The organism is Acinetobacter sp. Marseille-Q1623, from assembly GCF_902809895.1.
In the GTDB taxonomy this organism is placed as follows: Bacteria; Pseudomonadota; Gammaproteobacteria; order Pseudomonadales; family Moraxellaceae; genus Acinetobacter; species Acinetobacter piscicola_A.
In genome coordinates, this window is the sequence record NZ_CADDWG010000001.1 from 1 (window position 1) to 57,671 (window position 57,671).

Here is a 57,671-nt window from a genome sequence, read left to right on the forward strand (position 1 = left end):
CTTCCCGAACTCAGAAGTGAAACCTCTTAGCGCTGATGGTAGTGTGGGATTACCCATGTGAGAGTAAGTCATCGCCAGCTTTTAAATTTAAAACACCCTCAACTGTAAGGTTGGGGGTGTTTTTTATTGTTGTGAGGTTTAAGGCAAATTAATCAAAAATATGTAGTATATGCTTAGAACTATATTAATGATTTATTATTTTTTGTTGTCTAGTATTTGTTGTGTAAAAAATAATCAACAAGAATTTGAGAATACTAAAATATATCAAGGTGAATATATGAATGAACAAAAAAATGAAATAATGACTGTACAAATGTTTTTAGAAACAGTAAAAAATAGAATCCTAAATAGGGATGAACAGCATGATTTTCTTGCTGAAGCAAAATCAGTTAACATGACTGATGGTGGATTTTGGTATGAATATACAGAAATACTTAGATCATTACCCCCGTCCAATAATATGGATTTAAGACCAAATGGTTCTTTGATGGCAGCAGAATATGCATCTAGTCGTTGTTATGAGTTTATGCCGAATATTCCTGGTGCATTGGCTGAAAGAATCTTAGTTTTGGAAATGCTTACCTATGGACTGGGATCAGTGATTAGTACAGGTTTTAATCCCTTTGCAGAAGATACGCCTCATTTTCATCAACGGTTTTTAAATGCACGTGATGCGTATAGAGCAATTGTGATTGATGCAACACAAAAAATTCCTGAAGATCCTTGGTTTCTTGAAAAGAAATTACAACTTGAAGAAGATTATGGATTAGGAGAGTAAAATAAGTCATTCATTATCAAATGAAAGTGAAAAGTGTTTAAAAAAATTTGAATTAATAAATAGGTAGGAACATTGTTAATCTTAAAAAAGATAAGCTTTAAATAAATCATTTGAAAAATGATAGTCTACATTGATGGTGAAGTGGTATTTTGCAGTGTGATCAAATCAATATAAGAAAAAACCCCGAATAAATCGAGGTTATTATTTTACAAATTAAAAGTAATTAATGGACTGCCGATATTTTCTCTAAGAAAAATTTGGTGCGTTCGTGACGTTCTTCAGGTTTGTGGAAAAAGTCATTGGTTGCACAATCTTCTAAAATTTTACCTTGATCCATAAAGATGACACGATTTGAAACTTTACGGGCAAAGCCCATTTCGTGAGTGACGCACATCATGGTCATGCCTTCTTTAGCAAGTTGGCTCATTACTTCTAAAACTTCACCCACCATTTCAGGGTCAAGTGCAGAAGTTGGTTCATCAAATAACATGCAGACGGGATCCATGCAAAGACCACGTGCAATGGCAACACGTTGTTGTTGACCCCCTGAAAGCTGACCGGGGAATTTATTTTTATGGGCAGCTAAACCAACACGATCTAAATATTGTAATGCTTTCTTTTCAGCGTCTGCTTTAGAACGATTTAAAACCTTAATTTGTCCAATGGTTAAATTATCCAAAACTGTCATGTGTGGGAATAATTCAAAATGTTGGAATACCATACCAACACGAGAACGGAATTTAGCTAAATCAGTTTTTGGGTCTTTGAGTGCAGTGCCATCAACGATGATATTGCCTTGTTGAAACGGTTCTAAAGCATTTACAGTTTTGATTAATGTTGATTTTCCTGAACCTGATGGACCGCATACAACGACAACTTCTCCTTTTTCAATTGATGTGCTGCAATCTGTAAGGACTTGAAAGTCACCGTACCATTTTGAGATTTGTTGTATTTCTATCATTGGCATATGGATTCTCCTTATCTGATGATTGCTATTTTTTGATGTAAACGTTTCACTAAGCGTGATAGCGTAAAAGAAATACAGAAATAAATGACTGCAACCAATAAATAGAACATTGCTTTTGTTTCTGAGCCATATGTGTTGGCTAAAGTATTGGCATTTCCTAAAAAGTCAGGTGCACTGATCACATAAACTAACGATACATCTTGGAAAAGAACGATAGATTGAGTGAGTAAAATGGGAAGCATGTTGCGGAATGCTTGCGGTAAGATTACATTAGACATGGTTTGTCCGTAAGTGAAACCAAGTGCATAGCCTGCATTCACTTGTCCTTTAGATACCGATTGAATCCCTGAGCGGACAATTTCAGAAAAAAAAGCTGCTTCAAAAATTGCAAATGTTACGACACTCGAAAATAATGGCCCCCAGTAGGTATCTGATTGAAATTCAAAAAATTTAGGTAATAAAAAGTAGAAAATGAAGATGACTTGAATTAGTGGTACACCACGAAAGAAATCTACGTACACTTTTGCAAAATTACTCGCAACTTTATTATTTGATAAGCGCATCATTGCTAATGGTGTGCCGATCAGAATTCCACCAATGATGGAAAGAATAGTCACTGTTAAAGTAAATTTAAACCCAGCAATGAGTGTTTGAATCACATCTTGATTTTGTAATACACTGAAGTCCATGACTATTTACCTCCAGAACCTAGACCAGGAACAGCCATTCGTTTTTCAATCCAAGCCATAATGAGTTTAATGGTATAGGTGATTACGAGATAAACTGGAGTCGAAAGAATTAAAATGACAATATCTTGAGAGGTTTCTTCACGCATGGTTTTGGTATAAGCAAAGAAATTTAAAATACTGAGCGCATAAAGTACGGCAGAATTTTTGAAAATATTCATTGCTTCAGAGGTTAATGTTGGCCAAACGATGCGATATGCGACAGGTAAAATGACATAACGGTAACTTTGACTTTGATTTAAACCAATGGCAAAAGCAGCATTTTTTTGACCACGTGAAACCGTATTAATGCCTGAACGTACTTGCTCTGCAATACGTGCGGCAGTATATAGACCTAACGCGAATACTCCGACCACTGCGGGATTATCATTTAGTAGGTTTTGCCACCATCCGCCATGTACCATTTCTCCGCTGCCTGTACTTAGACTGAGTGGTAATAGTTCGGGGAAGACAAAAGCCCAAAAAAATAGTTGAACTATAAGTGGAATATTTCGGAACAATTCGACATAACAAGTCCCCATAAATGCCAATGGTTTATTGGGGAGTGTGCGAAGAATACCGATTAATGAACCCAGAATAAAAGCGATAAAAAAAGCAGCAACGGCTGTCCAAACCATTGTCCAAACACCTGAACCGAGCAGTTGTAACCAAGTTGGTGCATCTGCGACAGGTGAATAACTTTCACCTCCAATGACTTTACAGACGGATTCAGCCCAAGCAGATTTATCTAAACTATATTCATTTGAGGGGAGGCAATAAGCCGTCCAATTAAGTGAGCCAACTGACATGTGTGCTCCTTTGATTTTATAATCTTGAAATAGATATAGATCAACATACAAAAATGTATATTGATCTATAAGGTTTTATTTTTTATAAAGTATTAATTAATACCCGTATCATTTGGTTTTGCCATCAGGTTTTTATACGAAGAACTCATTGGCATATTCATATTGACATTTTTCGGTGGAATTGGTGACAAGAACCATTTTTTATACAATGCTGCCATTTGCCCATTTTTCCACATGCCTGTCACCACACGATCTGCAATCGCTTTGTATGCAGCATCACCTTTTGGAATCATGATGCCATACGGCTCAGAAGATAATATAGGTCCTACAATTTTGAAATCTTTAGGATTTGATGATTTTGCAATTAATCCTGCCAAAATATTATCATCCATGACAAAAGCAGCAGCTCGACCAGAAGCTACCATAGCAAATGAGTCAGAATGGTCTTTGCCATAGACATTGTTGACATTCACTTTTTGACCTTTTTCCCCCATTTTGATGTATTTATCAGAGGTCGTCCCTTGAGTAGTCACAACTGCTTTGCCATTTAAATCAGCAATAGTTTTGATTGGGGAGTTGGCTTTGACAACCATACGTACTTCGGTTGCGTAATAGTTGGTTGAAAAACTGACCTGCTGTTGACGCTGAATAGAGTTGGTGGTTGTACCACACTCCATGTCAATGTTGCCTGCAAGCATTTCTGGAATACGCGTTGAAGATGTAACAGCTTTATATTCAACTTTTAAATTGGGTAATTTGAGATCTTTTTTCAGTTGATTCGCGAAGTTATTACAGATATCAACGGCATAGCCCAATGGTTTGCCACCTACAACATAGGAGATTGGATCGGAGGATTCACGATATCCAATTACAACTTTGCCTGAAGTTTTGATTTTAGCCAAAGTATCTGCTGCTTGTACTTGAGAAAATGCACCGCCTGCGATCAAAATACCTAATGTTGTTGTAAATACTTGCTTTGAAATTTTTTTCATTCTGATCTCTCCAATCATATTTATTTATGTCATGCATAGATGCTGCATTAAAAATAAAGCATTTAACATGCCAATCGTTTTATTTAGAAATATAGATCCTTGATATTTCTTTATGCATTCATTTTTATACGTTCATTTCTCAGAAGTAAAGCGATAAAACATATAAATTGTGTGCTTCTTTAGTCGAAAGAAGATCAGTCTAAGTGGTGTTGAATGTTTTTAAAATTGAGAAATCATATGTTTTGGATCTTTGATCTTCAAAATAGGATGAATTTTCCATTTATTTTGAATAAATGATTCATTTTATAGGTAAAGCTTTTGGTGAAAGGAATGATTTTTGCTAGGCGCTGTTGAATTCTTATGCTATAACAATAAAAAGGCATGATTTTTGCTTAGTATAGAATGTGATTTTGAGGATGTCGCTAAATGAAGTTATCAGTCGGGTTAAAAGTTGCAAATACGTTGTCATTAACACCACAACTGCAACAAGCAATTCGATTGTTACAACTGTCGAGTTTGGAACTTGAGCAGGAAATTCAAATTCAGCTCGATAGCAACCCTTTACTTGAAAAAGTAGAGGAAGAATCATCCACTGAAAGTTTAGAACAATTACAAGAACAAGATTCAAAAGATTTAACCAATGAATTAAATGCAGATCATCTACCTGATGAATTACCTGTCGATACGGATTGGGATGATGTTTATACCCATCAATCTACTGCGATGGAGCGTCCAGAATTTGAAGAACGAGAAGATAATCGTGAAGGTCATACATCACTGAAAGAGCATATGTTGGTGCAAATTAATTTACTACACTTTTCACCTGTGGATAAATTAATCGCCTATTGTATTGTCGATGCATTGGATGAAAAAGGCTTTTTGGATGCTACAATTTCTGAGATTATACAGTCGGTTGCGCATATATTGACGCAAATGGATTATGATATTGAAGTTGAAGAAGATGAGGTTTTAGTCGTATTGAAGCATATTCAACGTCTAGAGCCAGTAGGGGTGGGATCGCGTCATTTGGCTGAATGTTTGTCTTTGCAAGTTGAAGCTTTACCCCATGGGACATTGTATAAAAATGAAGCCGCTATCTTATTAAAATATTATGAACTTTTGGTCAATAATGAATTACCAAAATTACTTAAACAAACAGGTTTAAATACCGAGCAATTAAAATCTGCCGTTGAGTTGTTAAAAACTTTAAAAGCTTATCCAGGGGCAGAGTTTGCCGAAAAAGATTCAGATTATCAAATTCCTGATGTTGTTGTATCAAAAAAAAATGGGCATTGGCATGTGCAGTTGAATCCTGACATTTTGCCTAAGTTGCGAATTAATTCATTCTATTCAGGTATGATTAAGCGTGCTGATCAAAGTGATGATAATCAATATTTACGCAATCAAATGTTGGAAGCGAAAAACTTTATTAAAAGTGTAGATGAACGCCATAAGACTTTATTAAAAGTGGCAAGTTGTATCGTGCAACATCAACGTGAGTTTTTGGAAATTGGTGCAGAAGGGATGAAACCTTTGGTACTGCGTGATGTGGCAGAGGAAGTGGAGTTGCATGAGTCTACGGTATCTCGTGTCACGACCAATAAGTACCTGCTTACGCCTCGGGGTTTATTTGAGTTGAAATATTTCTTTTCAAGTCATGTAGGGACGACTTCAGGTGGCGAGGCATCTTCTACTGCGATTCGAGCAAAAATTAAAAAATTAGTTGCCGAAGAAAATCCACGTAAGCCTTTGTCTGATAATACAATTGCAAATATGTTGAAAGAGGATGGGATCGATGTAGCACGTAGGACAGTTGCAAAGTATCGTGAATCTTTAAATATTCCATCATCTTCTGATCGAAAAGTCTTGATCTAAATTTAAAAATGTGGCTATTCTAGAGATTCATTATGACGATTTGACGAAAATAATGAATCTCTTTTTTAGTTTTGGAGTAGCCTAAATGATTGCATGATGTAATAAACGCAGAATTTTCCTAAGTGAATTCTGTCATTCGATCATTTCGGCTATGACGTGTCACATCCTTTGGTAAGGAGAGGGTTATAATTATGCAAATTACAATTCGTGGACATCATTTAAGTATTACACCCGCGATTGAGGATGATATTCGTGGGAAATTTGCTCAGATGGTGAAGCATCTTGATCAAGTGAATAGTATGCAAGTCAAACTGAGTAAAGATCACCAATTAGACAAAATCTCTAAAAAAGGCAGTGCCAATCATATCGCTGAGGCAATTGTGCGTTTACCTGGCGTAGAGTTATTTGCGCAAGCAACAGCAGATGATATGTATACTTCTATTAAAAAATTAACTGAAAAATTAAAAAAACAATTGCAGCGACATCGTAAAATGCAGCTCGATTATTCACCTATTTTGATTGCAGAATGATCAATATATTCACTTGCAAAAGAGGTTGAAAAAGACCTCTTTTTTTTATCAATAATTTTTGTACAAGATAATGAATTATTTTGATGAGTTTATAGTAAAATACTCGGTTTTTACACTGACAGTCCTATAATGAGGTCGATGCCATGAATAGTGAACAGCTCACTGAAATCCTTAAAGCAGCTTTTCCTGATGCTGAAGTCGCTGTCAGTGGACAAGCAGGTAAGTTTGATCTACGTATTGTCGATGAGCAATTTGAAGGTAAACGCCCAGTTGCTCGTCAACAAACTGTTTATCAACCGCTCAATTCTTATATTGCGAGTGGTGAAGTACATGCTGTAACTATTCGTGCAATGACTAAAGAAGAATGGCGCAAAGCCAGTATGTTTGGAGCTTAAGCGTCAATGGATAAATTTGTCATTCAAGGTGGTGCAAAGATTGAAGGTGAAGTGCGTATTTCTGGTGCGAAAAATGCAGCTTTACCTTTGTTGGCGGCAATGATTCTTGCTGATACCCCTATTACGCTCAAAAATGTTCCAAATCTAAAAGATGTGAGAACATTGGTTAAGTTAATCAGTGGTTTAGGCATTACCATGAGCTATGAAGGCGAAACGGTTATTGCAGACACGTCTACTTTAGATAATCAGTTTGCACCTTATGAATTGGTTAAAACGATGCGTGCATCAATTTTGGTGCTCGGTCCATTATTGGCACGTTATGGTAGTGCGAAAGTTTCATTGCCAGGCGGATGCGCGATCGGTTCACGCCCTGTCGACCAGCATTTAAAAGCATTAGAAGCTTTAGGTGCACACATTGAGGTTGAAAATGGCTATGTCATCGCGAGTGTTGACGGCCGTTTAAAAGGTGGTGAAGTTATCTTTGATATGGTGACTGTGGGGGGGACGGAAAATATCCTCACTGCTGCAGTGCTTGCAGATGGTGTAACGACGATTCGTAATGCGGCACGTGAACCTGAAATCACAGACCTTGCACAAATGCTTATTAAAATGGGTGCGAAAATTGAAGGTTTAGACACAGATACTTTAGTCGTGACGGGCGTTGAAAGCCTACATGGTTGTGAGTATTCAGTGGTTGCTGATCGTATTGAAACAGGTTCATATTTAGCTGCTGCTGCAATTACAGGTGGTAAGGTAAAAACTACACATACAGATCCAAACCTACTTGAAGCTGTATTAGACAAGTTTGAAGAAATGGGCGCAGAAGTGACCCGTGGTGATGATTGGATCGAATTGGATATGATGGGTAAACGTCCAAAAGCGGTGAGCTTTCGGACTTTACCGCATCCAGATTTTCCAACAGATATGCAAGCACAGATCATGGCAGTCAATGCGATTGGTCGTGGTTTTGCAACAATTTCAGAAACGATTTTTGAAAATCGTTTTATGCATGTGCCTGAGTTGGCACGTATGGGTGCAAATATTCAGGTCGAAGGTAATGATGCTGTAGTCACGGGTGTGGAAAAATTATCTGCAGCACCTGTGATGGCAACAGACTTGCGTGCCTCATTTTCTTTAGTTTTAGCAGCTTTAGTTGCTGAAGGTGAAACCACAATTGATCGTATTTATCACATCGATCGTGGCTATGAGAATATTGAAGCAAAATTGCAAGCTCTGGGTGTCCAAATTAAGCGAGTGAGCGAGTAAGTTAATGAGCGATATGAGAAACGATGATCCAAACTTTGACGTCATGGGTAATTTTGATCATGGTTTAACTTTAGCATTGAGTAAAGGTCGTATTTTAAAAGAGACATTGCCTTTACTTGAAACAGCTGGAATTAACTTATTGGAAGATCCTGATAAATCTCGTAAGTTAATTTTTCCAACGACCCATAAACAAGTGCGTATCTTGATTTTACGTGCTTCTGATGTACCGACTTATGTCGAAAATGGTGCAGCGGATATTGGTGTTGCAGGTAAAGATGTATTGATGGAGCATGGCGCGCAAAATGTGTATGAACCATTAGATTTAAAAATTGCCAACTGTAAGTTAATGACAGCAGGTAAAGTCGGCATGGTTCGTCCAAAAGGTCGTTTAAAAATTGCCACTAAATATGTCAACTTAACTCGTCAATACTATGCAAGCTTAGGTGAGCAAGTGGATGTGATTAAACTTTACGGCTCAATGGAATTAGCCCCACTGGTCGGTTTAGGTGATTACATCGTCGATGTGGTGGATACAGGAAATACTTTACGTGCCAATGGTTTAGAGCCTTTGGAAGAGATTTGCAAAGTATCTTCACGCTTGATTGTCAATAAAGCTAGCTTTAAACGTAAACAGACGTTGTTAAATCCAATTCTTGCACAACTTGAAAAAGCTGTTGAAGAACGTGAAAATGCGAAAAAAGCTTAAATAGATTTAAGTGTAAATGACCGTCCAAAAGGGCGGTTTTTTATTGTTTTAAACACTTATGAAGATGAAATAAAGTGGTCATTTTCATTGAACTCATCTGTTATTGTTGGAAGGTATGATGCTTTGAAGTGGTGAATGTATTCAGAAGATGAAAGGGATCATCCTGATACGCATGCATAATTTTAATAGAAATAGATATTTCCTATTTAATGAAAAGCATTTTCCTGTCACATTCCTTATTTTCATGATGAATCCTTACCCACAAATCACCTAAAACAAGGTAAACTAAATCTTTACTAATTAACCTTGTGGGTAAATAGATGCGCCGTTTATCGACTCAAGAGCAGAACTTCAAACAAGTCTTTGCTGATTTGTTGGCTTTTGAAACAGTGAGTGATCCTGAGCTTTTAAAAACAGTAGACCAAATTATTGTAGATGTACGCCAACATGGTGATGCACATGTACTGAAACTCACTCAACAGTTCGATCGACATCCAGCGCATCAATTCTCAGATTTAGAACTGTCACAAGAGCAACTTAAAGCTGCATTTGAAGGTTTAAGTACTGAAGTACGTGAAGCTTTGGAAATGGCTGCAAATCGTGTTCGTTCATTCCATCAAGCACAAAAGCAAGATGGTTGGACTTATGTCGATGCTTTGGGTAACACACTCGGTCAAAAAGTCACACCTTTAGACCGTGTGGGTATTTATGTCCCTGGCGGTTTGGCTTCTTATCCATCTTCAGTGCTTATGAATGCTGTACCTGCACATGTAGCAGGTGTGCAAGAAATTATCATGGTGGTTCCTGCACCAAATGGAGATTTAAATCCATTAGTATTGGCTGCAGCATATCTTGCAGGTGTGCATCGTGTATTTACTATAGGTGGAGCACAAGCAGTTGCTGCACTCGCTTATGGTACTGAGACTATTCCGCAAGTGGATAAAATTACAGGACCAGGAAACCGCTTCGTGGCTGCGGCAAAACGCGCCGTGTTTGGTCAAGTTGGTATTGACATGATAGCAGGACCTTCTGAAATTTTAGTCTATGCAGAAGGTAAAAATAACGCTGAATGGTTAGCCATGGATTTATTGTCACAAGCTGAGCATGACACAGTTGCGCAAGCAGTATTCATTACACCTGATGAACAACTTTTAACTGAAGTTGGGCAATGGATTGAAAAGCATTTAGAAGCATTACCAAAGGCCGATATTGCACGCACATCGATTGAAAACCGTGGTGCATTGGTTCTCGTGAAAGACCGAGCTGAAGGTGCGGAGCTGATTAACCAAGTTGCACCTGAACATTTGATGCTCTGTCTAGATGAAGCTGAACTAATGTCAGAAAGCATTCGCCATGCAGGTGCGATCTTTATGGGGCGTTATACGCCTGAAGCGATTGGTGATTACTGTGCAGGGCCAAACCATGTATTACCAACATCAGGTACAGCACGGTTCTCATCACCTTTGGGTGTATATGACTTCCAAAAGCGTTCAAGTTTGATCATGTGTTCTGAGCAGGGTGTGAAAACTTTAGCCAAAACTGCAGATATTCTTGCGCAGCAAGAAAACTTGGATGCACACGCGAGATCTGCACGTTATCGTTATAAATAAGTTATTACCTAAATAATGAAGTATTGAGTGTTCCTCTCCCTTTAGGATGAGTAGCGAAGCTACGCAAGAGGAGAGGGAACATAGAGAAAATAAAATGCCAAATATTACCTCTGAACAAATGCGTTTTTGGAGTCCTGATGTACGTGAGCTAGAGCCGTATACGCCTGGTGAACAACCAAAAATTCAAAATATTTTAAAATTGAATACCAATGAAAATCCATACCCGCCATCACCAAAAGTAGTTGCTGCAGTGCAAGCGGTATTGGAAAATTCAGCGGATGCCTTACGTTTATATCCAGATCCTGATTCAACAGCACTAAAACAAGCTATCGCAAATCAACAACATGTCGATATTTCAAATGTCTTTGTTGGAAATGGTTCGGATGAAGTCTTAGCACATATTTTTAAAGCATTTTTTGTGCAAGATAAACCGATTTTATATCCAGATATTACCTATAGTTTTTATCCTGTTTATAGTCAGTTTTTTGGTATTGCAACGAACACTAAAATTTTGCCTTTAAATGATGATTTTGAAATTGTTGTAGATGATTATAAGCAACCGAATGGTGGCATTATCATTACCAACCCTAATGCACCAACCAGTATTGCATTAGGATTATCTGCAATTGAAGAAGTTCTACAAGCAAATCCTGATTCAGTGGTTTTGATTGATGAAGCTTATGTAGATTTTGGTGCAGAATCTGCGGTAAGTTTAGTTGAAAAGTACGAAAACTTAGTGGTATGCCAAACAACGTCTAAATCACGTTCATTGGCAGGATTGCGAGTTGGTTTTGCCATTGCACAACCGCATTTGATTGCAGCACTTGAAGCAGTTAAAAATAGTTTTAACTCCTATCCGATTGATCGCTTTGCTATCGCTGCGGCTGTGGCATCATTTGAGGATCAAGCTTATTTTGAAGAGCAAAATCGTAAAGTGATTGCAAGTCGTGAGAAATTGACGGCTCAATTGGTTGAAATTGGCTTTAAGGTTCTCCCTTCAAGTGCGAACTTTATTTTTGCATCTTTGCCAACGAAAGATGCGGGCGAATTAGCAGGCAAATTGCGTGAACAAGGTATTATTGTGCGTTATTTCAATAAACCACGCATCAACCAATTTTTACGTATCACCATTGGTACGGATGAACAAAATCAACGCTTAGTCGATACGTTAAAAAAAGATATTTTAGCTTGAAGTTTAAAGCTTCCTAAAACTTTTATTGCAAAAAAGCGAATCCTAGGATTCGCTTTTTTATTTTAAGATTCAGGTGTATACCATGTATTCAGTAGATCGAGCATCGCAGACACTTTATCAAAACATTCCTGATATTCAGCATCACAATCGGATGCGATTGTGATGCCACCGCCTGCCCATAAAGACACATCTTCTTGAAATTTTTGAACTGTACGAATCAAGATGTTCCAAGAGCCTGTGCCATCAAAATTAAAATAACCCATTGAACCACAATATGCCCCACGTGGTGCACCTTCGAGTTCTTCAATGATTTGCATGGCACGAATTTTAGGGGCACCTGTAATGGACCCTCCTGGAAGCGCAGATAGCAACATATCAAAGGGATTAACATCCTTTTTTAAGGTTGCAGTGACTTCACTGACCATATGGTGCACTTGATTAAAAGATTCAATATTAAACAGTTTAGGGGTTTTTACTGTACCTGTTTCAGCATAAACACTCAGATCATTACGCAATAAATCGACAATCATGACATTTTCAGCCTGATCTTTTTGTGAATGTATTAAGGTGTTTTTTGATTGTTCGTCTAATATTGGATCATCATAGCGTGGCATCGTACCTTTAATGGGTTTAGTTATGATTTTTCGATGGGATTCAAAATCAATAAATAATTCAGGTGAACAACTTAATAATTCAAACTCATTGATTTTTAAATAACCAGAATAAGGTGCATGAGTTAATGTCCAAAAATGATCAGCTGTATCAATTAAACGACCTTGAGCTTTAGCTTTAAACTCTTGTGTGAGATTAATTTGATAACAATCACCTGCTTTAATATAATCATGTATCTTATTAAAATTCTGATTATATTGTTGTTTTGACCATCTTGCTTGGCAGCTCTGCATTAATTTAAATGCATGAATATGTTTTTGCTGAGAGTTTAATTTAGCTTGAATAATGTCAAAAATATGTGCTGCATTTTCTTCGGAACTATAAAAAATCCATTTTCCCTGAATGTATTTTAAATAACTTTCATATTGACCTAAAAATAAATTTGGCTGTGATTTTAATTGATTATTAATATGAAGTTGGGCGGATAAATTATAATCAATAAATCCAATATATCCGCCATTAAATTGTTTGTTATCAGATGAGTTTGTATTTATATTTTTAAAATTGATAAAGTTTTTAATATTTAAAATACTACCTGTGAGAAGGTACTCAAAATGAGTGGTTCGTTCATAAATGCTATATTGTCCCGCTTGTTTTATAACATACTGAACAGGTAAAACGGCAATGATAGGTTGATGATTATTTTCTAAATAAACACAACCAAATAGATCATTCAGTTTTTGTAAAATAACAGCGGGTGTTAAATCTGTGATATCTAAATTTTTGCAGAAAATAGATTGAGTTAGCATCTTGTCAACTAATAAAACGGTTAATGAGATTATACGATATTTTTTGTACACTCGGTCACAAAAATACCGCTTATCGGGAACTTTCACTTTTTAGCAGACAACTATTGAACAAAAAATAACATAAGGTTAATTTAATAGGGCAAATCGGACTACTCAAGGAAGAAAGTTTCTGTTGTAAAAAAATAAAAACAACGTGAGACTGCGGCGAGTGGTTAAAAATGAAAAAAAATGCTCTTGGGAGAGTACAAATGAAATTATTTACTAAAGTTGCTTTAGTTTCTGCTGTAGCTGTAAGTTCAAATGCAATGGCAATGCAAGCGATGGATGATGCTGCATTAAGCGCTGCAACAGGTCAAGACGGTATTTCGATTGGTATTGATATTTCTAAAGTTGATATTGCAAAACTTCATGTTTTTGATGGTGATGGCTTACCAACAACTGCAGGTACACCTCCAACAACTACAGCTGGTAAAGCAGGTGCAATTACTTTAAATAATGTAGTGTTAACGAAAAGTGCTACATCAGCATTAACAACAGGTAACTTAGCTGATCTTGTTATTGATACAGATGGTGGTACTGGTACACCTGCAAAACCTTTCTTAAATGTTGCTGCTAACGTTGGTGGTTTGAATATTTCTTTAGGTAAAATTGAAGTAAATGATGCTACTGGTACTGCTGGTGCTTATAAAGTAGGTACAGCTTCTGCGGAAATTTTAAGTGGTTTATCTTTAACTACGGGTAAATTAAGTGCAAATATTCAGTTAGGTAACACACCTCAAGGTGCGATGATTAAATTGAATGGTTCTATGACTGGTGGTTTGTCAATTAATAACTTGGCAATTAAAGATGCTGCTGCTGGTGGTTACATTTCACTAGGTGGTATTAAAGTTAATGACAATGGTAGTGCTGATCTTGCGATGGATGCAGATGTCGCTGTTAAGCCAGAAGGTTTAGCAATCACTGCACTTAAAAATGCAACAGGTACAGATATTTATATCAAACAAGTTGTATTAGGTGGTGGTACTGGATTTGTTGCACCTACAGGTGGTAATCCAGCAACTCTAGGTACAGGTACCGGTTCTGGTTCAATTGGTGATGTTGCAATCTCTGGTATGAAAATTACGAACAGTGCTGGTGTTGGTGCTGTAATCAAAATCTCTGGTCACTAAGTTGATCTGATTTGAAAAAAGACGCGTGAATATCACGCGTTTTTTTTTATTCAAATGGCAAAATCAAACAAAAGTAAAAAAAAGCTATCTTTTTCTGAAAAAATAGGTATCTTAAAGGTACATGGAAGTAGAGTGTTCACTCTAAAAATAAAATTAACACTTCGGGCAGTTTATTGCCGATACTTGAACAGTTCAAAAATATGTTAGAGATTACTTTAGGTTCGGCACTAATTTACTATTTTGCCAGCCATGCATTAGACATTAAAGAAAAACCTACTGATGCTGTGTATTATACAGAGCTTGCTGACCCTCGTAATGCTTCCTTCTCTCGAAATCATCGTGAGATGGTTCAAATTAAACCTGCTTTAGAGAATCAATTTAGAGGCATTGTACGTCAAGCCTATGATTATAGTTGTGGTTCTGCAGCCTTAACCACATTATTAAATGGTTATGTAGGAACGAGTTTGACTGAGCAGCAGACCATGGAAGGTTTATTGCGATATGGTGAATATAATCGTATTATTGAGCGCCGCAGCTTTTCATTGCTCGATATGAAGCGTTTTGTGACTGCTATTGGTTTTGAAAGTGGTGGTTATAGGGGCGAGTTTTCTGATTTGGTGAAGCAACAACAACCGGCAATTGTCCCGATTTCTTATGCGGGCTTTAAACATTTCGTGGTTTTTAAAGCATATAAGAATGGGCGTGTTTACGTTGCTGATCCTGCTTTAGGGAATATCAGTTTCGATCAAGAGCGTTTTAAAGAAATTTGGGAAAATAATACATTATTCTTAATTAATGTTCCCAAAGATCAACAAAAGGAATTTTTAGCACTACAAGATGCGGATTTAAGGCATGTTGAGGATGCAACAATTAATAGGTATGCTTTGGTTGATGCACAGTATTCGTATGATTATATTAATAAAATTGCAGATAAAGCATCTACGATGCGTCGAGTAATTGACCGTGGTGATAATTCAGATACCAAAGGTCAGCCAATTACATCATTCATGCGACTATATTATAAACGTAAGTAAAAGCAGATTAGAAAAAATCGAATAATCACACTTTTAGGTAGGAATAAAATGAATAATCATTGGATGAGACGAACTTTACTAGCCGTTAGTATTCAACTTGCGATTGGTGGAGTATATGCTGCGGAAACTTCAGAAAAGGTCACAGATACAACTGAAGCCGCTCAAAATGTCGGTCAAGTCGTAGGTGAATCTGATGCTACAGTAGATGCAGCAAATACTACAGCTGCTGAGCCTGTAGCAGTCGAAGCCGCATCTCAACCCGCTGTAGAAGTTGATAAAGACGCAACGCCATCCTTAGTGCCGCCTGCTGGTTCGCAAGCTGCAAGTGCTTTACAGCAAAAAGAAGGTGATGCAACACAAGAAACCAATTTACAAGAAGTATTTACCTCGAATGAACGCCAATATTCTTTGATTAAAAAAGGTGAATTTTCAGCGTTTTATGATTTAGATTATTCTTATTATCGTGATCAACAAATCAATGCTGCAATGAATGATGGTGATTTGTATCAACTACGTGTGGATGAAGATGCGAGTCATACCATTACCAATACCTTTACTGCGCAGTATGGTGTATTGGATAATTTAACTTTTAGTGCTTCTCTTCCTTTCGTTGCAAAGTCGGATAATATTAAAGATACAACAGCAGCAGGTTTGGGAGATATTAATTTAGGGGCACGTTGGGAGCCTTTCCCATTAAAAGCAGGACGTTTGCCTCTTATTTTATTTGGTAATGTTTCGACCAAAACGGGTGATAGTCCATACGAAATTAATCCAACCACTGATTTATCTACAGGTAAAGGTTATTACTCTGTAGGTGTTGGTGCAAGTACCCGTAAATATATCGACCCAGTGGTATTATTTGCTTCAATTTCAGGAAATTATGGTTTTAAAGAGACAGGTCTAAATCAAGTCCGTGGTGGTGGTGATGCAGGCCCTCGTATTTTAGATGAGTTTGAACCAGGTATTACAGGTGGCTTCTCATTTGGTTTTGCTTATTCATTTAACTATGATGTCTCGATGACCATGTCATATCAGCAAACCTTTAATACAAATACATCATTTACATATACAAACGGCGAGTCTTATAAAGCCGCTGATCAGTCTAGTGGTATGTTTTCAATTGCATTAGGGGTACGTGTATCACCTGAAACGATTGTGAATGGTACTTTAGGAATTGGTTTAACAGAAGATTCACCTGATATTTCTTTAGGTTTATCATTCCCACTTGATATTTTAGGTTTTGGTAAGAAAAAAGCAAGCTAATGGAGAGCTGGTATGAAATACCCACGCTTACGCCCGTTAGTGACTGCTATTTTTTTAACGGGTTGTTCAACACAAGTCTTTGCACATTTAGGTTTAAACTTATCTGTTGATATTCGTTCTTTATCTATGGGAAATGCAGTCACTGCGGATCCACCAGGGATTAGTGCAATTCACTTTAACCCTGCTGCATTGACAAAGTTAAAAGGTTTGCAAACGGATGTTCAAGGGATTGTTGCGAACTTTGATATACAAAAAGAATTTTCTGCGCCAGATGGTTATAACGTTTTTGGTTATTCGGATGACCCCTTAATTTGTAATGATGCACCTGATAATCCGTCAAATTTATGTACAGATTATAAAGGGTCAGTGAGTGGTGATGTTGAATATGCAAGTTTATATGTCCCAATTTTAAAAAAGGTGGTGGACTTAGGTCCAGGTTGGCCTGTTTTAGCACCTACGGGAGGTGTCTCTTATAATCCACCAGGTTCAAAATTAACATACGCAACAGCCGTTTATGCACCTATGGTGGCGGGTTTCGGTTCAGAAAATGGCAATCCTGGAAACTTTATGGGACAGCAAGTTGCCATTGAGCGTATTACCTATTTGTCGCCTTCGATTGCGTATGAAGTTAATGATGAGCTGTCGATTGGGGCGTCGATTGGGATGTCATATAATGCGGTTGCTTTAAAAACTGATTTACGTTTCCCGAATGAAATGGTCGGGGTATTACGTATGGTGGATGAAGCTGTTTGCGCACCTTTTAGAGAAAACTCTAATGTGATTACTGACCTACTTTTATTTGGTCTATGTAATGCAAATGAAGCGGTCAGTCCATTTAATAAGTTTGCTGCAATGGAAGTTTCATTAGAACAAAGTTTAAGTCCAAGTTATAACTTAGGTATGCTTTGGGAGCCAACTGAAGAATTTGGCTTCGGGATGGTCTATCAAAGCGCAGCTAAAATGCGGATGAAAGGAAAGTATTTTATTGATACTGCCAATGCACCGAGAGAGTTAATTAAAGGGTTGAACTCATCTGCAACGGGACAAATTTTAGCAGCAATTTTAGGTTTCCCAGGCTATATTCCACCAACTGAATCAGGCTTGATTGCGATGGATTTAGAATATCCTGCACATTTCCAAGCGGGTATTAAATATAAAGTATTACCTGACTTACAAGTGAACTTTGATCTAGGTTGGACAGATTTTAAAGCGTGGGAGAAATTCCAATTTGAGTTTGACCGCCAAATCTCTGCACTTAAAATTGCAAAATTATTGTCGAATGAAGTTTCGGATAGTTCATTATCTGTGCCTTTAGGCTTTAAATCACCATGGAGTTGGGGAGTTGGTGTTGAATATTCAGCAACAGATCGTTTGAAGCTCCGAGCAGGTTATGAGCCACGTGCAAGTGCAATTCCAGATGATAAGCGTAATAGTTTAGTCCCAATTAATAATGCGCAATTGTTTGGTTTAGGCTTAGGGTATCGTTTTGATGAAGATACTGATATCGATTTATCTGTGGGTTTTTTGCGTAGCCGAGACAATATTCCTGCCTGCTCAAGCTCGATGTCAAATGCATGTGGGGTAGATAATCTGATTTTAAACCCTTATGCAGGATTAAATGTAAAAACCAATACGAAAGTGACTATTTTAGGTTTGAACTATAGAACAAGATGGTAAGGTCATTGCAGAATAAGGGAATAGCAGTATGAGATTAACTTTAATATTTTTAGCAATGAGTATTGTTCCTGTCACTTATGCTGCTAATTTCTATACGATTATCGGACCTGATGGACGACCTATGGTGGTCCAAAAAACGATTGAAACTGAAAAAAAGGAAAAAATAAAAGTTCAGGCTGAGCAAAAAAATAATGCTACGGTAGTGCAAACACCACAAATAGTGCCCCAAACGCAAACCGTTTCACCTACGCTTACTGTACAACCGAAACAGCCTCCACAGATTATAGAAAAACCTGAGGTTGTTTTGCAAAATAACGAGCGTGCTCCAAATTCTCATATTGTGTTATCACCAGTTGCAGTTACGCAACAAGAGCCGCTGCAATCCGTTGAAATGATGCCAAGCCAAATTAAGCAGAAAACACAAACTCAACCATCACCTCAGCAAAGAGAGGCATCTGAAACAATAATAGCAAGTCCTGTTTCTGAAAAGGCAACAACCGTTTTAGTTCCAAAACAAGTGGTACAGCAAGGTACAAAAACAGTAGATGATCTAAAAAAAGTTGAAGAGAGCGCAAATTCGAATCGTAATATTACTGAAATTGACGGTGTTCAATATGTCAATAATGAATATTTGGAAGAGCGTGAATTTAATTTAGAAGGCAAAAAACGCTTTTATGTCATGCCTGAAACAGGGGGGATGACAGGAGGACGTTTTGAAACGGTTGAGCGGCAAAAAGGGTTGAGTAAAAGTTTACTTGATCGTATTCGACAGCCTAAGCCTTTAGAGCATAAGCCAATTGTACTTGCGACAACATATTATCGTTTACCTAAAGAAGAAGTTGTAAAAACGTTAGAACAAGCATGTTTTACAGGTAAAAAAATGGATAAAGCCAAAACAATGTCCATGAAGAATCAAGAAGTGAGTTTTTTCCCAGTTGCACCGATTAAGGAAAATTTTTCTTATGAAGTGGTGAAATTAGACCCCGCGATTCAAAATATTTTGTTTTCCTCTTTTGCTTCTTCACAGAAAAAACCAAGTTACTACTGGCCTTTAGCGGTATTTTTAGATGAAAAAGGTTGTGTAGTTGAAGGTGTGAGTGGATTTAAGAATGAAGAACAAAATGAAAGTTCAACACATTATGCATCGCTTGAAGGTGTGCTCAAGAAACCAGATTCAGCACATTATTTATTTATGACACCTCTTTCGCAAGCGATTGATATTCAAAATCATGAATTAACAAATCAAGGACAAATTAAACTGAGTGTTATTCAGTAAGGATCGTCAACCATGAACAAGAACATAATATTACCCTTTGCTTTAACAGGCTTAATGGCTGCACTAACGGCATGTGGGGGTGGTGAAAGTGCTACGATTCACGAAGACCCAAATAAAGGTGTTACAACCTCAACCAATGGTTGTGAAGATATGGTTGATAACAAGTGTCAATCTTTTGTGGTGGATTATCCTGTTGCAGGTTTGAATTTTGATTGTAGTAGCGATAAGAACAATCATTTTGTCACTGAAATCGTGAGTAGTGTGGCAATGGGTGCTTGTCCATCTGGCGATAAAATAAATTTCTATATTCAAGGTGCACAATCTGCTCGAAAAATTGAATTGGGTACGGTAGATTTAGCGAAGATTCGTCCATTAAAGGTGAATGGTCAGCCTGCGCAAATTAGCTTGATGGACATGGCAAGTGGTTTAACAGGAAAAGGCATTAGCAGTGCAAATGGTAATGATGAAACCTTTAGAGTCTTAACGGCATTGGTTCGTATCTTGCAAGCTGCAGGAATTCAGCAAGATATAGATGCTGTTGAAGGTGATATTCAGCCTGTGACATTATCAAAAGATTTAAAAGAAGATTTAAAAAATATTCAGTCAAATGTGACTGCACAAAACTTTAAGGATGGGACGTATCTTGCTCTCATTAAACCATGGTTAGATGCTTCTACAATTACAGAGGCATCGGCACAACAAGCCGCAGCACGTTTAATTAAACAAAATCAGGTCGGTATTTACACTACAAATTTCTTATATTTTACGAATGAGAAAGTAAACATTGATATTCGTGGTTTTAGTGGTAAGAGTACAAGTAATAGTAAAAAGGAAACCATTGCCAATATGTACTTACTCACGACGCGTGATGGCTATAGTACAGGCTATACAATACAGTGGATGGGTGTTCCTACAGTGAAGGATTCGTTACCAACAGGTAGTGAATCATTATTAAAATATGCACTTTTGACACAAGTTGAACCGAAGAAATTAAATGCAGATGCACAAGATGCATTACTGAATGAATTTAATAATAAAATTACTCAACCATTTATTTTCAAAGCTGCGAATAGTACGACTGATAATTTACAATTAGTACAAGGTACTTTAGTCAACGGAACAAATATTGCGGGTACAGCAGATATGTACAAGCGAATTTTACGTATAGATAAAGCACCTACTGATAAAACAGTGTATGGTGAATGGCGCCAAACGCAAGGGAATGAAAACTTTACAGGTACTATTGATATTTATAAGTCTAATCCTGCAACTTATTTAACTAATAAAGTTTTCCGTACGGTAAATACGGTGAAAAAGGGGCAGAAATATATTTTCCCATTATATGCAAATATTATCTTTAACTTTGAGGATAAGAGCGTCGCACCTGTGAAATTAGGGATTGTGATTGATGAAAATGGTGATATTCGTACCAATATCGGGGCAAATCCTACAGCAAATAATTTGACTTCTGATAAATGTAATAATATCAATCCATCAACTTATAAAGATGATGATGGTGTGCAGCAATATCGAATTGGGACTACAGGTGCGGCAAACTACACCACGACTGTTCCAGATAAGTCGATTACCATTCGTATGATTTTAGCGAATCCAATCTTTGGTAATATTGATGGTGCATTGGTCGGGTTAAATGATGCAATTATTTATTTGCCGGGAGCATCGATTACAGATGAAAATACATTAGTACCGGGTGGTGTGCGTTTAAATTTACAAAACTTATTGGTTGATGGAACCACCGCTCGCGGTATTAATATTACTGGTTGGAATGGTAATCAGGCGATTGAAGCACAATGGGCAAATATGCAAGCTGTGTATCAAACTATCTATAATGCAGCCAATAAAGATAAAGTAAATGATGCGCAAAAAGCGTTGGCAAAACGCACTTTTGGTAGCTTACAAGTTGAATTACCAAGCTGCTATCAAATTAAAACTAAGCAATAATCAATCTATGATTTGAAATAAAAAACCATCTTTAAAGATGGTTTTTTATATTTTAAGATTATTTATATCATTAGCCTGTATGGTCTAAGCGTGTGCCTAAAGTTTCTAAATGCGTTGGGAATACATTGTTTTGACGATCTGCAAAATAGTGGCGTAAAGTCCGTTCTACACTTGGAAAGGCGAGTTCATTCCACGGAATATCTTTTTCTTCAAACAAACGGCTCTCGATGGTTTCTTCACCTGCACCAAATTGTCCATCAATGATATTGCCTTTGAATAAGACATAGATTTGCCCAATTCGCGGGATATTGTACATACAATAGAGCTGTTCAATGTCAATCTCAGCTTCAGATTCTTCACGTGTTTCGCGTGCTGCACCTTGTTCCATGGTTTCAAACAATTCCATATAACCAGCAGGAAGTGTCCATAAACCATAGCGTGGTTCAATTGCTCTACGACACAAGAGCACTTTATTTTCCCAAAGGGCAAGTGCACCACAAATCACTTTTGGATTGACATAATGAATCGTACCACAATGGGTACAGACCTTTCTGACTTGATGATCACCCAAGGGAATTTTATCTATTGTTGTATGTCCACAGGCTGTACAAAAATGCATAGGCTTGATTGAAATAAAAAGATAACTCAGCATAACTGAATTTTAGTACTTTCGCATCATTTATAGCCTTCTGTATAAAATTTCATATATGATGTAAAAATAACAAAAACAGCCAAGTGAGGGATTATGCAGGAGCAATTATTAACACAGGTATTGCAACAACGATTACGTTTTGCAAAAAGGACGTATCCTGCTCAAGCTGCTGTGTTAATCGCCATTACCCATGAAAAAGATCCTAAAATTTTATTAACCCGCCGTTCTGTATATTTAAATAATCATGCAGGTGAGGTATCTTTCCCGGGTGGAAAACGGGATCCAAATGATACCAGTAATATCGTGGTGGCTTTACGTGAAGCATGGGAAGAAACAGCTTTGAGCCCTTTTCAAGTGACTTTGCTCGGTGATTTACCCATGGAGCGGGCACGTAACGGAATGACGGTTAAGCCTGTGGTGGGTTTAATTCCACCTGATATCAATTTAATTGCACAACCCACTGAGATTGATCGTATTTTTTATGCACCGCTGAAAAAATTAATGGAATCTCAACCCATCCCATATGAAGTACGTTTGGCGCATCAGTCGGTTTATTTTCCGAGTTTAAGAGTTGAAAATGAGATCGTTTGGGGCTTAACTGCCCGTATTTTAATATCATTATTTCAATATGGTTTGGACTATCAAAAAAATTGGCCATTTTTATTAAATTCGCCAAATTTTCATTCCAAAATGATGAATAAAAAATAGAATTTTAAGACAAGCGCATCGGCATAGGAAGATTCACCATGATGTATAAATTTAAAGGACATTCACCAAAAGCGTTGCAAGTGCCATTTGATGGTTGGATTGCTGATAATGCAACTGTGATTGGTCAAGTGGAACTTGGACAAAGAGTCAGTGTTTGGTTTGGGGCGGTGGTTCGTGCTGATAATGCTAAAATTCATATTGGGAACTTTAGCAATGTGCAAGAAAATGCTGTGTTACATACAGATGCAGGAATTGAACTCACGGTAGGAGAGTATGTCACGATTGGACATCAAGCCATGCTGCATGGTTGTACTATTGGTGATAATAGCCTCATTGGTATTAATGCTGTGGTTTTAAATCATGCAGTGATTGGGAAAAATTGCATTGTGGGAGCAAATGCATTGGTTCCTGAAGGTAAAGTGATTCCTGATAATTCTTTGGTGGTTGGTTCGCCTGCACGTGTGGTTAAAACCTTGGATGCACAAGCTGAAGTGCGTTTGAAAATGAGTGCAATACATTATGCTGAGCATTTTCAAAATTTTATAGATTTAGAAGAAGCGCATTTTTAATTTGAATTTTTAAGCTCATTTTAGCCAAGTCCATCCTTGGCATTTCTGTATTTTGCATGTCGGAATGTGATGGGAAATAGTCGCATGAATGATATGAGTGGAGTATCATAGTCAACATTTTTAAGACTAATTAGGTTGTGCATGAAATTGCTGGCATTGGAAACTGCCAATGAGCAGTGTTCCGTTTCAATTGTTGATGAAACAAAAACACTTTTTTTTCAACTTGATACGCGAGCGAAAGCACAAACTCAAACCATTTTGCCCATGATTGAGCAAGGTTTTGAGCAAACTCAAATACAAAACGCTGATTTGACTGCAATTGCTTTTAGTCGTGGTCCAGGCTCATTTAGCGGTGTACGAATTAATGCAGCAGTGACACAAGCATTGGCTTGGGCAAATGATATTCCTGTGATTCCTGTGTCTACTTTACAAGCTTTGGCACAGGCAGCTTATCGCTTTCATGGTTTAACTGAAGTATCTGCGGTATTAGATGCACGTATGAAAGAAGTGTATATGGCAAGTTTTCGTTTAGATGAAAATAACATTATGCAACTTGTAGATGAAGAAAAATTACTAGATTATCAGCAAGCTTCTGAGTATCAAAAATTTACCTTAGTGGGTTCTGGTTCATCTTTAGTTAAGGATGATGCAATAGAGTTCCAAGGTGTGATTGCAAATGCTGAAGATATTGCAACAATTGCACGGCAACAAGCGCAACAAAAACATTGGTTGAGTGCTGAATTGGCATTGCCTGTTTATTTGCGTGATGACGCATGGAAAAAAATTCCAGAACAAGGTAAACCTTAATTTTTAGGATTGAATATGGATCTTTTACTGCTCTTAAAAGCAGCCATTATGGGGATTGTTGAAGGGATCACAGAATTCCTTCCAATTTCAAGTACAGGGCATTTAATTCTGGCATCAGAATTGATGAACTTCTGGACGAAAGAAAAAAGTGATTTATTTGTCGTTGCAATTCAGATGGGAGCAATTATTGCTGTTATTTATGAATATTGGGGCAAATTATGGGGTGCAGCAGTAGGATTATTCTCTGGTGAGCCTAAAGGTCGTCATCTTGGGATCAGCTTAATTTTAGCTTCTATTCCTATTATGATTGTGGGGTTGACCTTTGGTGATACCATTAAGGCATTATTGTTTAATGATGTTTCAGTTGCGATTGGTTTAATTGTTGGTGGTTTAATCATTTGGTGGGTTGAAAAAAATCCGCCTAAAATGGATGCACCAGAAGTGGAAGATATTTCCATTAAACAAGCCATTTATATTGGTTTGATTCAAGTCTTGGCTTTGATTCCGGGAACGTCACGATCAGGTGCAACACTTGTTGGCGGTATGATTCTCGGAGTTTCACGTAAAGCTGCAACTGAGTTTTCATTCTTCTTAGGGATTCCTGTACTTGTTGGTGCGGGTGTACTTGATCTATTAAAAAATCATCAGATTTATCAAACAAGCCAAGACTGGACAGTGTTTTTTGTTGGTCTCGTGGTGTCTTTCGTTGCAGCATTGATCTGTATTCGCGTACTCGTTGCTTATGTGGCAAAACGTGATTTGATGGTATTTGCTTGGTATCGTATTGCATCAGGTTTGTTAATTTTATTGTTTGCATTTACAGGTTGGAAATTATGGTAAGCGAAATTCGCTTATTTACAGAATCCACATTTTTAGAGAAAGCACAGTCTTATCAGTCTGTGCTTTCTTTACGTGGAGTGGTTGTTCATATTGAAATGGTTGAAAAAATCAATGCACGTTTTTTAAGATTGCATCCTGAGTTAGCCTTGTGTGTGGATGATTTAGGCTTAAGTTTATCTGCCAATGGCATGAAAATGCAGCCCGATTGGAAAGCAGAAATTTCACGACTCAAACGTGCGAGTTTAAAATCTGAAATGATTGCTCGCGCATGTAATCTTTCAGAAAAACCTAACCTGATTGATGCAACAGCAGGTTTAGGACACGATACATTGCTCATGGCACACTTAGGTGCAACAGTCACTTTGATTGAGCGTCATCCAATTTTATTTACTTTATTAGAAGATGCAAAAAATCAGGGTGAATCTGATCCATTTCTTGCGCCTGTGGTGAGTAGAATTCAATTGGTATTTTCAGACTCTAATACATATCTGCAACAGTGTATTGATGAAAATAATAGCGTTGATGTGGTGTATTTAGACCCAATGTTCCCCCAACGAGATCAAAATCAACAAGCAGTAAAGAAACAAGCACAAGTGAAAAAACAAATGCAATTGCTGCACATGTTATTGCCTGAAGAGGGTGAAATGGATTTAGGTGATCGTCTTTTAGTCTTAGCTCAAGCAATTGCGAAGCGTGTTGTGGTAAAAAGACCAAGGCTCGCCGTTTTTTTGAATGACCAGCAACCTGATCATCAATGGCAAGGAGATGCGTGCCGCTTTGATGCCTATTTTAACGGATAGCTTATAAGGAGTTTGGTAACTGTTTCAAAAAACATCAAAAAATTGTTATATAGTCGTATTATACATTGATAATATTTTAAGCAAGCATAAACTAGCTATGCTGATTTAAGCCACCCGCAATTACAGAATCTTTATGATAGACCTCAAACCTTCCATTAATTTTTGGCATGATTTAAAAAGTAATCAACGTGCAGGACTTTGGTTGTTTCTAGGGTCTCGTAAGGCATTACAAATAGTTCGACCATCCATTTTACAGCTTATTTTTTGGGGCATTTTGGGTGGTTGTGCGAATACATTATTTAGCTGGCTGGTGGCAGGCGAGAGCGGCGTTTTTAATCGGCAAGGTCTAATTAGTTATGCGCTATGGCCGTTTATTGCGTTAATTGTTGGGATTTTTTTGTCTCAGCGGACGGAAAATCCTCGTTTGATGCTTGTGCCTGCCTTGTTGTGGTTGGTCTTAGATACACATATTGCATTTTTGCAAAGTTTTATTCAGTTTTTAGGTTCACTCGACTATCTACCTAATTTCACCTATGACTATCTGCCCATCATATTCATGGTACTTTTTGTTTGGCAGAGTTTGGCAGTGGTTTGGGTTTTTGCACGTGAGTTGCAATGGCCTTGGTGGGAACGTGCACTGATTATTTCAGCGACATTGTTTACATTAGTCGTTTGGCAGACCTCAATTCAAGATCAACCGATTTGGAAAGTTGAAGAAGTTCCACCTACTTTTGCAGAAAATGCATTTTATGCGCAAAGTAATCTGTTAAATAAAGCATTAGAACAAATTCAATATGGTGAATTTGCTGAGACACATTGGTATTTCTTGGGTGTCGCGGGTGTCAGTTATCAAGATGTTTTTAAATATGAAATTGAACGAATTAAAGAGCAATTTGATACACGTTTTGGTACTTTTGGACGCTCGATTGAACTGATTAATAATCCTGAAACACGTACAACTGTTCCATTGGCATCGAAAACCAGTATGGAGCTTGCATTGCGCCGTATCGGTCAGCAAATGAATCGTGAAAGTGATGTTTTATTTTTATATATGACTTCACATGGTTTGCAAAATCAGTTTGAAATGGAAAATGACCCACTTGATTTAAATGATGTTGATCCTAAATGGTTACGTGATACTTTAGATAAATCAGGCATTCGTTGGAAAGTGATTGTGATTTCAGCGTGCTATTCAGGGAGTTTTATTCCTGCACTACAAGCACCAGACACTTTAATTATTACGGCTTCTGCCGCAGATCGTGCTTCATTTGGGTGTTCAAATGAAGCGGATTACACCTATTTTGGACGCGCGTTCTTTGATCAGGCGATGCGTGAACAAACCTCATTGAAAGCGGCATTTCAGCAAGCTGCTGAAACTGTGGCAAAATGGGAAAGTGCACAAGGTTTTGAACCTTCTGAGCCACAATGGGTGATGGGAAAAAATATTGAATTGGTCTTGCCACAGTTAGAACAGCATTTATTTCCACGACAAAATGTGATTTCTGCTGTGCGTTCAACACCTGTGAAATCAACAGACGATAAAGCAACACAAACGCTTGCCGTTGCCGCACAGTAGGGAATACGCCATGGAATTATTACAAAAAAATAAATGTTTTGAGGGTGAGCAACGCATCTATCAAACAGATTCGAAATACTTAAAGCATCCAAGTAAATTTGGGGTATTTATACCGCCACAAGCGACCACGCAGAAATGTCCGGCTTTGATTTATTTAGCGGGTTTAACTTGTAACGAAGAAACGTTTGTTATTAAAGCACATGCACAGCGTTTAGCTGCACAATTGGGCTTAATCTTAATCACCCCAGATACCTCACCACGTGGTGAGGATGTTGAGCAGGGGGATTCATGGGACATTGGGCAAGGTGCTGGATTTTATCTGAATGCAACACAACAACCTTGGGCAGAACACTTTCAAATGGAAGCTTTTTTGCTTGAAGAGTTGTATCCCTTATTGTTGCAAAAATTACCGATTTTAAATCAAAAAATTGGGATTTTTGGGCATTCTATGGGCGGCCATGGCGCATTAACTTTGGCGTGGAAATATCCTGAAAAATTTAAATCGGTTTCGGCTTTTGCACCCATTTGTGCACCCAGTGCATGCCCTTGGGGGGAAAAAGCATTTTCAAATTATTTAGGTCATGACCAAGCTGAATGGGCAAAGCATGATGCAACACAATTAATTTTAGCCAAAGGCGCATTATTTACTGAAGTGCTCATTGACCAAGGGACAAATGACCAATTTTATAGTCAATTGCATCCTGAAGCCTTACAACGTGCATGTCATCAAGTTGGACAAAAACTTACTTTACGTATGCAGAATGGCTATGATCATGGTTATTTCTTTATTCAAACTTTTATGGATGAGCATTTGCAGTTTCATGCCACACAATTACAAAAGTAATTAAAAAATGTCGAGTCATTGATTGTAGCGATCATGACTCGAACAAAATATCGGCTATTTATTTTAATTAAAAAACGCTATACACTGATTTTGTTAACATTGAAAACATATTGTTGCCGAATTGTCTTGATGATACTGACATATTAAAAATAAGAGAAAACGATGCAAGAACAAACACCACCACCATTTTCAGGTCAGGGAAATCTCAGCCTGACCAAAAGCTCAGAGCTTCCATCTGAAAATAATGTACCAACACCAGCATTTTCTCAAGTACGCCGTTTTAAATTTCATGGCGATGCGATGGAGTATTTTGGTATTTGGATTGTAAATATTTTACTGACCATTGTGACGCTCAGCTTGTATGCACCTTGGGCGAAAGTGCGCCGTTTACGTTACTTTTATGGTAATACTGAATTTTTTAGACGACGCTTTGATTTTACAGGTGTACCGAAAAAAATTCTGATTGGACGTTTGATTGCACTGGGAATTTATGGAGCAATTTCGGCAATTTCGCAATATTCGTTAACGGCAACCTTGATTGGTTTTATTGTTCTTTATCTTGCCGTGCCTTGGTTGATTCGTGCCACACTGCGCTTTACGGCACGTAATAGTAAATATGCCAATAGCCGTTTTTATTTTGCAGGGACAAGCAAAGAAGCCTACAAAGTATTCTTAAAATGTATTGCAATTTACATTATCAGTTTGGGGTTATTTTATCCTGTGCTGATTTGGTTATATAAGCGTTATTGCATCGATCATTTATACGCAGGACAGCTAAAGTTTAAGTTACAAGCAGATTGGCCTGATTATATGCGTGCGGTCTATATTCCAACCTTTATGTTTATAGGCATTATTTTGGTCGCCGCCATGATTGGTGGCGTCTTGGGTAGTCTTTCTCGTCCTGAAGTATTTGCAGGGGTGTTAGGGGTGGCTTATATCGTGGGCGGTTTGTTTGTTTTCCCATTGATGAGTGCGCGTATTTTTATCACCACGTGGAATAATACTGTGATTGGGAACAGTAAATTTGCCACAGACTGTAATCAATGGCGTTTTGCATGGATTGTTGGTACCAATTGGATCGTTAAAATTTTGTCTTTGGGGCTTATGTCTGCATGGGCTGCAATTCGTATCTATCGCTATAAGGTTGACTCACTTAGCCTGACTTTACTTGATGATCCTGATCAAATGATGAATTTGGCACAGGCGGATCACAGTGCCTTAGCAGAAGAGATTAGCGATATTTTTGATATAGATGTTTCACTTTAACTGAACGAGCTGAAAACCACATGACACAATCTGCACAAGTCATTTTTTATGATGGTGTGGTGTCCAAGCCACACCAAGCCCAAGTTTTTGCCGTGGATGCGCAGACGGTACAGGTACGTTATGGGGAAGATCAGCGCTTAGTGCGGCATTATCGCTATGCAGATATGCAGCTGATTGGGGCTTTGGGGCAACTTAAACCTGCAGTTGAGCTCAATGATGATGCCCGTATTGAATTTTTAGATCATTTACCTGAATGGTTTCAGTTAGACAGTAAAAAAGCCTATCGTTCGATTTGGAAATTAGAACGTTCACCTACACTGATTTTATTTAGTGTGGTGTTTGTGGTTTTTTTGGGTTTTGCTTTAGTGAAATGGGGTATTCCTGCTGCTTCGCATTATATTGCGTTTCAATTACCTGAAAACAGTATGAAACGTTTAGGTGATGAAGCTGAAACCTATGTTGATCAATATTTGACTGCACCGAGTCAATTGGCAAAGGGGCAACAAGAACAAATTCGTAAGCAATATCTTGAAAAAATTGCTGAGGGACGCCCTGCAAAATTATTGTTTAGGAAGGGCAGTAGTCTAGGTGCAAATGCGATTGCTTTGCCGAATAATACCATCATTGTTACAGATGAATTGGTTGAGTTAGCACATAGTGATCAAGAAATTTTAGGGGTGCTTGCCCATGAACAAGGACATTTGATAGAGCGCCATAGTTTACAACAAGGCTTATCAAGTTTAGGTATGAGTGCATTATATATTGCGATTACAGGTGATAGCTCAGACCTCTTTAGCTCCTTGCCAGCAGCGATGTTGAGTGCAAAATACTCGCGTAAATTTGAACAGCAGGCTGACTTATATGCTTTAAATTTGATGGATCGTCAGCATATTGAAGTTGCACATTTTGCTAACTTGTTACAGCGTTTGAATGATGAATATGAAAAAACAGACAGTAAAGATGATCAAGAACAGTCTGAACAGGCACAGAAAAAGTCAGATGAAGGCACGAGCGACTCACAAATAGATAGAATTTTTGAAGTATTTGAGTCACATCCTGCAACGCAAGAGCGCATACAGATGGTTCGTGATTTTGAAAAACAACAGAAAAAATAGCCATAATTAAAAGGCTATTCTTTTATTGAGTACTTTCATTTCAAGTTTATTTTAAGCCTGATGTTGCCATTGAACGCTAAACTGTTGCTGTGCCATTCGATTTAAATGATCAATGATAACATGCTGTAAATGGGCGTCATCTTGTTGCTTTGTTTCTAGATCGACAACGAGGCGCTCAGGTTGTGCATGTAAAATGACTGTAGCATCAGGCATAAAGATACTGAATTTTTCACCTGTTTCAGCGACTTCAAATTTATGTTTCCAATGATTGAGTAAGCGTTTAGCAATACGCTTTGCATCATGGGTTAAAATAACAGTATTGCTTTTCATTCTCATTTACTCCTTGGCTTGCTTAAAGCTAACAAAAAATGACGTACGAAGCTGTCATTTAAATAGAACGCTTCGTTGCATTATTGCAATGCTGAGTCGAGTTTCATGTGCGATTACAGGCTTTTTCAGCAAAGTTTAGTCAGAAATTTGCTATAATTGAGTAAATCCATATTTCAAGCTAGGTTGATCCATGTCCAAGCCATTTTTAATTGCACCTTCTATTTTATCTGCTGATTTTGCTCGTTTAGGTGAAGAAGTAGACAATGTTTTAGCAGCAGGTGCGGATGTTGTGCACTTTGATGTCATGGATAACCACTATGTACCTAACTTAACTTTTGGTGCAGGCGTGTGTAAAGCTTTGAAAAAATATGGCATTAAAGCACCGATTGATGTGCATTTAATGGTTTCACCTGTAGATCGCATGATTGGTGATTTTCTTGAAGCGGGTGCAGATATCATTACTTTCCACCCAGAAGCAACGGATCATATTGACCGTTCTTTACAGCTCATCAAAGATGGGGGTGCACAAGCAGGTTTAGTGTTTAACCCTGCGACCCCTTTGCATTATTTAGACTATGTCTTGGACAAAGTTGATCAGGTGTTATTGATGAGTGTAAACCCTGGTTTTGGTGGACAAAAATTCATTCCGATGACTTTGGAGAAATTACGCCAAGCACGTAAAATCATTGATGCATCAGGTCGTGATATCCGTTTAGAAGTAGATGGTGGTGTAACACCTGCAAATATTCGTGCAATTGCGGAAGCGGGTGCAGATATGTTTGTTGCAGGTTCTGCAATTTTTGGTAAACCTGATTATAAAACTGTGATTGATGAAATGCGTGCTGAATTGGCATTGGTTGGTTCACAACAGGCTTAGACTTTTACACAATAATATGGATAAAATTGTGGATAAGTTTGATGATAACTCTATGGATAACTGTGTAGATAAGCTTGTTGATAAATTGTTTAGCATTTAAGCGAAATAAGATCAATCGCTTATGAATTATACAAAATAAGTTTAAAAAGAGTCCAAATGGGCTCTTTTTTTATTGGAAATAGAATTATATTTTCGCTTTATTTTTAGTCGTTTTCTTGTGGTGATGCTGTTTAATAATTATGCATCAGGATATGGGAAATCGCGGCATTGCAACATTTTTAACTGAAGCATTGAATGGATCACTGATGAGCAGTGAGTAGCACTTTAGATAGAAAAATAATCTTGAGTTCAGGGCTTCATTTGCTACTGCTTAAATTATTGGGTATGCTAAATCGGTATTTATTTTTAATTGACTGCTGACATGTTCACACAACTTTGCAAACAAGCTTGGTTTGTTTTGCTGATGGTTTTTGCTATTGGCTGGAGTGGTGTGTCTATCGCTTCTGTAAAAACCATGCAAATGGGTATGCAGATGCAACATGAGCAGATGCAACACCAACCTATACAAAAGCAGAAAAATAGCAGTCATGCAGCAATGATGCAAAACATGTCGCTGCAAGAGATGAAGCAACATTGTGCAGATTTAGCAGCGCTAGAGCTTCAGAATAACGAGCTGGCACAAAATTCAAACGATTGTCATCAGCAATTGATTCAAGCTCAACAAGTAAAGCATGCCGATTGTCAGCATTGTGCATTGTTCTCTTGTCAGTCTTCAATTGTTTGGTTTAATACCGATATTCCCAAATTGATTGTTCCTGAAGATCATCTCGAACAAAATTCACTACAAGCTCATTACCAAGCTCAGCACCTTGTAGGGTATTGGCAGGAAATTTTACGTCCTCCTAAAGCTTAACCCGTTTTTTCCGAAGCATTATTTTCAAAATAATTTCAGAAATTTAGGTTGAGTTATGTCTATTCAATTTTCAAAAAGCGTTATCGTCGCTGTGGCTGTGTTGTCTTCAACATGGAGTTTTGCAGCGGTTAAGGAATATCACCTGAACATTGATGAAGGAATGGTCAATGTCACAGGCAAAGCGGTCAAACGCATCACTGTCAATGGCAAGTTTCCTGCGCCTTTACTTGAGTTTGAGGAAGGCGATGATGCAGTCATTCATGTGCATAATAATTTAAAAAATCAGGATTCTTCAATCCATTGGCACGGTCTGTTATTGCCCGGCATTATGGATGGCGTTCCAGGCTTTAATGGTTTTAACGGGATTCGACCGCAAGGTGATTTTGTCTATAAATTTAAGGTTCGTCAAAGTGGTACGTATTGGTACCATGCCCACTCTAAAGGTCAGGAACAGGACGGTTTATATGGCGCTTTGGTGATTTATCCGAAGGACAAAAAGCCACTCGCTGCACATGAACAAACCGAGCGTGACTATGTGGTGATGCTGTCCGATTTTCATGACAAAACCAGTGATCAAATCCAAAAAGATCTGAAAATTTCGGCCGAATATTATCAAGATCGGCGTGAAACTTTGGGCGATGTGTGGAAGCAAATTCAACGTGATGGTGTCAAAGCCACATGGTCTGACCGCAAAATGTGGAATCAGATGCGTATGCTGAAAACTGATCTGTCTGATGTCACGGGTTATACTTTTTTGATCAATGGTAAAACCCCTGAACAAAATTGGACAGGCATGTTTAAACCGAATGAAAAAGTTCGTTTGCGTTTTATTAATGCTTCAGCCATGTCCTTTTTTGATGTGCGCATTCCGAACTTAAAAATGACCGTGGTCGGTGCAGATGGTCAGCCTGTACAGCCAGTACCTGTAGACGAGTTCCGTATAGGGACAGCCGAAACCTATGATGTGGTGGTTGAACCAAAGAATGAACATTATCAAATTGAAGCAGAGTCGATTGACCGTTCAGGTTTTGCCATTGGGACGTTGCACAATGAGTTGACAGCAAATACGCATGGGATTCATCTGCCACAAGCACGTCCTCGCGCCATTTTAAATATGGCAGACATGGGGCATGGCAGTGCTGATATGAAAGGTATGGATCATTCAGCTATTCATCAAAAAGCAGAGAATCATGGTGATATGCAGGGCATAGATCACTCGAAGATGAATCATGGCGATATGCAAGGCATGGATCATTCGAAGATGGATCACTCAGAACATCAAGCAACAACAGCAAAATCTGATGTTGTGGTTGAAGGTTGGGCAAATGCATCAACTCCGCAAGGTGATAAAGCATTGCAATATAGCGATCTGAAATCCTTAACCCCACAACCCGATACCCGTGAAGCGACAAGTGAATTGGTGATTCGTTTGGGTGGCACCATGGAGCGTTATATCTGGACGATTAATGGCAAGAAATTCAGCGATGCTGAACCGTTAAAAGTGAAGTACGGCGAGCGGATTCGTATTAAATTTATCAATGACAGTATGATGGCGCACCCGATGCATTTACATGGCATGTTTATGCAACTGGAAAATGGTCAGCCTGCGGTCGATATGCCAAATAAGCACACCATTATTGTGCCGCCTGCAAAAACTGTGACTGCATTATTAACCGCAGATGAGCTAGGGGAATGGGCGATTCATTGTCATTTGCTCTATCACATGAGCGCAGGCATGATGAATAAACTGATTGTTGCCAATGTTTCCGAAGGAGAAACCAGCACCACACCGATTCAAAAATCGACGACAAACACTTCGAATCAAGCTGAACAGCAAGGAGATCAACATGCACACCACTAAGTTATTTCCGCATACTGTTTTGGCAAGTTCATTATTGATGCTGAGTAGTTGGGCAATGGCGCATGAAGGACATGACATGATGTCAGCATTGCCAACTACAACGACGTCAAATAGTGAAATAGTGGATCACTCCCAGATGAATCATGCAGGAATGGATCATTCGCAGATGAATCATTCAAAAATAGATCATTCACAGCATCAACAAACGACTGAGCAAGTAATATCTCCACAAGCAACTGCACACATAGAACATCAAGGACATGACCATCGTAAGGAACATGGCGCACAAATTTATACCGTCAGTACTGTAGATACAAAATGGCTGCTCAATGAAGATGGTGAAGGTGCATTAAAGTCCGAAATCGAAACCCGAATTGGGACGGATGAAAATAAGCTCTTTATTAAAGTTCATGCGGATAAAGCAGAATCTCATGATGCGCACTTTGATGCCAAAGTTTTATATAGCCGTATGATTTCAGATTTTTGGGATGCGCAAGTTGGTGTGCGTTACCGATCTGAAAAAGTCGAGTTAAAACATCATGCTAAAGATAGCGAAGAAAAACTTGATGCGGTGATAGGTTTGCATGGCATGGCGCCATATTTCTTTGAAACCGATGCTTATCTCTATGCAGGGGAAAACCAGTATTCAGGTTTTAGTCTAGAGACAGAACGAGATTTGCTGTTGACGCAAAAACTGATTTTTAAACCCTATTTAGATCTCGATGTGGTTTTCAGTGATGATTCTAAATATGCCAAAAAATCAGGTTTAAGCAGCCTGACCACAGGTATTGAAACCCGTTATGAAATCAGTAAAAAAGTCATGCCATATTTGGATATTGCCTATGAGTACAGTAAGGGCAATGATGAAACTGCATGGCAAGTCAAAAGTGATGCTGAAAAGGGTTGGCGCTATGGTGCAGGGGTGCGGTTTAAGTTTTAAACTTTAAGTTTGATGTTTTAAAGCTTGCTTTATTTTAGGGTTTTAATTTTAAAACCCTAATTTTTCTCGGTGTATTTTGGGTCAAATTTTGTAAAACATGCTCAGTTATAGAGCGAAATACGTTAAAATGTGTTTATTCAAAGGAGGAACGACCTCCCTTTGTGCGATATCATCAAAATCTGCACCAAGAAAACTCGTCAGGACGACCTGACTCTAATTTAAATTTGGAGCTGGTCATGGCTTGGGTCATTCTTGTTTTTGCAGGCATCTTTGAAATTGTTTGGGCATATACCATGAAAATGTCCGAAGGTTTCACAAAGCTCACCCCGAGCGTCATTACCATTTTCTTTATGATCCTGAGTTTTGGTTTATTGGCTTATGCCATGAAATCATTGCCTTTGGGAACGGCTTATACGATTTGGACAGGAATCGGGGCAATTGGTTCATTCCTTGTGGGTATTTTTATTTTAGGTGAACCGACCACTGCCATGCGAATGTTGGCGGCGGTACTGATTGTATCGGGTTTAATTCTGATGAAACTGTCTTCTTCTTAAAAAACCTATTTTACGATCCAAGTTGACTGATGTGGTTGACTTGGATTTTTTGATTTTAATACATTGATTTTTAGGAGTATTGCTATGGCTTGGGTGTTACTCGTAGTGGCGGGTTTATTGGAAGTGGTCTGGGCATACTTTATGAAAGTGTCTGATGGCTTTAGCAAACTCACACCCAGTATTTTGACCATTGTGTTTATGATCGCAAGTTTTGCTCTATTGTCCTATGCCATGAAATCTTTGCCATTGGGTACAGCTTATACCGTTTGGACTGGAATCGGTGCGGTTGGTTCATTTGCTGTCGGTATTTTCTTTTTAGGTGAACCTGCTACTGCCATGCGAATGTTGGCTGCTGTTTTAATCATTTCTGGGTTAGTATTGATGAAGCTCTCATCATCTTAAACTGTATTCGTTCAAGGAGAAGTCGATGAAATTATCATTTATGGAAATGCCTTCTCCTGTGGGCGTTTTAAAATTGGTCGCAACGGACACCGCTTTGGTGGCAGTCCTTTGGGAAAATGAAGACCCTAAACGTGTTCGGTTGGCTGAGTTGATTGAAAATACACAGCATCCGATTTTGCTCGAAACACAAAAGCAGCTTAATGAATATTTTGCAGGGCAGCGTCAAAAGTTTGACGTACCTTTAGACTTTGAAGGGACAGAATTTCAACAAAAAGTCTGGCAAGCATTGCTCACCATTCCTTTTGGGGAAACCCGCAGTTATAAAGATATTGCTGAACAGATCGGCAATGTCAAAGCTGTTCGTGCGGTGGGTGCGGCAAATGGTAAAAATCCTATTTCAATTATTGCGCCGTGTCATCGGGTGGTGGGCGCAAATGGAAAATTAGTTGGCTTTGCAGGTGGGTTGGAGAATAAGGATGTTTTGTTAAAGTTAGAGTCGATTTAATATTGGATGATACAAAATGGAATGGATTGAACCATGGCATCTTATTGATTTAGATAAGCAAGAATTATTTAATGCCGAATTAGAAAAAGAACTTCATCCTGCTCACATTTTATTTAATTCGAAGTTAAATGCGATTGCGAAAAGTAGTGCGAATGACGATGTTTTATATGCATTTACTGATGGAACGATACGAGTTGCAGATGTTCATTTGACATGGAAAGGGCGTACAGAAATCTCTCAATATCCTATTTCTATTATTTATTGTAGTTTAGATAAATGGAAAAGCTTTGTTCTTTATGATGAAGTATTACCACTAGTAGATTATTCCAATACTATTTGTATGTTGGGATATTTTTTAATGAATCATCTTGAATATGAGGATTATTTTAAATGGGCTGAAAAATTAGTAGAGCAAAATTGTTCATTGGATGAGCTTGATATTTTACTGAGTTATTCTTTAGATGAGCATATTCAGTCTGTTGAATTTTTAGATTTTATTGAGTGCTTTTTTAGAAAATTGGGATTTAATCTTAAGCATACTGAGCAATGTTTGTATGAGTTTATAATGTATTTATGTGATCGTATCATCGTAGATTCAAGTGAGTTAGATGACGCGATTCGAATATTTAAAAAGCTAGATCAAATATTTGGGGATGGGTTTGATTTTATTGTTGAGTGGGCGCGTTTAAGAATTGATTTATATAATATTTATACTTATGAGGAAACAGTCTACTTTAAAGAGCTGTCATTGATGAATTATCAGAATTTTGCGATTGAATTTGCTCAACGTTTTAAAGAAAAAATAATGATTTCACAATTAAATAGATTTTGATTTATTTTAAAAATATATAAATTACAATAAAATAGATTTAATTTTTAAAAGTCATAAAATTTTAAATGGACATTTCTCAAATCATCGCCCCCATTTTTTCACAACTATGGTGGATGATTCCATTATTTTTGATTGTTGGGGCAATCAAGGTATTCAAACCATTTTTAAAAGGCAAAATAGGTGAGTTTGCGGTGAGTACGCATGTCAAACTTTACTTGGACAAAGAAAAGTACATTTTGTTGAATGACAGTACTTTACCTGATGAACAGAACACGACAACACAAATTGATCATATTATATTGAGTCCTTATGGCATTTTTGTTGTTGAAACCAAGAATTATAAAGGTTGGATTTTTGGTGGTGAACGTCAGAAAACATGGACGCAAAAAATCTATAAAAATAGCTATAAATTTCAAAATCCACTGCATCAAAATTATAAACATCAAAAAGTTTTAGAGGCTGTCTTAGCGGATATTGTTGAGCCTACGCTCATCCATTCTATTGTAGTCTTCATGCCTGACTGCGAGTTTAAAACACAAATGCCTGCTAATGTATTCCGAGGGGCAGCGTGGATAGATTATGTGAAAGGCTTTAAAGATGAGGTTATTTCATCCAAAAAAATGAAACATGTTCAGTTACGTATAGAAAAAGAAGTATTGGAAAAATCATGGAAAACCAATCGTCAGCATGTGCAGAATTTAAAAGATAAACGGACTGAAAATATATAAGTAAATGCATTATGAGTAGTCAGTTTTTTTAATATTTTGGCGTGATTATCTATGTCTATTGGTTTTAAAAAAACAGATGATCGAAAGATGAAGAATTAAAAATTGAACTTGATCAAATTTTAAAACTAAGGTATCAACGTTTTAAGGGACTTATAATATTTATAAAATGAGGAATTAGGGGGGGATTTGAAAGAATTTTTTTCTAAAATATTTAAAAAAATAAAGTTTCAATTATTTGAAACGGATGACTTAATCATTAATTGGAATGATTTTGATAAAGGCGTCTTGTTGCTGTTTTTTGGTGCGCTAAATCAAAGCACTTCAATACTTTGGTATTGGCATAATGTAAAAATAAAAAAGCAAGTACAGTGGTTAAATATTGATTTTTATCCTTCGAGGATGAGCAGTTTAATTATTTGTACCATGCTTTTTTCGGTCTTATTGATCCTGTGTCACTACTTTAAACATAATCAAAAATTTAGAACATTAATCTCTTATTCTTCTCCTGCGCTGTTTGGTGTGGTCATGATTTATGGGGGATACACTGTAGGCATTTATAGTGTGCCAACGGTTTCAGGATTTGTTTGTATCGTTTTGGTTGGGCTAGTTTTTTATAATCGAAAAATTTTATATGGTGTCGCGATTCCAATCACCATCTTTACAGTGATTGTTTGCTACCAAAGTTCCAATAACATGATTGCGTATGCGCCTTTATTTACCGAAGAATTAAATCATACGCAAGTTTTTGAAAATGCATTTTGGGTAAGAAGCATGGCAGAGCTTTTCCTGCCAATTTTATTGATTAGTATTTTATTCTTTGAAGTTTTACTGTCGCAATGGCGTAGACGAGAGAAAAAAATAGAATACTTAAGTACCACCGATGCATTGACTGAAATATACAACCGTCGTTATATCAGTCGTCAACTTAATCATATTTATACAGATGCAGTTTCAGTCATTATTCTGGATTTAGACCATTTTAAAGCCATTAATGATGGCTATGGTCACCATGTCGGAGATGAAGTGTTGTGCCGCGTTGCACGAATTTTAGAGTCAAACATCAGACAAAAGGATATTGTTGGTCGCTTTGGTGGTGAAGAATTTATTGTGTTGCTGCCCTATGCCGACTTGAAACAAGCACAGGAAGTTGCGGAACGTTGTCGGGAAAAAATTGCTCAGGAATTGATTATTTTAAAAGATACACGGCAAATTTCGATTACTGCTAGTTTGGGTATCGCAAGTTCGACGGGGGATTTAAGTCAAGAAGAATTAATTCGCTTAGCTGATCAAGCGCTTTATTTGTCTAAACAAAAGGGCAGAAATTGCGTCAGTCATTATTTAGAAATCAGTTAACTTTTTAAAGTAGCGATTTACAAGTTCCAATTTAACCTTGAAACTTGTAAATGTCATGCTTCATTTAAAACCGTTTCGGTATTTTCTGACCACCTGCAACAGGGGTTTCAGCATTTTTTAACACGCCAAATAACCAAGTTTCTGCATGATTCACCGCAACATTTAAAGCATCGCCCAACGCTAAACGACCTGCAATAAAACTTGCAAGCGAGCAGCCTGAACCATGATACTCACCGTCTAAACGTGGACATTTGGTTTCAGAAATCATTTCACCATTGACATATAAAGCATTACGAATATAGTCAGGCGTATCTTCATGCCCACCTTTGACCAATACTGCTTTGGCACCCATTTCAAACAGCTTAGCTGTGGCTTTATCTAAGTCTTGTTCACCTGTTAAAGCACGTAATTCAACGGTATTTGGCGTTAACACCGTAGCTAAAGGAATCAGCTCGACAAAGGCTTTGACTAAAGTCTCTTGATTGCCCAATGAACCACCGCTATTTGCCACTAAAACAGGATCAAGAACATATAAATAATCAGGATGTTCACGTAAAAATTCAGCCAAGGCTGCAATATTATCGGTAGTGCCAAGCATGCCCGATTTCACAGCTTTGATAGGTAAATCTTGAACAACGGCATTGGCTTGTGCCAGCAGTAAGTCTTTAGACGTTGCTTCAAAACCAAAGACCTGTTGCGAGTTTTGAATGGTCAGCGCCGTACAGGCAATTGCTGCATGTGCGCCACTTTGTCCAATGGCTTCAATATCTGCTTGCAAACCTGCGCCACCAGAAGGATCGAGACCAGAAAAACACAATACAGTAGGGCGCACGATGATGTCCTTAAATTGATAAATTTGAGTTAGTATAGGCAACTTTAGCAAAACTCTCGACTGTAATTTTGCATTGCTTGAATTTAGTAAAAGGTAAATCTGTGCTTAAAAATATTCTGATTGATTTAGACGGAACGTTGACCGATCCTAAAGTTGGTATTACCACTTCTGCACGTTATGGTTTGGCAAAAGTCGGGCATCCGATTCCTGAGTCTGAAAATATAGATTGGATTATTGGTCCACCGCTGAAGGCTTCTTTGGCAAAATTACTGGGTGTGGATGTTCAGGATGTGTTGGCTGAACAGGCTTTATTGGGCTATCGTGAGCGCTTTGCGGTGACAGGTCTATTTGAAAATCATGTTTTTGAGGATGTGGCACAGACGCTCGATGCTTTAAAGCATCAAGGTTATCGCCTATTTTTAGCTACAGCGAAACCTGAAGTTTATGCACGTCAAATTTTAGATCATTTTAATTTATTACCATATTTTGAATATCCGTATGGTAGCGAGCTGAATGGCGAACGTACCAACAAAGGGGAGTTGATTGCTTATATTTTAGAAAAAGAACAACTCAAGCCTGAAGAGTGTTTAATGGTGGGTGACCGTGAACATGATATTTTGGGTGCACGTCAAAATGGTATTGAAACCATTGCTGTAGAATATGGTTATGGCTCAACAGCCGAGTTAGATGCCGCCAAACCTAAAGCACGAATTGCAAAATTTGCTGAGATTTTAAAGATAGTAAACGTGGATGTTTAATCATAAAAATATTGATAAAAGTTGATGGTATTTGCTATGAAAAAAAGCTGCTAAGTTTTTAATTTAGCAGCTTTTTAAATTAAGTAATATTCAAAATTTGTTTAATATTTTGTACTAAATTTGGCACTGAAACGCCCTGATTCGGAATGCTTATACTACGCAATTGATCACCACGAAATTTACGATCAACTTCAAGCATGACGTGGGTTTGATGTTCTTGAGCGACAAATGAGACTTCCACTTCATTGATGCCACTAAAATGCTGTTTTGGTAAAAATTCAAGCTCTTGGTAACAACCAATAGTCGAAAAATAGTGACCACCACGCAATTGACCTTTTTCTACATCCGCAGTTGCTAAAAAGAAACCACATTGTTGCATCGCTTGCAAAAATGCTTGCATGGCAGGTGTCGGCAGAATACGCAAATAATCTTGATCGGTTGCATCCAACCCCCAGTCAACATCTAAATGAGTATGTAACCACACACGGGTTTTATTATGATGACATTGCACTTCGGTGATTGGCGTTTCAAAAGGCAATTGGATTGAAAATGGAAAGCTATGAGATTGATTAGCTTTCAGTTCAAATGCACCGCTAATATGCCACTGTGCGATGGTCAACGCTTGGTTAAACTCATGATCACTGCTTTCAACTTCAGCAGTTGTCATGAGTTTGAGATAGATGCCATTAATATTTTTATTGGATGCAGCCCCTTTAAAAATTACTTCACCGTTGACAACTTGACCTGCTTGAGGTGTCGAAGTGTAAATACAAGTGTTGACTTCAACACCCTGTAATCCCAGATTTGATATGATTTTATTGAACATTTTTGTAGATGACCAAAGATTAGCGTTGTTAAAATTCATGCTATTGAAATGGGATTCTAACGATGTGTCAATGTTATGATTGTGATTATTTTTACGATTTTACGATCCATTTTTTGATGTGATGACAACATAATGACGATACGATTAAAAAAAATGTGTTTGGGGTTGTTTGGGCTTGTTTTACTGCTGAGCGGACTGGTTTTCTGGTTGATCCAAGATGAACCGATTTCACAGAACGCTACGGCACTTTTAGCTGATGTCCGTTTGTATGACACAGATTTAAAACAAGACCCGTACTTTTTATGGTTGGGTTTTGATGCGAAAACCGATGCTGAACAACAGCTTTTGGGGCAAAAGATTTATCATCGTGATTGGAAAAATTTCTATCAAACCAACAGTATCTATATTGATGAGCCGATTGAAAAATTTAGCGAACTGCAGGGCGATTTTTTAACTGAAGCAGATGAAAAAGTGTTTGAACAGTTAATAAAAGATTTACAGGTCGAGATTGGGATTGAGGCTTATCAAAAACAACAAAGAGCTTTAGAAGAGATTTATAGCCGTCAAAGCGTGTTAAATGCACGTTGGCAAGCTCTGCTTCATCAAGCACCGACGCAGAAAGTGCTCGTGTTGAGTGTAGAAGGAGCGATCCCGAATTTTACCCTGATGATGAAAATTCACCGCTTATATGTGGCACATTTGCTGTTTCAACAGGATGTTGCAGCTTTGGTGCGTTATACCGAAGCCTTGATTGCCAAAGATCAAAGTGCAGTAAGCTTGCTAGATAAAATGATTATGTTGAATTTAATTTCAGATAATATTGAATTGATTCATCAGCTTAATCAGCGCTTAGGGCAAAAACATACGCTCTCTGAGTTGTCGCTCGCACAAATGTCGATGCGCTTTCCTTTTGCCAGTGAAACTGCTGTGATGCAACAGGTGACCAATCGACTTGTTGATCGACAAAGTCCACAAGGCTTGTTTGATTTTATTTATGAAGATGCAAGTCAGCAAAAAAGTGTTGAAAAGCACCCTACTGCAGATTTTTTTACGCCGTTATTATTGCTTAAAAACCAATCGCTGAATCGTTATGTGTCTTATATTTACCCCACTTTAGTGATTTCTGAATTACCTAATCCTCAGTTTAAGCAAGCTTTGCAACAACCGCATGACAGTACAGTAAAACGCAGTTGGCTGAAAAATTTTATGGGCAATAAATTGGTTGATGTCGCCTTACCACGTTGGGAAACTTATGCCATACGTCCACGTTTAATCAATCAAAAAATTGTTCTACTGAATGTTTTGGCACAACATCAAGCGATTGATTTGGCGAGATTAAATCAAAATACACAAGGCTATGCGTTTTATCAAACCAAAACGGCGCTGTGTATTAAAACGCCAAATCCTTATTTGAATGAGGAAGAACAACGTAAATATGGCAGTTGTTTAAAATTAGAAGATTAGAAAAGGAAAAAATAATGACAGAGTGTTGCAATGCGTAATATTAAAATTGATGTTTTACGTGGCATTTCAATTCTTTTGGTGTTGCTCCACCATTTTAATATTCCCTACAAATTGCATGATACTTTTTTGGGTGTGCAGATTTTTGGGGAAAGTCTCAGTACTTTGATTGCGCGTAATGGCAATTACGGTGTGACCATGTTCTTTGTGATCTCAGGTTTTTTAATCACTCAGCATACTTTGCAACGTCATGGCTTATTGGCACAAATAAAGCTTAAAGATTTTTATATGCGTCGTATTGCGCGCATTATGCCATGTTTGGTTTTATTGGTGGCTATGGTGACGGTATTGGGAAGTTTAGGGTTAAAACCTTTTATGAACCAAGCACCGAATGGCATCGAAGTGTCTTATGCCTTAACGGTTTTTTCAGCCTTCAGTTTTTGGATGAACATTCTGATTATTGACTATGGTTGGGTGAATTATGCTTTGGGTGTGCTGTGGTCATTGTCTGTAGAAGAAGTTTTTTATCTCGTATTTCCACTTTTATGTTTGCTTTTAGGGCGTAGTCAAAAACACTTTATTTTACTGTTGCTTGCTCTTATTGCTTATGCACCGTATTTCCGTTCACTGCATTTTGGTGCAGAAAATGGTGCTTATCTTTATCATTATTTTTCCAGTTTTGATGGAATAGCCATGGGTTGTTTAACGGCACTTATCGCACAGCATGTCAAAATTAATGCGCAAACGCTGAAAGTGATTATGCCTATCGTTTCGGTATTGATGATTGCACTGTATTTTTACGCACCTATCAAAGAAGTCAGCACATGGGGGATTTCGCTCTTTGCCCTATGCACTGCAATATTAATTTTTTGTTTTTCGCAAAATACTCCATCAGAAGCATCTTCGATCACCTCAAAAGTGATGGTTTGGATTGGGCAACGTAGTTATGAAATGTATCTATTTCATTTAATTATTTTAGGCTTATTTAAAGTGATTTATTTGCCCAAAGAAACGCTACCTGCTGAAAAATTGATGTTATTGCCGATTTATTTTATTTTGGTGTTTGTGTTGAGTTGGTCAATTGAAAAATATTATTCAAAGCCTTTAAATCATAAAATTCGGCAACGTTTTATACGATAAATTTATATTTTAACAATAGCTTAGATGTAAAAATTTTGATTCTAAGTAATTCAATGATAAAGTGATTGAGCATCAAAAAAACAGAATCTATAGACAAAAATAAACCGACGATTCGAGTGATGAATAAATCGTCGGTTAAGATACTTCGCTCAATTTGATTTAGGCTGCTGTTCCAAATCAAACTGTAGAAGCATGAGTTTATAGGTCTCATGGGATAGAAGGTTACCGAGTCAAATCTGCGGATGCCAGTGCAAATTGTTCGCGGTTGCTGCAACCTTATACTTATATAACGACAGTCTTTTTGATTTGGTTGACAAGAAAATTAAAAAAAATTAAAAAATTTTCCTATAATGTATTTTTAAGTTGTGGAAATACTGCTATGACATCGCTAAGTAAATATTTTTTATGGTTTTTTGTAGTTTGTTTGGTGTTGACAATGGTGGTTGGTGTTTTGGTGGCTTTACTACCGAGTCAAATTGCTGGGATTCTCACTGCATTACCTTATCTAATTTCTATGGTGATTGTTTTACAACTTTTTTTAAAGCAACAAAAACGTGCACCTAGTAAAAGCGAGCAGAAAAAGTTCTCTATTGGTTTTAGCCTGATTTTTTGGATATATAATTTAATTGGCATTTTCATTGGGGTGATGATTTTTGCACGTCATGATGCTGAAGTATGGAATAATTTTCTGCTCTATATGCAAAGCCCACAATTTCTCATGGTCTCTGGCATGATGTGGTTAATGTTAGCGATTCCATTATTTCTGATTACTTACTGGTTTTATGGTAAACAGGCGCAACGTATGGCCGCGAAAATGTTTTCATAAGTAAATAATGCAGCTTTGTGAGTGTTTAAAAAGTATGCTTGAATGGAGTTTATAATAATCAAAAGAGTGTTTCATTCATGCAGACCGTTTTAGTCACTGGTGCAACAGGTTTTATTGGCAGCCATTTGTTACGCTATTTGTTACAGCATGATTTTCAGGTCATTGCATTGTCACGAAAGATGCATATTTCAAACCATGCAAACTTACAATGGATTGACTCATTCACTGCACTCGAAAATATTTCACTAGATTATGTGGTGAATTTGGCAGGTGAGAGTATTGGTCAAGGTCGCTGGACAGAAGCACGTAAACAAAAACTGCTGCAAAGCCGAGTCAATACCACAAAAAAATTGTATCAAGCACTCACACAATATCAAATTAAGCCTAAATGCATAATTTCAGGTTCTGCCATTGGTTATTATGGGGTAGATTTTACTGAGCAGTGGTTAAATGTTTGTGATGAATCTTCACCTCCTCAAGCGATTTTTATGTCTGAACTTTGCCAAAAATGGGAAGCAGTAGCATGGTCTGATCCATCGCAAAACACCAAAATTATGCGTTTAGGTGTCGTGTTTGGAAAAAATGGTGGCATTCTTCCGCAAATGTTATTGCCCATTAAATTGAACTTAGTTGGACGCATTGGATCAGGACGCCAGCCGATGACTTGGGTGCATATTGATGATGTGATTCAAGCGATTTTATTTTTATTTCAAAGCGCATCAGACCAAAAAATTTACAATGTGGTTGCACCTGATCATATTGATCAAATGCAATTTGTAAATGTTGCTAGCAAATTATTTAAGCGTAAACCATTTTTGCCATTACCGGGTTTTGTGATGAAACTCTTGATGGGCGAGCAGTCTCAATTGGTGTTAAATGGTCAATATGTGCAACCCAAAGCCTTACTGAATGAAGGCTTTAAATTTCAATATATAGACTTGGACAGTGCCTTAAAACAAATTATCCATTGATGATTTTGCATCATCATACTGCGTCAAGTTGGGTTAAACGTTGAGTTGAATAGGCATGTGGGTCGACTATAGTGTCTTGTTTGAGCATCATCTGACGCAGTAAGCGTGCTGAAGCGGGACCCATACAAAGCCCATTACGATAATGCCCAAAATTTGCCCAAAGGTTTTCTATGTCAGGCATTTGTCCAATATAGGGAATGCCTGTCGGTGAACTTGGTCTTAAGCCTGCCCATTGTTTCACAATAGGGAAATTTGCCAGTTCAGGTACCATTTCCGTACAGGCTCTATAAATATTTTGCTGTGTTTGTATACTTGGACGTTGGTCAAAACCAAGATGATCCATGCTCGAGCCACACACGACATGACCATCCATACGTGGAATCAGGTACATGACATTGTTCATACACATGGTGGGCAACCAATTTTCAGGCGTTTTAAACAATAACATTTGCCCTTGTACAGGCTCAACGGGAATGCTGCATTTTAGCTGTGTTGACCATGTATTTGACCAAGCACCTGTCGTCATCACAAATTGATCTGCTGCACAATGTTGACCATTTGAGCTTTGAATAGACTGAATTTGATTATTTTGAAGATTAAACTTTTCAATCCAAGTATTTTCAATCACTTCGACATTAGGATGCTGTTTTAAATATGAAATTAATGATTTGAGTAATCTTGGATTACGCACATTTGCCAAGTGTGGGAAATAAATTGCATGTTGGAATTGTTCGGCAATATGTGGGTTAACGGTTTCTAGTGATTCGCGTTGTAAATATTCACAATGTTGCATTGGTTCTTGGTATTGGTCTTTGTAATTGAGTCCAATTTCAAAATCAGCTTCATCAAAGATCAGCATTCCTGTTTCATGAATTTCAAAATCGATGCCTGTTGCAGGCAAAAGTTTTTGATTCCAATCTTGATAGAGTTGTTTACCATGTTGTGCGAGATGATTTACTTCTCGTGGATAACGCCAAGGGTACATGGGTGAAAGAATGCCTCCACCTGCCCATGAGGCTGCATGACCTGCATGTTGTTGGTCAAATATGGTGACTGTGCAACCTTGTTCAACAAGTTCGAGGGCGGTGAGTAAGCCACTTACTCCTGCACCAATGATGGCGATATGCATGAAAACCAATACCACTTTTTTAAGTTGAAATGATCTGAATGATGTTTCAACGCGTAACACTAAAAAATGAGCACAACCACAAATATTGATTTGAGGGCATGTACCTTTGAGTAGGTAATTCCTTACTTTTCAAAGATGAAAAGTAACAAAAATCTTTTGTTGGACTGAGAGGAATTCCCTTTCCTCCAGTCCAACGGTGGCATCCATGCCACCTACCGCGAATTAAATACTGAGTAGAATTTAAATTAAAAAAATAAGAAGTAGAAAGTCTTACTTCATCTCTTTTAATTGGCGTGCTGCTTGTTCTGCATAGTACGTCCAAATTCCATCTGCACCTGCGCGGCGGAAACACATGAGTGATTCCATAATCACGCTTTCAGAAAGCCAACCATTTTGAATGGCAGCAGCTAACATGGCATATTCACCACTGACTTGATAAACAAAAGTAGGCACGCCAAAGGTGTCTTTGACTTCACGCACGACATCAAGATAAGGCATACCAGGTTTAACGATCACCATGTCAGCGCCTTCTTGAATGTCTAAAGCGATTTCATGTAAAGCTTCTGCACGGTTACCGACATCCATTTGGTAGTTGTATTTATTACCACCTTTAAGGTTTGATGAAGAACCGACAGCATCACGGAAAGGGCCATAGAAGCTAGACGCATATTTTGCTGAATACGCCATAATACTAGTATAAATATGACCATTGCTTTCTAAAGCTTGACGAATTGCCCCAATACGTCCATCCATCATGTCACTTGGCGCAATGACATCGGCACCCGCTTCAGCATGACTGAGGGCTTGCTTGATGAGGCATTGTACAGTTTCATCATTGAGTACATAACCTGTATCGTCAATGATGCCATCTTGACCGTGTGTGGTATATGGGTCGAGTGCGCCATCTGTGATCAGCACCATCTCTGGTAATTCTTTTTTAAGTAAACGTAAGGTGTTTTGAACTAAACCGTCTTCATGCCATGCAGCTTCTGCGGTTAAGCTTTTATCTTCTTGGGGTGTTACTGGAAATAAAGCCAATTTAGAGACACCAAGCTCAAGCAATGTTTCTGCTTTTTTCAACAATAAATCCGCTGATAAACGTTGAATATTTGGCATACTAGCCACATCTTGGGTTTGGTTTTGTCCAGGCAGTACAAATACTGGATAAATGAGATGATCTGCTGTCAGTTGTGTTTCTCTGACCATGGCACGGAGCTTGTCGTTTTTACGGATACGGCGCATGCGAGTGGCTGGAAAAGCAGGACGATTGAACGTATAAGTCATAACAATCTCGATATTCAGTATTAAACTAAGTCCCTCATTGTAGCCCTTTCATCTATTTTTTGGCAAAAAGCTGAAAGTTTTTCTCTGTATTGGTTTTTAAATTATGACGATTGATTCTCCCAAAGATGATTCAAATAAAAGTGAATCACCAAAAAAGTGGACTGGAAATTTACATCTAGGCGCTAAAGCTGATTTAAATGTTGTTCTCAGTCAACTCACCAAAGCTTTTAATACATCACCTTATTTTTCACATAATGCGATGCAAATGCGTGTAGTCAATGATGAAATTGAAGGTTATATCGAAATGCAACCGTTTTTGATTGGCAATGTTGCATTTCAAATTTTACATGGCGGTGTCGCTGCAACTTTACTTGACAGTATTGGTGGAATTGTGGCGATGGGCGAGCTTTATAAAAAAGCAGAGCCTGAGCAACTGGCAGACACGTTGAAAAAAGTTTCTCGTTTGGCCACCGTAGATATGCGGGTGGATTATCTTGCACCAGGTCGTGGTCAATATTTTATTGCCAAAGCGGAAACTTTGCGTATGGGGCGTAAGGGTTGCACCATGCGCATGACTATGGTCAATGATGAAGGTAAGGCAATTGCGACAGCGATTGCATCTTATGCATATTGATTGATTTGACTAAATGTACTCAGTAGTACACTTTGTATGATTTATGTCAATATAGAGCATTAAAATAATGCTTTTAATGCTCTATTTTTTATTTAAAAAAATATAAATATCAATAGTATCTATATAGAAAATGAAGTTAAACTCTTGAGTAATATTTTTATTCTCACGATATGATTTTTATCTGTAAAATTGATCCCCACATTTTTAAAAAAGCTTTATTGCATCAGTTTGAATCTTGAAATCGTGATTCATTTCTATTTTGTTTGGTGCAATGAGGTGATTAGGTTCATAAAAGCTAGGAATATGCGATGACCGAAGCGCAGATGACGAATGCATCCCCAAATGAAACTCCATCTCAAGCAGACGATGAAGCCAAAAAAAAACGTAAAAAAATGCTGAAAATATTTGCATTATTGGTGATAGGAATTGCCATTTTGTATGCCATTTGGGCATTGCTATTTGGTAATAAGGTTGAAACTGACAATGCTTATGTTGGCGCAGAAACTGCTGAAATCACCTCAATGGTCAGTGGTCAAGTTGAAAAAGTGTTGGTGAGTGATACACAGCAAGTCAAGAAAGATGATGTCTTAGCGATAATTGACAATCGTGATGCCAAAATTGCAGTTGCTCAGGCAGAGGCAGAGTTGACGAAAGCAAAACGTCAATATACACAAAGCTCAGCAAATAGCAGTTCATTGTCTTCACAAATTTTAGTCAGTGCCGATGATATTAACAGCGCAAAAGCACAGGTGGCACAAGCTGAAGTCGGGTATCAACAAGCACAGCAAGAATTTGCCCGTCGTCAACAATTGAGTGCTTCAGGAGCGATTTCTAAAGAAGAATATACCAAGTCGCAAAGTGCTTTAAATAATGCCAAAGCCAGTGTTGATGTTTCTAAAGCTGCTTTGGCACAAGCAGAGTCAAAACGTAAAGCAGCGCAAAGTAACTTAGATGCCAATGAAGCTTTAATCAAGGGTACATCACAAACATCAACACCAGATGTTTTAGTGGCTCAAGCCAAACTTGATCAAGCACTTTTAGATTTAGAGCGTACAGAAATCAAAGCACCTTTGGATGGTGTAATTGCACGTCGTAGTATTCAAGTTGGACAGCGTATCGCACCGGGTACAAGTGTGATGAAAATCGTACCCTTATCTCAGCTCTATGTAGATGCGAATTTTAAAGAAAGCCAATTAAAAAATGTGAAAGTCGGACAGAAAGCGACTTTAACTTCAGATTTATACGGTAAAAAAGTTGAATATCATGGCACCGTGATTGGTTTCTCTGGGGGCACAGGTTCGGCATTTGCTTTGATTCCTGCACAAAATGCTACAGGAAATTGGATTAAAGTGGTACAGCGTTTACCTGTACGTATTCAGCTAGATGCAAAAGAGTTAGCAGCGCATCCTTTACGTGTAGGATTATCGATGACAGTTGAGGTTGATACCTCATCAGCGAAGTAATCGCCTATGAACAGCTCAACATTTCAAGGTGAGTTAAAGGGCGGTAAATTATTACTTGCCGCCTTTTTCCTTGCATTGGCAAATTTTATGGTTGTGTTAGATATGACCATTGCCAATGTATCTGTTCCTCATATTACAGGCAGTTTGGCAGTTTCAAGTTCACAAGGAACTTGGGTGATTACCTCCTATGCGGTTGCTGAAGCAATTTGTGTTCCATTAACTGGGTGGTTGGCAGGGCGTTTTGGCGCTGTTCGTGTTTTTAGTATTTGCCTGATTGGATTTACGACATTTTCAATTTTATGTGGTTTATCGAACAGTTTAGTTATGTTGGTGATCTGTCGTATTGGTCAAGGTTTGTTTGGTGGGCCGATTATGCCACTCAGCCAAACTTTGCTGATGCATATTTTCCCTCCCGAAAAGCATTCTCAAGCCATGGGAATGTGGGCAATGACGACTGTTGTGGGTCCGATTTTAGGACCGATTTTAGGCGGTACGATCAGTGATAACTGGTCATGGCACTGGATTTTCTTTATCAATATTCCTGTAGGCCTACTGTGTGCTATAGGGGGCATGCGTCTGCTGAAAGTTGCTGAAACACCAACTGCAAAACTACCTATTGATGGGATTGGTTTGGCTTTACTGATTGTTTGGATCGGCGCTTTACAATTAATGCTTGATTTAGGGCATGAACGGGACTGGTTTAACAGTAATTTAATTTGTGTTTTAGCCGTTATTTTGGTGGTTGGTTTCATTGCTTTCTTTATTTGGGAATATTACGAAAAACATCCAATTGTGAATATTCAAATCTTCCGTTATCGAGGATTTACCATTGCGACCTTATCTCTTGCGTTTGCCTTCGCCGCATTCTTTGGCAGCATTGTATTGATCCCACAATGGTTACAGATTAACTTAGGATATACTGCATCATGGGCAGGTTATCTGACTGCAACCATGGGGTTTGGTAGCTTGATGATGTCACCTATTGTGGCAAAGTTAGCCACCAAATATGACCCACGAGCTTTGTCGAGTTTTGGTCTCATGATGTTGGGTGGGGTGACCTTGATGCGGTCATTTTGGACTAGTGATGCTGATTTTATGGCATTGGCATTACCACAAATTATCCAAGGTTTTGCGGTACCATTTTTCTTTATTCCGCTTTCAAATATTGCATTGGGTGTGGTAAGACCTGATGAAGTCGCTTCAGCAGCAGGTTTAATGAACTTTATGCGAACAATGGCAGGCGCGATCGGGGCGTCCATTGCGGTAACGATTTGGGATGATCATACCAAAATAGCACGCAGCGAAATTGTTTCTACAATGCATGTGGAAGAGACTCAGCGGAATTTGGTCAATAGCGGCTTTAGCCCAGAAATGGCGCTCGGTACCATCTCAAACTTGGTGGATAAAGAGGCTTTAACCATTTCAGTGAATCATGTGTTTTTAATCTTTGCGATGGTTTTTATTTTCGCAGGTTTCATCATTTGGTTATGCCCAAGACCAAAAGGTAATGTGGGGGCAGGGCATTCACATTAATCAACGGTTGTAGCAAGCCCGATATTTATCGGGCGTACTTTTTGTCTCGGAATAAAAACTGAGGTATTTTGACTACATGCTCATATGAGCATTGAATTTTAAAAATTTATAGATCAGATGTAATCAAATTCAAACCTGTCACACGCTGAATGTATTCTAAACTCACGCCATTTGCTAACTCGATCAATTTAACACCTGCACTTGTAATATCCATGACACCTAAGTCACTGATAATACGACTGACTACAGCTTTGCCTGTAAGTGGTAAACGACATTGTTCTACAATTTTCGGGCTGCCATCTTTGGCGCAATGTTCCATTAAAACAACGACTTTTTTAACACCTGCTACCAAGTCCATGGCACCGCCCATACCCTTGACTTTTTTGCCGGGAATCATCCAATTGGCAAGGTCACCTGTTTCGGAAACTTCCATTGCCCCTAAAATCGCAATATTGACATGACCACCACGGATCATGGCAAAGGATTCAGAGCTTGAGAAAAAGGAGGCCCCCTGACGTGCAGTCACAGTTTGTTTACCTGCATTAATCAAGTCTGCATCGACTGTATCTGCGGTTGGAAATTCATCTATACCGAGTAAGCCATTTTCCGACTGTAACCACACATGTATGCCTTCAGGAATATAATTCGCAACCAGCGTTGGCAGACCGATCCCCAAATTGACATAGAAACCATCTTCAAGTTCAAGTGCTGCACGTTGTGCCATTTCATTGCGTGTCCAAGCCATGTTTTAAGCCTCCACTGCTTTTAAAGTCATTTGTTCAATGCGCTTTTCAGGGTTAGCATTGAGCACGATTCGGTTGACATAAATGCCGGGAAAATGAATATCATCAGGGTCGATTTCACCAATTTCTACAATCTGTTCTACTTCGACAATGGTGAATTTTCCTGCCATCGCACAGTCAGGATTAAAATTTCGTGCAGTTTTACGGAACACCAGATTACCTGCTTTATCTGCTTTATAGGCTTTAACCAAAGCAAGATCTGCGGTGAGTGACGGCTCTAAAATATAAGGTTTTCCATCAAATTCACGGACTTCTTTGCCTTCTGCAATCAACGTACCGACGCCTGTCTGTGTATAAAATGCGGGAATACCTGCACCCCCTGCACGGAGTTTTTCGGCTAATGTCCCTTGTGGTGTCAGTTCAACTTCTAGTTCGCCTTGCAAAAATTGACGTTCAAATTCTTTATTTTCACCGACATAAGATGAAATCATTTTTTTAATTTGTTTGGTGGCAAGTAATTTACCTAAGCCTATGCCATCTGTTCCTGCATTATTAGAAATACAGGTTAAACCTGTTACACCCGTATCCATTAACGCATCAATTAAAAGTTCTGGGATACCACATAAGCCAAAGCCACCTACGGCAATGGTTTGATGATCTTTGACCACATCTGCTAAAGCAACGTGTGCATTGGTAACCACTTTATTCATTGTGCTGACTCCATGTCCTTTTACTTATTATTAACATTGCAGCAAGCGCATGAGAAATTGAAAGATTTAAAGGATTAATGAGCAAAACTCATTAATCAGCAAAATTGCTTGAGTCGTGTGTAAATGCATGCCGCTTTTTTAAAATGAATATGCAGTGACAATTTCAATAAATTGAGCGGAAATATGTGAAAGTTCCGTGTCTTTTTTATACATCAATCCTAAATTAAGCTGTACATTGCCTTCATTGATTTCAACGAGGACATTATTTTTTAAATCAATAAATTGCTGAAAATGTCGTGGAATTGCACTGACGCCCATGCCATAGGCAACAAAATGGGACAGCGAACTGATTTGATGACATTCCAATTTTAAGTCCAAAACCAAGTTGTTTTGTATGCAGCATTCTTCAATCACATGACGAATGATGGACGGTTTTTGTAAAGTCACAAATGGGGAGCTACACAGCGTTGCCATACTGATGGATGGATGTTTTGCCAGTGGATGATCTTTGGGAACAACGGCGACAAAATCTTCTTTAAATAAAGGCTCAAATACCATTTGATGATGAAATGGCGGTTCGAAGCAAATCCCAATTTCAAATATACCTTCCTGAATTTTTTCAATAATTTTTTCATTGGGTACATCATGAATAGAAAAATTAATATTCGGATGCTGTTTAGAAAACTCATTCAAAATGGCAGGTAAGACAGTATGGGTGGCAAAGGGCATGGAGGCAATGTTTAAGTTGCCACGATGTAACTGAAAGCGTTGTTTGACATCTTTTTCCATGTCTTCCCAATTGGCGAGCAATTTTTTGGCATAGGGAATTAAGGATTGTCCTTCAGGGGTCAGGTTGACCAGACGGGTGGTACGTTTAAAGAGTTTCCCACCTAATTCTTCTTCTAAAGCTTTGATAGTCAAACTCAAGGCGGACTGACTCAAGCACAGTTCATCGGCGGCATTGGCATAATTTAAAACACGGGCAAGCACCAAAAAGGCTTTGAGTTGTTTGAGGGTCATGACGAAATTAGATCACCTTTTTAATGATACTTAAAGGTTACAGTATTCAATCAAAGTATAAATGTCCAATAAAACAATCAATACGTTGAACAAAAGCATGGGGCTTTTCTGACTTTGAAAAATAGAAGTATTGAATCACATTTGAGCCGATCTAATTTTTGATCATCCTTGATTGAACATTCTATCATCTTGCTATTTTTTAAAGTGAAGGTCCTATTACACAATGAAAATTTTGACAGAATTATTTGCTGTCATTTTTAAATTTGTATAAGAATATTCATTATTCATTATTCATTATTCATTATTCATTATTCATTATTCGGTAGTGTTTCAAAAAGTATGCTGAAAGAAAGACAGGTAAGAATTTGATACTATAGGGAAATGCAAATAACTCTACAAATCAAATGTCCTACCTGCCTGAGTGACAGTATAAAGAAAAATGGCATAAAACTATATGGTAAGCAAAATTACCAATGCAAAATATGCAAACGTCAATTTATCGGTGATCATGCACTGAGTTACCAAGGCTGTCACTCTGGTATCAAAAGCAAAATACTACATCTGATGGTACGAGGCAGTGGTGTTAGAGACATTGCCAAAGTTGAGCGAGTGAGTATTGGTAAGGTTTTACGTACGCTCAGCCAATCAAACTATCAACTTCAAGCACGGCAAACTCATTATGAAACCATTGAAGTAGATGAGTTTTGGACTTTTGTCGGTAATAAGCAAAATAAACAATGGTTGATTTACGCCTATCACCGAGAAACAGGTGAAATCGTTGCTTATGTATGGGGTAAACGAGATTTAACCACAGCAAAACGACTTAAATTAAAATTAAAGCAGCTAGGTGTGAGCTATACCCGTATATCAAGTGACGATTGGGATAGCTTTGTTACGACCTTTAAAAAATGTAAACAGTTGATAGGTAAGTTTTTAACTGTGGGTATTGAGGGCAATAATTGTCGCTTACGCCATCGGATTAGGCGAGGGTTTAGGAGGAGTTGTAACTTCTCAAAAAATCTGGACAATCATTTCAAAGCCTTTGATTTAGTGTTCTTTTATATTAACAATGGATTCGTTTAATGGCAGCATACTTTTTGAAACACCACCTCTTAGTTCAATTGAAAAATGGTCAGTACATAATTGTCGAAGTGAAGGGTGATCATCAATATGATGATCCGATTGTTTTAGCTAAAGCCAAGGCTGCTAAAGAGTATGCAAGCCATAGTCAGATTGAATACAAAATGATTAAGGGTACTGATGCTAATGCACATATTTATCAGCAATTGATTACTGGGAGAAATGTGGCAGAAAAAGCACGTAATCTTTTGAGTTAAATAAAAGAGACCGTGGCAAATGCCACGGTCTCTTTTATTTGCAATGGGTAAATTAGGGTTAAAATAATACTGAAAACTGTAGGGGGCAATGGCTGAGTTAACCAGCCAAACTATCATGCTAAATACAAGCCAAGAAATATTATAATTTTTTAGCTTTATGACACCTCCTGTCATTTTCATATTTTATCTTATCTTTCAATTAATTGATTACTGTATTTAAAAGTCAGTATTGGGAGTGTCGCATGAAAATATATTCTATTTCATTTAGTAATAAGCAGAAGCTACTGGCATTTAAACGTATTTTTAAAGCTCTAATTTTGGGCAAAATAAAATGGAACGAATTAAAAACCATTATTTCGCAATGTTGCATTTAGAATGTTACTTAGAAAAGTTAAATAGTATTTAAATTAAAATTAAACTTATGGGTTTTTTGTTTTGCAGTGTAATTTTTTGTTTTGATTGTGTGTTATATTTTAAATGTAAATCAAATATAAGTTTGATAATACTATTAAAAAATAGAGAAAAACCATGCAACGTGATGATTCTACTCATGAGCGCTTAGCTGACCGATTAGCCAATATTTTAACGAAATTGAATATGGGGTATCAGTTAAGTATTAAAGAGTTAGCTTCTGAATTTGGGGTAAGCGCTCGTACAATTTCAAGAGATTTTGATCGTCTTAACGCATATTTGCCTTTACAGAGGAATGATGAGAATAAGAAATATTACTTAGATTCGAATTATTTAGGGAAAATAACTCCTAAAGATATCCGTAACTTTGCACAGCTTTCAGGAATTAGCCATTTATATCCATCATTGGATATGTCCTTTTTACGTGAACTTTTAGATAGTAGGGCACATCAGGTTTATAGTGTGAAGGGTTAC

The 57,671-nt window shown here is 37.9% G+C and carries 58 protein-coding genes (1 of these 58 running past the window's edge); 44 read left to right on the forward strand and 14 right to left on the reverse strand.

The window, feature by feature from the left end; all coding sequences use genetic code 11:
• The first annotated feature begins 277 nt into the window (after nt 1-277).
• Nucleotides 278-778: a hypothetical protein gene (locus tag HUV91_RS00005; protein WP_174492123.1), complete on the forward strand. Its 501-nt coding sequence runs from the start codon at nt 278-280 to the stop codon at nt 776-778.
• 223 nt (nt 779-1,001) lie between these two features.
• Here HUV91_RS00005 and HUV91_RS00010 read toward each other — a convergent pair whose 3' ends face one another.
• The 4 genes from HUV91_RS00010 to HUV91_RS00025 form a co-directional block, all read right to left on the reverse strand.
• Nucleotides 1,002-1,745, reverse strand: a complete 744-nt coding sequence (locus HUV91_RS00010; protein WP_174492124.1) for an amino acid ABC transporter ATP-binding protein — start codon at nt 1,743-1,745, stop codon at nt 1,002-1,004.
• Between the two features lie 11 nt (nt 1,746-1,756).
• Complete coding sequence (locus HUV91_RS00015) at nt 1,757-2,434, reverse strand: amino acid ABC transporter permease (RefSeq protein WP_130075045.1); 678 nt, start codon at nt 2,432-2,434, stop codon at nt 1,757-1,759.
• A gap of 2 nt (nt 2,435-2,436) precedes the next feature.
• Nucleotides 2,437-3,279, reverse strand: a complete 843-nt coding sequence (locus HUV91_RS00020) for an amino acid ABC transporter permease (protein ID WP_174492125.1) — start codon at nt 3,277-3,279, stop codon at nt 2,437-2,439.
• A 92-nt stretch (nt 3,280-3,371) separates the two neighbouring features.
• Nucleotides 3,372-4,271 (reverse strand): amino acid ABC transporter substrate-binding protein, encoded by a 900-nt coding sequence (locus HUV91_RS00025; RefSeq protein ID WP_174492126.1) that lies wholly within the window; start codon nt 4,269-4,271, stop codon nt 3,372-3,374.
• 426 nt (nt 4,272-4,697) lie between these two features.
• On the opposite strand from HUV91_RS00025, the gene HUV91_RS00030 reads away from it, so the two are divergent.
• The 7 genes from HUV91_RS00030 (at nt 4,698) to hisC (ending at nt 11,845) form a co-directional block, all read left to right on the forward strand.
• Complete coding sequence (locus HUV91_RS00030) at nt 4,698-6,146, forward strand: RNA polymerase factor sigma-54 (RefSeq protein ID WP_174492127.1); 1,449 nt, start codon at nt 4,698-4,700, stop codon at nt 6,144-6,146.
• Between the two features lie 191 nt (nt 6,147-6,337).
• A complete protein-coding gene (hpf, locus tag HUV91_RS00035) occupies nt 6,338-6,676 on the forward strand; it encodes a ribosome hibernation-promoting factor, HPF/YfiA family (RefSeq protein WP_130075049.1) in 339 nt (112 codons plus the stop codon).
• 143 nt (nt 6,677-6,819) lie between these two features.
• Nucleotides 6,820-7,071 carry a BolA family iron metabolism protein IbaG gene (gene ibaG / locus HUV91_RS00040; RefSeq protein ID WP_111859958.1) on the forward strand — a complete coding sequence of 84 codons (252 nt, stop codon included), beginning with the start codon at nt 6,820-6,822 and terminating at the stop codon, nt 7,069-7,071.
• A 6-nt stretch (nt 7,072-7,077) separates the two neighbouring features.
• Nucleotides 7,078-8,337: a UDP-N-acetylglucosamine 1-carboxyvinyltransferase gene (gene murA / locus HUV91_RS00045; RefSeq protein WP_130075050.1), complete on the forward strand. Its 1,260-nt coding sequence runs from the start codon at nt 7,078-7,080 to the stop codon at nt 8,335-8,337.
• A gap of 4 nt (nt 8,338-8,341) precedes the next feature.
• The gene (gene hisG, locus HUV91_RS00050) at nt 8,342-9,043 is read left to right on the forward strand and encodes an ATP phosphoribosyltransferase (protein WP_130075051.1); all 702 of its coding nucleotides are present in this window, start codon (nt 8,342-8,344) and stop codon (nt 9,041-9,043) included.
• Nucleotides 9,044-9,363: 320 nt separating this feature from the next.
• On the forward strand, nt 9,364-10,653 hold the full coding sequence (hisD, locus tag HUV91_RS00055; protein WP_174492128.1) for a histidinol dehydrogenase: 1,290 nt from the start codon (nt 9,364-9,366) through the stop codon (nt 10,651-10,653).
• Nucleotides 10,654-10,747: 94 nt separating this feature from the next.
• Nucleotides 10,748-11,845 (forward strand): histidinol-phosphate transaminase, encoded by a 1,098-nt coding sequence (gene hisC, locus HUV91_RS00060; RefSeq protein WP_174492129.1) that lies wholly within the window; start codon nt 10,748-10,750, stop codon nt 11,843-11,845.
• Between the two features lie 62 nt (nt 11,846-11,907).
• On the opposite strand, the gene HUV91_RS00065 is transcribed toward hisC, so the two are convergent.
• Nucleotides 11,908-13,266, reverse strand: a complete 1,359-nt coding sequence (locus HUV91_RS00065) for an anthranilate synthase component I family protein (RefSeq protein WP_174492130.1) — start codon at nt 13,264-13,266, stop codon at nt 11,908-11,910.
• A 248-nt stretch (nt 13,267-13,514) separates the two neighbouring features.
• Here HUV91_RS00065 and HUV91_RS00070 point away from each other — a divergent pair, with 248 nt between their 5' ends.
• The 6 genes from HUV91_RS00070 (at nt 13,515) to HUV91_RS00095 (ending at nt 21,647) form a co-directional block, all read left to right on the forward strand.
• Nucleotides 13,515-14,435, forward strand: a complete 921-nt coding sequence (locus HUV91_RS00070; RefSeq protein ID WP_174492131.1) for a DUF6160 family protein — start codon at nt 13,515-13,517, stop codon at nt 14,433-14,435.
• 200 nt (nt 14,436-14,635) lie between these two features.
• Entirely contained in the window at nt 14,636-15,469 is an 834-nt protein-coding gene (locus tag HUV91_RS00075) for a C39 family peptidase (protein WP_130075056.1), read from the forward strand.
• Between the two features lie 48 nt (nt 15,470-15,517).
• The gene (locus HUV91_RS00080) at nt 15,518-16,732 is read left to right on the forward strand and encodes a hypothetical protein (RefSeq protein ID WP_174492132.1); all 1,215 of its coding nucleotides are present in this window, start codon (nt 15,518-15,520) and stop codon (nt 16,730-16,732) included.
• Between the two features lie 12 nt (nt 16,733-16,744).
• Nucleotides 16,745-18,409, forward strand: coding sequence for an OmpP1/FadL family transporter (locus HUV91_RS00085; protein ID WP_130075057.1), 1,665 nt, complete (start codon nt 16,745-16,747; stop codon nt 18,407-18,409).
• 28 nt (nt 18,410-18,437) lie between these two features.
• Nucleotides 18,438-19,685: a putative pilus assembly protein FilE gene (gene filE / locus HUV91_RS00090; RefSeq protein ID WP_174492133.1), complete on the forward strand. Its 1,248-nt coding sequence runs from the start codon at nt 18,438-18,440 to the stop codon at nt 19,683-19,685.
• A gap of 12 nt (nt 19,686-19,697) precedes the next feature.
• On the forward strand, nt 19,698-21,647 hold the full coding sequence (locus HUV91_RS00095) for a hypothetical protein (RefSeq protein WP_174492134.1): 1,950 nt from the start codon (nt 19,698-19,700) through the stop codon (nt 21,645-21,647).
• A 70-nt stretch (nt 21,648-21,717) separates the two neighbouring features.
• On the opposite strand, the gene HUV91_RS00100 is transcribed toward HUV91_RS00095, so the two are convergent.
• Nucleotides 21,718-22,266 (reverse strand): NUDIX hydrolase, encoded by a 549-nt coding sequence (locus HUV91_RS00100; protein ID WP_130075106.1) that lies wholly within the window; start codon nt 22,264-22,266, stop codon nt 21,718-21,720.
• A 126-nt stretch (nt 22,267-22,392) separates the two neighbouring features.
• On the opposite strand from HUV91_RS00100, the gene HUV91_RS00105 reads away from it, so the two are divergent.
• From HUV91_RS00105 to HUV91_RS00145, 9 genes are all read left to right on the forward strand, one after another.
• Nucleotides 22,393-23,007, forward strand: coding sequence for a CoA pyrophosphatase (locus HUV91_RS00105; protein ID WP_174492135.1), 615 nt, complete (start codon nt 22,393-22,395; stop codon nt 23,005-23,007).
• Nucleotides 23,008-23,045: 38 nt separating this feature from the next.
• Nucleotides 23,046-23,576: a gamma carbonic anhydrase family protein gene (locus HUV91_RS00110; protein ID WP_174492136.1), complete on the forward strand. Its 531-nt coding sequence runs from the start codon at nt 23,046-23,048 to the stop codon at nt 23,574-23,576.
• Between the two features lie 141 nt (nt 23,577-23,717).
• A complete protein-coding gene (gene tsaB, locus HUV91_RS00115) occupies nt 23,718-24,383 on the forward strand; it encodes a tRNA (adenosine(37)-N6)-threonylcarbamoyltransferase complex dimerization subunit type 1 TsaB (protein ID WP_174492137.1) in 666 nt (221 codons plus the stop codon).
• 15 nt (nt 24,384-24,398) lie between these two features.
• Entirely contained in the window at nt 24,399-25,223 is an 825-nt protein-coding gene (locus HUV91_RS00120) for an undecaprenyl-diphosphate phosphatase (RefSeq protein WP_130075063.1), read from the forward strand.
• Nucleotides 25,217-26,023 (forward strand): class I SAM-dependent methyltransferase, encoded by an 807-nt coding sequence (locus tag HUV91_RS00125; protein ID WP_174492138.1) that lies wholly within the window; start codon nt 25,217-25,219, stop codon nt 26,021-26,023. The genes HUV91_RS00120 and HUV91_RS00125 overlap by 7 nt, the downstream gene beginning before the upstream one ends.
• Before the next feature lie 133 nt (nt 26,024-26,156).
• On the forward strand, nt 26,157-27,599 hold the full coding sequence (locus HUV91_RS00130; RefSeq protein WP_174492139.1) for a C13 family peptidase: 1,443 nt from the start codon (nt 26,157-26,159) through the stop codon (nt 27,597-27,599).
• A 10-nt stretch (nt 27,600-27,609) separates the two neighbouring features.
• Nucleotides 27,610-28,443 (forward strand): S-formylglutathione hydrolase, encoded by an 834-nt coding sequence (gene fghA / locus HUV91_RS00135; RefSeq protein ID WP_174492140.1) that lies wholly within the window; start codon nt 27,610-27,612, stop codon nt 28,441-28,443.
• 162 nt (nt 28,444-28,605) lie between these two features.
• Entirely contained in the window at nt 28,606-29,709 is a 1,104-nt protein-coding gene (locus HUV91_RS00140; protein ID WP_174492141.1) for a YjgN family protein, read from the forward strand.
• A gap of 20 nt (nt 29,710-29,729) precedes the next feature.
• Entirely contained in the window at nt 29,730-30,824 is a 1,095-nt protein-coding gene (locus tag HUV91_RS00145; RefSeq protein WP_174492142.1) for a M48 family metallopeptidase, read from the forward strand.
• Nucleotides 30,825-30,875: 51 nt separating this feature from the next.
• Here HUV91_RS00145 and HUV91_RS00150 read toward each other — a convergent pair whose 3' ends face one another.
• Nucleotides 30,876-31,154, reverse strand: a complete 279-nt coding sequence (locus HUV91_RS00150) for a DUF2218 domain-containing protein (RefSeq protein WP_130075069.1) — start codon at nt 31,152-31,154, stop codon at nt 30,876-30,878.
• Nucleotides 31,155-31,344: 190 nt separating this feature from the next.
• Between HUV91_RS00150 and rpe the strand changes: the two genes are divergently transcribed.
• The 10 genes from rpe (at nt 31,345) to HUV91_RS00200 (ending at nt 40,119) form a co-directional block, all read left to right on the forward strand.
• Entirely contained in the window at nt 31,345-32,031 is a 687-nt protein-coding gene (gene rpe, locus HUV91_RS00155) for a ribulose-phosphate 3-epimerase (RefSeq protein ID WP_130075070.1), read from the forward strand.
• 421 nt (nt 32,032-32,452) lie between these two features.
• On the forward strand, nt 32,453-32,944 hold the full coding sequence (locus HUV91_RS00160) for a hypothetical protein (RefSeq protein WP_228721820.1): 492 nt from the start codon (nt 32,453-32,455) through the stop codon (nt 32,942-32,944).
• A gap of 55 nt (nt 32,945-32,999) precedes the next feature.
• Nucleotides 33,000-34,805 (forward strand): copper resistance system multicopper oxidase, encoded by a 1,806-nt coding sequence (locus tag HUV91_RS00165; RefSeq protein WP_174492143.1) that lies wholly within the window; start codon nt 33,000-33,002, stop codon nt 34,803-34,805.
• Nucleotides 34,792-35,745 (forward strand): copper resistance protein B, encoded by a 954-nt coding sequence (locus HUV91_RS00170; RefSeq protein ID WP_174492144.1) that lies wholly within the window; start codon nt 34,792-34,794, stop codon nt 35,743-35,745. The genes HUV91_RS00165 and HUV91_RS00170 overlap by 14 nt, the downstream gene beginning before the upstream one ends.
• A 236-nt stretch (nt 35,746-35,981) precedes the next feature.
• Nucleotides 35,982-36,299 carry a quaternary ammonium compound efflux SMR transporter SugE gene (gene sugE / locus HUV91_RS00175; protein WP_130075073.1) on the forward strand — a complete coding sequence of 106 codons (318 nt, stop codon included), beginning with the start codon at nt 35,982-35,984 and terminating at the stop codon, nt 36,297-36,299.
• Between the two features lie 84 nt (nt 36,300-36,383).
• Complete coding sequence (sugE, locus tag HUV91_RS00180; protein WP_174492145.1) at nt 36,384-36,701, forward strand: quaternary ammonium compound efflux SMR transporter SugE; 318 nt, start codon at nt 36,384-36,386, stop codon at nt 36,699-36,701.
• Between the two features lie 25 nt (nt 36,702-36,726).
• Entirely contained in the window at nt 36,727-37,206 is a 480-nt protein-coding gene (locus HUV91_RS00185; protein ID WP_174492146.1) for a methylated-DNA--[protein]-cysteine S-methyltransferase, read from the forward strand.
• 16 nt (nt 37,207-37,222) lie between these two features.
• Nucleotides 37,223-38,038: a hypothetical protein gene (locus HUV91_RS00190; protein WP_174492147.1), complete on the forward strand. Its 816-nt coding sequence runs from the start codon at nt 37,223-37,225 to the stop codon at nt 38,036-38,038.
• Between the two features lie 65 nt (nt 38,039-38,103).
• Nucleotides 38,104-38,766 (forward strand): nuclease-related domain-containing protein, encoded by a 663-nt coding sequence (locus HUV91_RS00195; protein ID WP_174492148.1) that lies wholly within the window; start codon nt 38,104-38,106, stop codon nt 38,764-38,766.
• A 186-nt stretch (nt 38,767-38,952) separates the two neighbouring features.
• Entirely contained in the window at nt 38,953-40,119 is a 1,167-nt protein-coding gene (locus tag HUV91_RS00200; protein WP_174492149.1) for a GGDEF domain-containing protein, read from the forward strand.
• Between the two features lie 64 nt (nt 40,120-40,183).
• Here the strand turns inward: HUV91_RS00200 and HUV91_RS00205 are convergent, their stop codons facing one another.
• Entirely contained in the window at nt 40,184-40,951 is a 768-nt protein-coding gene (locus HUV91_RS00205) for a hydroxymethylpyrimidine/phosphomethylpyrimidine kinase (RefSeq protein WP_174492150.1), read from the reverse strand.
• 101 nt (nt 40,952-41,052) lie between these two features.
• On the opposite strand from HUV91_RS00205, the gene HUV91_RS00210 reads away from it, so the two are divergent.
• The gene (locus tag HUV91_RS00210) at nt 41,053-41,709 is read left to right on the forward strand and encodes an HAD-IA family hydrolase (protein WP_174492151.1); all 657 of its coding nucleotides are present in this window, start codon (nt 41,053-41,055) and stop codon (nt 41,707-41,709) included.
• A gap of 79 nt (nt 41,710-41,788) precedes the next feature.
• Here HUV91_RS00210 and HUV91_RS00215 read toward each other — a convergent pair whose 3' ends face one another.
• On the reverse strand, nt 41,789-42,535 hold the full coding sequence (locus HUV91_RS00215) for a sporulation protein (protein WP_174492152.1): 747 nt from the start codon (nt 42,533-42,535) through the stop codon (nt 41,789-41,791).
• A gap of 132 nt (nt 42,536-42,667) precedes the next feature.
• Between HUV91_RS00215 and HUV91_RS00220 the strand changes: the two genes are divergently transcribed.
• From HUV91_RS00220 to HUV91_RS00235, 4 genes are all read left to right on the forward strand, one after another.
• Nucleotides 42,668-43,999 (forward strand): hypothetical protein, encoded by a 1,332-nt coding sequence (locus HUV91_RS00220; RefSeq protein ID WP_174492153.1) that lies wholly within the window; start codon nt 42,668-42,670, stop codon nt 43,997-43,999.
• Between the two features lie 30 nt (nt 44,000-44,029).
• Nucleotides 44,030-45,136: an acyltransferase family protein gene (locus HUV91_RS00225; protein WP_174492154.1), complete on the forward strand. Its 1,107-nt coding sequence runs from the start codon at nt 44,030-44,032 to the stop codon at nt 45,134-45,136.
• 379 nt (nt 45,137-45,515) lie between these two features.
• Nucleotides 45,516-45,962 (forward strand): ABZJ_00895 family protein, encoded by a 447-nt coding sequence (locus HUV91_RS00230; RefSeq protein WP_174492155.1) that lies wholly within the window; start codon nt 45,516-45,518, stop codon nt 45,960-45,962.
• Nucleotides 45,963-46,039: 77 nt separating this feature from the next.
• Nucleotides 46,040-46,933 (forward strand): TIGR01777 family oxidoreductase, encoded by an 894-nt coding sequence (locus tag HUV91_RS00235; protein ID WP_174492156.1) that lies wholly within the window; start codon nt 46,040-46,042, stop codon nt 46,931-46,933.
• Nucleotides 46,934-46,946: 13 nt separating this feature from the next.
• On the opposite strand, the gene thiO is transcribed toward HUV91_RS00235, so the two are convergent.
• On the reverse strand, nt 46,947-48,062 hold the full coding sequence (gene thiO / locus HUV91_RS00240; RefSeq protein WP_174492157.1) for a glycine oxidase ThiO: 1,116 nt from the start codon (nt 48,060-48,062) through the stop codon (nt 46,947-46,949).
• Nucleotides 48,063-48,332: 270 nt separating this feature from the next.
• A complete protein-coding gene (hemB, locus tag HUV91_RS00245; RefSeq protein WP_130075088.1) occupies nt 48,333-49,346 on the reverse strand; it encodes a porphobilinogen synthase in 1,014 nt (337 codons plus the stop codon).
• A 103-nt stretch (nt 49,347-49,449) separates the two neighbouring features.
• Between hemB and HUV91_RS00250 the strand changes: the two genes are divergently transcribed.
• The 3 genes from HUV91_RS00250 (at nt 49,450) to HUV91_RS00260 (ending at nt 52,976) form a co-directional block, all read left to right on the forward strand.
• Entirely contained in the window at nt 49,450-49,980 is a 531-nt protein-coding gene (locus HUV91_RS00250; protein WP_130075089.1) for a thioesterase family protein, read from the forward strand.
• A gap of 308 nt (nt 49,981-50,288) precedes the next feature.
• Nucleotides 50,289-51,443: an HlyD family efflux transporter periplasmic adaptor subunit gene (locus HUV91_RS00255; RefSeq protein ID WP_174492158.1), complete on the forward strand. Its 1,155-nt coding sequence runs from the start codon at nt 50,289-50,291 to the stop codon at nt 51,441-51,443.
• 6 nt (nt 51,444-51,449) lie between these two features.
• Nucleotides 51,450-52,976: a DHA2 family efflux MFS transporter permease subunit gene (locus HUV91_RS00260; protein ID WP_174492159.1), complete on the forward strand. Its 1,527-nt coding sequence runs from the start codon at nt 51,450-51,452 to the stop codon at nt 52,974-52,976.
• Nucleotides 52,977-53,082: 106 nt separating this feature from the next.
• Here HUV91_RS00260 and HUV91_RS00265 read toward each other — a convergent pair whose 3' ends face one another.
• The 3 genes from HUV91_RS00265 to HUV91_RS00275 all read right to left on the reverse strand — a co-directional run bounded on the left by HUV91_RS00265 (nt 53,083) and on the right by HUV91_RS00275 (nt 55,449).
• A complete protein-coding gene (locus HUV91_RS00265) occupies nt 53,083-53,721 on the reverse strand; it encodes a 3-oxoacid CoA-transferase subunit B (RefSeq protein ID WP_174492160.1) in 639 nt (212 codons plus the stop codon).
• 3 nt (nt 53,722-53,724) lie between these two features.
• The gene (locus HUV91_RS00270) at nt 53,725-54,429 is read right to left on the reverse strand and encodes a CoA transferase subunit A (protein ID WP_174492161.1); all 705 of its coding nucleotides are present in this window, start codon (nt 54,427-54,429) and stop codon (nt 53,725-53,727) included.
• A 138-nt stretch (nt 54,430-54,567) separates the two neighbouring features.
• Entirely contained in the window at nt 54,568-55,449 is an 882-nt protein-coding gene (locus HUV91_RS00275) for a LysR family transcriptional regulator (protein ID WP_130075094.1), read from the reverse strand.
• 381 nt (nt 55,450-55,830) lie between these two features.
• Between HUV91_RS00275 and HUV91_RS00280 the strand changes: the two genes are divergently transcribed.
• From HUV91_RS00280 to HUV91_RS00290, 3 genes are all read left to right on the forward strand, one after another.
• On the forward strand, nt 55,831-56,532 hold the full coding sequence (locus tag HUV91_RS00280) for an IS1 family transposase (RefSeq protein WP_174492162.1): 702 nt from the start codon (nt 55,831-55,833) through the stop codon (nt 56,530-56,532).
• Nucleotides 56,532-56,786, forward strand: a complete 255-nt coding sequence (locus HUV91_RS00285; protein ID WP_228721821.1) for a hypothetical protein — start codon at nt 56,532-56,534, stop codon at nt 56,784-56,786. The genes HUV91_RS00280 and HUV91_RS00285 overlap by 1 nt, the downstream gene beginning before the upstream one ends.
• A gap of 528 nt (nt 56,787-57,314) precedes the next feature.
• Nucleotides 57,315-57,671 carry the 5' end (the start) of a helix-turn-helix transcriptional regulator gene (locus HUV91_RS00290; protein WP_174492163.1) on the forward strand. 543 nt of this gene lie beyond the right edge of the window, so only the first 357 of its 900 coding nucleotides appear in the window; the start codon lies at nt 57,315-57,317; its stop codon lies beyond the right edge, outside the window.

Coding starts and splice junctions, on each gene's coding strand:
- HUV91_RS00005 (WP_174492123.1), top strand. CDS start 278: ATGAATGAACAAAAAAATGAAATAATGACTGTACAAATGTTTTTAGAA.
- HUV91_RS00010 (WP_174492124.1), bottom strand. CDS start 1,745: ATGCCAATGATAGAAATACAACAAATCTCAAAATGGTACGGTGACTTT.
- HUV91_RS00015 (WP_130075045.1), bottom strand. CDS start 2,434: ATGGACTTCAGTGTATTACAAAATCAAGATGTGATTCAAACACTCATT.
- HUV91_RS00020 (WP_174492125.1), bottom strand. CDS start 3,279: ATGTCAGTTGGCTCACTTAATTGGACGGCTTATTGCCTCCCCTCAAAT.
- HUV91_RS00025 (WP_174492126.1), bottom strand. CDS start 4,271: ATGAAAAAAATTTCAAAGCAAGTATTTACAACAACATTAGGTATTTTG.
- HUV91_RS00030 (WP_174492127.1), top strand. CDS start 4,698: ATGAAGTTATCAGTCGGGTTAAAAGTTGCAAATACGTTGTCATTAACA.
- hpf (WP_130075049.1), top strand. CDS start 6,338: ATGCAAATTACAATTCGTGGACATCATTTAAGTATTACACCCGCGATT.
- ibaG (WP_111859958.1), top strand. CDS start 6,820: ATGAATAGTGAACAGCTCACTGAAATCCTTAAAGCAGCTTTTCCTGAT.
- murA (WP_130075050.1), top strand. CDS start 7,078: ATGGATAAATTTGTCATTCAAGGTGGTGCAAAGATTGAAGGTGAAGTG.
- hisG (WP_130075051.1), top strand. CDS start 8,342: ATGAGCGATATGAGAAACGATGATCCAAACTTTGACGTCATGGGTAAT.
- hisD (WP_174492128.1), top strand. CDS start 9,364: ATGCGCCGTTTATCGACTCAAGAGCAGAACTTCAAACAAGTCTTTGCT.
- hisC (WP_174492129.1), top strand. CDS start 10,748: ATGCCAAATATTACCTCTGAACAAATGCGTTTTTGGAGTCCTGATGTA.
- HUV91_RS00065 (WP_174492130.1), bottom strand. CDS start 13,266: ATGCTAACTCAATCTATTTTCTGCAAAAATTTAGATATCACAGATTTA.
- HUV91_RS00070 (WP_174492131.1), top strand. CDS start 13,515: ATGAAATTATTTACTAAAGTTGCTTTAGTTTCTGCTGTAGCTGTAAGT.
- HUV91_RS00075 (WP_130075056.1), top strand. CDS start 14,636: ATGTTAGAGATTACTTTAGGTTCGGCACTAATTTACTATTTTGCCAGC.
- HUV91_RS00080 (WP_174492132.1), top strand. CDS start 15,518: ATGAATAATCATTGGATGAGACGAACTTTACTAGCCGTTAGTATTCAA.
- HUV91_RS00085 (WP_130075057.1), top strand. CDS start 16,745: ATGAAATACCCACGCTTACGCCCGTTAGTGACTGCTATTTTTTTAACG.
- filE (WP_174492133.1), top strand. CDS start 18,438: ATGAGATTAACTTTAATATTTTTAGCAATGAGTATTGTTCCTGTCACT.
- HUV91_RS00095 (WP_174492134.1), top strand. CDS start 19,698: ATGAACAAGAACATAATATTACCCTTTGCTTTAACAGGCTTAATGGCT.
- HUV91_RS00100 (WP_130075106.1), bottom strand. CDS start 22,266: ATGCATTTTTGTACAGCCTGTGGACATACAACAATAGATAAAATTCCC.
- HUV91_RS00105 (WP_174492135.1), top strand. CDS start 22,393: ATGCAGGAGCAATTATTAACACAGGTATTGCAACAACGATTACGTTTT.
- HUV91_RS00110 (WP_174492136.1), top strand. CDS start 23,046: ATGATGTATAAATTTAAAGGACATTCACCAAAAGCGTTGCAAGTGCCA.
- tsaB (WP_174492137.1), top strand. CDS start 23,718: ATGAAATTGCTGGCATTGGAAACTGCCAATGAGCAGTGTTCCGTTTCA.
- HUV91_RS00120 (WP_130075063.1), top strand. CDS start 24,399: ATGGATCTTTTACTGCTCTTAAAAGCAGCCATTATGGGGATTGTTGAA.
- HUV91_RS00125 (WP_174492138.1), top strand. CDS start 25,217: ATGGTAAGCGAAATTCGCTTATTTACAGAATCCACATTTTTAGAGAAA.
- HUV91_RS00130 (WP_174492139.1), top strand. CDS start 26,157: ATGATAGACCTCAAACCTTCCATTAATTTTTGGCATGATTTAAAAAGT.
- fghA (WP_174492140.1), top strand. CDS start 27,610: ATGGAATTATTACAAAAAAATAAATGTTTTGAGGGTGAGCAACGCATC.
- HUV91_RS00140 (WP_174492141.1), top strand. CDS start 28,606: ATGCAAGAACAAACACCACCACCATTTTCAGGTCAGGGAAATCTCAGC.
- HUV91_RS00145 (WP_174492142.1), top strand. CDS start 29,730: ATGACACAATCTGCACAAGTCATTTTTTATGATGGTGTGGTGTCCAAG.
- HUV91_RS00150 (WP_130075069.1), bottom strand. CDS start 31,154: ATGAAAAGCAATACTGTTATTTTAACCCATGATGCAAAGCGTATTGCT.
- rpe (WP_130075070.1), top strand. CDS start 31,345: ATGTCCAAGCCATTTTTAATTGCACCTTCTATTTTATCTGCTGATTTT.
- HUV91_RS00160 (WP_228721820.1), top strand. CDS start 32,453: ATGTTCACACAACTTTGCAAACAAGCTTGGTTTGTTTTGCTGATGGTT.
- HUV91_RS00165 (WP_174492143.1), top strand. CDS start 33,000: ATGTCTATTCAATTTTCAAAAAGCGTTATCGTCGCTGTGGCTGTGTTG.
- HUV91_RS00170 (WP_174492144.1), top strand. CDS start 34,792: ATGCACACCACTAAGTTATTTCCGCATACTGTTTTGGCAAGTTCATTA.
- sugE (WP_130075073.1), top strand. CDS start 35,982: ATGGCTTGGGTCATTCTTGTTTTTGCAGGCATCTTTGAAATTGTTTGG.
- sugE (WP_174492145.1), top strand. CDS start 36,384: ATGGCTTGGGTGTTACTCGTAGTGGCGGGTTTATTGGAAGTGGTCTGG.
- HUV91_RS00185 (WP_174492146.1), top strand. CDS start 36,727: ATGAAATTATCATTTATGGAAATGCCTTCTCCTGTGGGCGTTTTAAAA.
- HUV91_RS00190 (WP_174492147.1), top strand. CDS start 37,223: ATGGAATGGATTGAACCATGGCATCTTATTGATTTAGATAAGCAAGAA.
- HUV91_RS00195 (WP_174492148.1), top strand. CDS start 38,104: ATGGACATTTCTCAAATCATCGCCCCCATTTTTTCACAACTATGGTGG.
- HUV91_RS00215 (WP_174492152.1), bottom strand. CDS start 42,535: ATGTTCAATAAAATCATATCAAATCTGGGATTACAGGGTGTTGAAGTC.
- HUV91_RS00220 (WP_174492153.1), top strand. CDS start 42,668: ATGACGATACGATTAAAAAAAATGTGTTTGGGGTTGTTTGGGCTTGTT.
- HUV91_RS00225 (WP_174492154.1), top strand. CDS start 44,030: ATGCGTAATATTAAAATTGATGTTTTACGTGGCATTTCAATTCTTTTG.
- HUV91_RS00230 (WP_174492155.1), top strand. CDS start 45,516: ATGACATCGCTAAGTAAATATTTTTTATGGTTTTTTGTAGTTTGTTTG.
- HUV91_RS00235 (WP_174492156.1), top strand. CDS start 46,040: ATGCAGACCGTTTTAGTCACTGGTGCAACAGGTTTTATTGGCAGCCAT.
- thiO (WP_174492157.1), bottom strand. CDS start 48,062: ATGCATATCGCCATCATTGGTGCAGGAGTAAGTGGCTTACTCACCGCC.
- hemB (WP_130075088.1), bottom strand. CDS start 49,346: ATGACTTATACGTTCAATCGTCCTGCTTTTCCAGCCACTCGCATGCGC.
- HUV91_RS00250 (WP_130075089.1), top strand. CDS start 49,450: ATGACGATTGATTCTCCCAAAGATGATTCAAATAAAAGTGAATCACCA.
- HUV91_RS00255 (WP_174492158.1), top strand. CDS start 50,289: ATGACCGAAGCGCAGATGACGAATGCATCCCCAAATGAAACTCCATCT.
- HUV91_RS00260 (WP_174492159.1), top strand. CDS start 51,450: ATGAACAGCTCAACATTTCAAGGTGAGTTAAAGGGCGGTAAATTATTA.
- HUV91_RS00265 (WP_174492160.1), bottom strand. CDS start 53,721: ATGGCTTGGACACGCAATGAAATGGCACAACGTGCAGCACTTGAACTT.
- HUV91_RS00270 (WP_174492161.1), bottom strand. CDS start 54,429: ATGAATAAAGTGGTTACCAATGCACACGTTGCTTTAGCAGATGTGGTC.
- HUV91_RS00275 (WP_130075094.1), bottom strand. CDS start 55,449: ATGACCCTCAAACAACTCAAAGCCTTTTTGGTGCTTGCCCGTGTTTTA.
- HUV91_RS00280 (WP_174492162.1), top strand. CDS start 55,831: ATGCAAATAACTCTACAAATCAAATGTCCTACCTGCCTGAGTGACAGT.
- HUV91_RS00285 (WP_228721821.1), top strand. CDS start 56,532: ATGGCAGCATACTTTTTGAAACACCACCTCTTAGTTCAATTGAAAAAT.